Here is a 41,085-nt window from a genome sequence, read left to right as displayed (position 1 = left end):
CAATGAGAATATCAATGGGTTAATCAGACAATACTTTCCAAAGGAAACCGATTTTAATGAAATCTCTGATCAGGAAATAAATTTTGTGGTAAACCGATTAAATAATCGCCCCCGAAAAACACGGGGTGGGAAAACACCGAATGAATTATTTAAGGGAATACGAACATGTTTACTTCCAGATTAACGATGTTGCACTTATTATGTGAATCTACCTCTTATTTTGAATTTTATTGTTAAATGAAAAATCAATACATTGTTTTTATGAATTTCCTATTAAAAAAATCATATTGAAATTATTTATAGGGAATAATGGTTTTAATTATCTTTCTTTAATCAATTAAGTGAATCAGCGATAAAAACTTTCTACCAAAATTCACATATCTATATTTTTCAAGAATATTAAATAAAATCAATCTCTCTTTATCATGTCATGTAATCATGTAATCATGTAATCATGTAATATAGTTACCCATCAATTTAGTAACCTTATAAAACTATCAACGATGATAATAAATATATCAATGTGTTTATTCTCACCCGTGAGATCCTTTAGCATATAAACTTAATTTTTTCAATGTTAAATTTGTAAAAATATTAAATTTTCATGATGGCTCACTAATTTATAAATTTTTAGATAATTACTCTTTAAATTATCTCCATCAATCTATACTTACCTAGCTGGTTAATATTTTTAGAACACTTTTTTAACTTTATATTAACTTAATAAGGATATGCATCATGGGTGTTTTTCAGTACAAAGACTTTGATGACACTACTTCCAAAGAGTTATTTTCCGACGCAAAAACTATCGCCGGGTATGCTTATCATAATCTGGGCAGCGGATTTGCCGAGGGGTATTACAACTATGGTTTTGGTTTAGGGATGCCATTAACGTTGTTGACTGCAATTCTCGGTAGCACGACATCGCAGGGCATCACACCTAAATTGCCTTGGAATCCGGACGCAGAAAAACAGGCACAAGATAAACTCAATGACTCAGGATGGTTTACTATCAGTGCTGATGAGTTAGGTTATCAGGGAAAAACTGATGCCCGCGGTACTTTTTTCGGCGAAAAATCAAGTCATTCCACTGCTCAGGCAGAGGTAATGGGAAAATATGATGCTGATGGTAATTTGATTTCTATCGGCATTGCGTTTCGCGGTACGAGTGGTCCTCGAGAGTCAATTATTACCGATACATTTGGCGACATTATGAATAATGTGCTAGTAGCGTTAGGTAAGAAAGACTATTCGAATGACTACGCGCCAAACGCTTTCGGCCGGCTGCTGGATCATGTAGCCAATTATGCCAAAGCTCACGGTTTGACGGGCAATGACGTTGTGGTCAGCGGCCATAGTTTGGGTGGGTTAGCTGTGAATAGTATGGCGGAGTCTAGCGATACGAAATGGGGGGGATTTTACTCCCAGTCGAACTATATCACTTTCGCTTCGCCATCACAGTATGAGAAAGGTAACAAAGTGCTGAACGTGGGATACGAGAATGATCCCGTATTCCGCGTATTAAACGGCACTAGCATTGATTCATCATCCGCGGGAGTTCACGATACACCAAGGGACTCTGCGACAAATAATATTGTTAATTTTAACGATCACTATGCATCAAACTGGTGGAATGTGTTGCCCTTCTCCATTGCTAATGCGTCAACCTGGGTTTCGCATGTGACGCCATTTTACCAGAGCGGCATGCAACGTATTATGGAGTCAACGTTCTACGATCTGACTCATAGAGACTCTACTATTGTTGTCAGTAATCTTTCCAACGTCACCCGTGAAAATACTTGGGTGCAGGATTTGAACCGGAATGCTGAGAAACACACTGGTAGTACTTTTATTATCGGTACCGACGGCAACGACCTAATTAAAGGTGGTAAAGGAAACGATTATCTGGAAGGGCGCGACGGCAATGATATCTTCCGTGATGATGGCGGATTTAACATTATTGCCGGCGGGAAAGGCCATAATACCTTTGACTTACAGAAGTCACTAAAAAATGCAGAAATAGCCTATGACCAGGCAGGTACATTGTATATGCGTGATGCACAAGGCGGCATTACCATTGCTACGGATATCTCGGCTATAAGAAGTAAGGAAAGTACCTGGCTGTTTCTGACTAAACAGGTGGATTCTCAAGTCAGAGCCGAGGGTTTGTATTCTAGCAATGGATTGACGAAATACGCCAATTCAGTCACAGGCAACGATGGGAATGATACTCTGACTTCTAAAACCTCCGGTAGCTGGTTGTTCGGTCTGGATGGCGATGATACGTTGATCGGTTTCGGCAACAATAATGTCTTCGTCGGTGGTGAAGGTAATGATGTTCTGAAAAGTCAGGGTAATAACAATACCTTCCTGTTCAGCGGTGATTTTGGACAAGACATCATCTATGGTTACAACAAGACGGATAAACTGGTGTTCTTGGGTACCGAAGGCAGCAGTGATAAAAGTAATTATCTGGATCATGCTTCTATGGTGGACAATGATCTGGTGTTTACCTTCGGGCAAAACTCAGTCACTCTGGTTGGCGTCAGCATGGATAGCTTATCGGTAGATAACATAATACTGGCATAACATATAAATCATGCGATACCCCTATTCATGAAGTGGCCATGTCAAAATGGCCATCTTTTTTTAGAATCAACTGAATAGTCAACATGGCAAAACAGAGATTTTCATTTATTTTCCGACCACGATATTTTCTGTTAATAAAGCGTGACCAACGGCATATTTCGCCTGCCATGCTTTAGGATTGATCAAATAATGTTGCCGGAAGCGTTTAGAAAAATGGCTTGGACTGGCGTAACCTACTGCGGTAGAAACATCAATGACACTCATACCTTTTTTCAATAAATCTTCTGCGGTCGTCATGCGGACATTTTCCAGATATTGATGGAAAGTGCGAAAAACAACAGCACGAAATCCCTCTTTTAATTTCCGTTCATTTAAACCAACCGCTCTTGATAATGATTTTATTGTCCAAGGGTAATGATAATCACTGTTAATTATTTTTATTGCATTATAAACGGCTCGGCGTTGTAACCCACTGACCATATTATATTGACAATCATAAACTTGAGACGCCACACAAGCGAGTATTTCTAACGCTTTTGCCTTTAAATAAACCTTTCTTACATTGCCACTTAATTGGCACTCTTCTATTTGGTTCACTATTTGCATAAATGGTGGGTAGATAGGACATGCCATCATCAATACATCACTGTGACTGGCGTTCTTTTCAAAACCTGCCGCTAATTGAGTAAAAGGTGGCAATTCCTGAGCTGCAATTTCGTTCAATGAAAAACGAATGTCGAGTATATGCCATGATCCGCAGCCAAAGAAGTTCATGCCTCGCGTCATTTTCGGTGAATAGAAAAATATCATCATTCCCGGATGAATATCTAATTCATCACCATTTTCAATCGCCATTTTTCCTCTCCCGTTTAAAATAAACGCGATTGACACCGTTGGCGGTCCTTCACAATATTCTGTGACATCTTTGTTGAGTTCAAAGCATAGCCGATTTATGTGAATGCCGTCAGATAATTCCTCAATCAATAAGGGAGTATTTGTATTCTTTTTATCTGCATGTGAATGCACGCAATTGCAATGGTCAGCCGTGAAAACTTCTAATTTTTTGCTATAGATTGTCTTCATGAGATCCCCTATAAAATTAGCATCAGACACCAGTTAAAAATTATTTCCGTACTTAAAATAATAGTTTTTACATATTATAGACATTATATTTTTACTGTATATATATACTGTGTGTATATATTGTATTGTAAATATCACGCAATTTATCATTAATGATAATCATTATCAATAGTACGTAATGCGCTACTTTTGTCCCTATTCCGTTAGCCCTGATGGAATACTATCGATAGTCTCCCGTTATGTTTTTTGTTTTACCACACCTAATTTTTGTAAAACATGATTTAAACAGTGCATAACGAGTTATTTATATGAGAAAAAAATACGCTAAGGCGTCTGTTTTATGTTGTTTAATTTCGCCTATGGTATGGGCAGAACATTCGTCTGGCGCGACAGAAGATGCTTTGATTGTGACGGCAAATAAACGGGAAGAAGCGTTAAATAAAGTGGATGGTAGCGTTCTGGTTAAAACAGGCGAAGAACTTGTACAGGCCGGTATAACTCAAGTACAAGATCTTGAACGCGCTTTTCCTGGTTTACAAATCCGCTCACGAGGTAATAGAACCTATTCAGCAACCACCATTCGCGGTATTAGTTCACCGGATTTCTATTCGCCTTCTGTTCGAATTTATGTCGATGGCGTTCCTCAAGATCACCAATTCCTAACACAAGAATTAATCAACGTGGAACGTGTAGAACTATTACGCGGTCCGCAAGGGACTTTATATGGCGGAAATGCACAAGCGGGTGTTATTAATATCATCACTCGTTCGCCGCAAGAAGGCCCTTGGCTTAATCTTTCTGGTAATTACTCCAAGCTGAAACAAGGTGGTTCTTTCAGCGGATCAATACCGCTTATTGAAGATCTCCTTTATGGTAGTACCAGCCTGCGTTGGGTAAAAGAGCCTGGGCAAATTGATGTACCAAATCGTGGCGATAAAAATATTGATTCCAGCAAAACCTGGCTTGGACGAGGGCAACTGACATTTGCACCAGAAGATTCTTCGTTCAGTGCTGAACTTAGCTTTGCTCATGAAGATCTCGATTCCCATGAAGAAGTCTATCTAAACGACGAACAATTTCGTCGGAAAGAATATGATGGCCCTATCCCTGATTTAACCCGTCGGGTTAACAGTTATGCATTCAAGGCTGAATATGATTTTGGCGACAGTGTATTAACCAGTGTGACTTCTTATCAGGATCGCGATATTTACCGTGATTTCATTGGTGGTAAATGGAAAGAGAAACACCATGCCACCACGCAAGAGCTGCGTTTGAACTCCAATTTCTCAAATGGGATTACCAGCGTTCTCGGTGGTTGGTTTTCAGATGAAAAGAATAAACATCATACCAGTGGTTACCCCGGTTACTATGGCAATGCGGCTAACACAATAAAAGGAAAATCGCTGGCACTGTTTGGTGAAGTGAAATTGCCCTTTGCTTCTCAGTGGGATCTGACCTTGGGTGGCCGTTTGTCCCATGAAAAATCGCAGATAGACTATGCTGGCCGTTCTGGCATGGCAGCAATCGAAGCTTTTGATAACCAAGTTTCCAGCAATGAATTTACGCCTAAAGCCGCATTGGGTTGGCAATTGACGCCAGATACCCGTTTCTATCTCTCTGCTACGAAAGGATATAAACCCGGTGGATTCAATAACATTGTCTACTCCGCCAATGATAGAAAACCCTACGATACCGAAACCTCAGATAATTATGAGTTTGGCTGGCATACCTCGTTCTTTGGTAACGCAGTGACGTTAGACAGTGCTGTTTACTACATTCGTTCGAAAGATAAACAAATTTATGTTGGTCCGATCGGTGCACAGTTTATACGCAATGTGGGTAAAGCAGAGAGCAAAGGCATTGAATTGAGTAGCCAAATTAAACCAATGAAAGGGCTGAAATTTTCTCTCGGGGGAAGTGTAGGCAAATCAAACTTCATTGATGCAACCGATACAGAGAATGGCATAAGTTATAACGATAAACGTCTGCCTTATGCGCCAGATGTCATGCTCAATGCAAGTTTTGACTACTTGATTGATCAAACGTTGTTACCCGGTAACCTCTATTTAAATGCCGGTGCCCGCTACTATTCAAAAAGCTACTTTAATGAAGCGAATACCCTTGAACAGGGAGGATACACCCTCTATGACGCTTCATTAAGTTTAGAAATGGCACATGGGATTAATGTAAAACTCTATGGCGAAAATCTGGGTGATAAAAAGTATCGTGTCTCCAGTTTCACCGTGGGGCCAAATACGCTCAGTATGATCAATAAGGGCTTGAATGTTGGGTTGGATGTGAGTGTCTCGCTATGACGCACAATATCTCCCATCCCCGTCATATATCGTTACTATTGTTGACGTTGGCGGGGGTTTACACCCTCCAAAGTACTATCGGCATGTTAACGTTACAAAGTATGCCAGCGTTTTTGCGTAGCCACGGCGTAACCCCGGATAAAATCGGCTTGCTCTACTTGCTGATGCTGCCTTGGGCATTCAAATTCCTTTGGGCGCCTGTTATAGAGCGCTATCGTAAATCTGGTTCGGGGGATACAAACCCCCGTCGTATCATGATTTGCGGAAATCTGTTAATTACCTTGCTTTTTTGTTCAATGTCACTGGCAAAACCTGCCGAACATATGCCGCTGATTATCGTCGGTCTGTTTCTGATCACCATTTGTTTGACCGTGGTGGATACCACCACCGATGGCCACGCTATTGACCGGTTATCGCCAAAACATCGCCCTTGGTGCAATGTTATGCAAGTTGGCGGCGGTTATTTGGGTTCTATCATCGGCAGCGGTCTGTTTCTATACCTTGTTTCACTGTATGGTTGGCACATTGGCGCCGGGGTGTTAGCCATAGTGATTCTATTGATGTCACTGCCTGCCCTGTTTTTACGGGAAACACAGGTAGAAAAAGCACCAACGGTTTTAAAAGCCCCGGTTGCCCCTTCTCTCAAAAATGCACTCCGTCGGGCGCCGGTTAGACAAGCACTGGTTTTGATATTGCTATGTATGATCGGTACGCGTCTTTCACTTGGTATGCTTTCGCCGTTTTTGATCGATCGCGGTGTGGATTTAACTCAACTTGGTATCATTGCCGCCAGTGGTGGTGCATTAGCTGGATTATCTGGTGTTCTGCTTGGTGGTATCATTGTACGTAAATTCGGTGCTATCCAGACTTTACTGTCTGTCATGCTGCTTGAATCTATCGTATTAGCCTGTATCTTCTGGCTTGCCCGGCAACCAGAAGCGCCGTTATCCCTGCTTTCAGCCGCATATGTTTTCATCACCTTAATCACCGCCGCCAAATTTGTTGCGCTGTATACCCAGATGATGTCGCTCGCTGCGGGTGCTCAGTCCGGTGTGGATTTTGCGTTGATGCAATCCGCAGATATGGGTATTGCAATTATCTGTTCAGTGTTGGGTGGATTGATTGTTACTAAAGCAGGCTATTCTGCCCTTTTCGTTCTTGCACTTCTCTTCACCTTCATTGCCTTGTTCTGGACATTGCGTAAATTCCATAATTTCCACAAGGAGAGCGTGAATGCGTAATCATGATACTTCTGTTCAGAGTTCGCCGGAGCAGCGTGCGGCTGATGCCGGCGTTATTAAAGAATTATGGTATATGATGCGCCCATACCGCACGTTGAGTTACGTTGCTATTGCACTTGCCATTCTTTCCGCCGGCCTGCAAATGTTGCCGGCGGCGGTTGCCGGGCTCATCACCCAATCTATCTATGACGGGCAATATGACACGCTATTGAATTATGGCGCTATGTTATTGGGATTTACATTTGCCGCTATGTTGACCTTTAGTGGTTCAACGTTTTTTGCTCATTTGATCGCTGCCGATGTGCAAGCTGATGTTCGCCGCAATATCAGCAGTAAGTTGAAGTCTGTCCCTTTGGGTTTTTTCATGCTGACCGACAGCACTGAAATAAAAAAGATGATGCTAGATGACGTCGAACAGCTTGAAGATGGTATTGCCCATATCATTCCAGAGATGTCTGCTACCTTATTCGGTCCATTGATTGCATTGAGTGTCATGTTAGCCATTGATTGGCGGTTAGCCTTAGCAGCCTTCGCGCCAACTTTGGGTGCCTGCCTGTTATTCGTCTATATTCAGATAAAAGTTCAAGCGACAACTCAGCGTTTTTATGCAGCCCAAAACCGTATTGCTTCAACAATGGGTGAAGTTATTAATGCGATTCCTGTGGTCAAAACCTATTCAGGCGGCAAGGTTGCGTTGCAACGCGCTGAGAAAGCGTTTACTGCCCTGACTCGGATTATTGATGTTTGGGTTGAGAAAGTACAGGTCAAATCCAGCCGGTTTTTCGTGTTATCCAGTGCTAACCTGTTGTTTGTCCTCCCTTTGGCGGTCTGGTTATTGAACCGACAAGAGATCACTTTATTCGAATTCACTTTCTTTATTTTGGCGGCAATGGCATTCGGCAATATTGCCTCATCTATGTTTGCTGTGATGACACGTTTGCAACAGCAAGAGGCATTGATCACACGCTATCGTTGGTTAATGAATCAACCTGAACTGGCACCTTGTACCCAAAGCCAAACACCAGCCGATCACAGCGTCGCTCTGCACAATGTCAGTTTCTCCTACCAAGATAAGCAGGAGAATGCATTAAATAACATTTCATTTTCTATACCGGCGGGCAGTTCATTAGCTTTAGTCGGTGCCAGTGGTTCGGGTAAATCTACTGTAGCGAGTCTTATCGCACGTCTTTGGGACCCTCAGCATGGTCAGGTTACTATTGGCGGTGTTGATATCCGTAATATGGATGAACCGACACTACGCAATAACGTCTCTTTTGTTTTCCAGCGTGTATTTCTGTTCAACGATACGGTGGCTAATAACATACGATTAGCCCGTCCTAATGCCTCACAGGCCGAAGTTGAAACGGCTGCTATCGCAGCGCAAGCACATCAATTTATTCAGCAATTACCGCAAGGCTACGACACCGTACTGAACGGTGGCGTGAGTTTATCGGTAGGTGAAAAACAGCGTATTGCCGTTGCCGCCGCTATTCTAAAAAACGTCCCGATTCTTGTATTGGACGAAGCTACAGCCTATACCGATCCAGAATGTGAAAAAGAGATGCAACAAGCGCTCAATGCTCTATGCCGCAATAAGACAGTGATTGTCATTGCCCATCGTCTACCGACTATCCGTCATCTTGATCAAATAATGGTTTTAGATAAAGGACAGATTATCGAACAAGGAACCCATGAAGAACTGGTCGCACAGCAAGGCGCATACGCCAGACAGTGGGCTGCTTGGCGGGGAGAAAAAACCGGGGCCGGAGCAAATTATCATGGGGCTATTTAATCGTCTCCAGCAACATCTATCACCAAAACTGCAAAGAGTTTGGTTTAAAGGATTGTTATATAAACAGTTTGATACCGTTGCGATTATGGCTCAACTTGCTATTGCTGCTTGGGCTATTACCCATCTAGGGGAAAGTGACAATCCTATGTTGCCGCTTATCACTTTGGGATTACTGGTTATTTTACTGTTGCTGCGGTTTACTTTTATGGCTCGCGCATTATGTAAACTCACCATTGCCGCCTATGGTTTAGGCATAGAAATTCGTCGCTCTCTGCTACAACACCTTGTCAGTATGTCTGTCGCCACTATTCGGGGATTGAGTGCTGGAAAAATAGCGTTGACGTTATCTGAAGATGTGCAATGGCAGGAAAATCAGTCAGCCTATACCACACCGCAAATCGCTTGTCAGGTGATGATGCTGACTCTCATCTACCTGGCTTTATTCTGGTTCGATTGGGTGGTTGCCGGTAGTGCATTATTAGTGCTGATGGTTGGGATGTTCATCTTGGGGGCTATCCGTAAAAAACTGGATGAAATATTGCGCTTGCGTGCCACTATGATGGCTGATGTATCCGAAGCTATCGTTGAGTACGCCCAAGGTATGTCCTTTATTCGTGCTGCGGCAGCGACCACGACGGTAGAACAGCGTTTTGACCGCGAAATCGACCAATTACGTGTCGCATTCCGCCGCGGGGTATTCAGAAGTATTCCGCTACTGAGCCTGTTTTACATCATCATTGATACTAGCGTGGTCGTTGGCATTCTGGCTGGCGCTCTGCGCTTTAATTCACCAGAAGCATTAACACTCTCAGAAATACTTATCACGATTCTGTTGTTGTTTGCCACGATGACCCCTCTACGTGGGATCATCCCCTTACTCAATATTACGGCCTTAACGCAAGTAGGTGAAACCCATATTGCAGAGATAGAAGCCGTTGCAACGCAAGCTTCCGGGCCACTAGCCGCGCCAGACAAATATGATGTTGAAGTGAATAACATCTCATTTAGCTATCCAGGTACGAATCAACCCGCTATCCAAAATGTGTCATTTTATGCGCCGCAAGGCAGTATGACCGCTATTGTCGGGCCCAGTGGCAGTGGGAAATCCACACTGGCTTATCTGCTGCTCTCTTTCTATCAACTGGATAAGGGAGAAATCCGTCTGGGTGGGAATGATATTCATCATTACCAAACCCAGGCACTGTATGACACCGTTACTATGGTATTTCAGGAAACCGCACTATTTCAGGATACCGTCGCTAACAATCTCCGGTTGGGTGATCCCAGTGCAACCCAGTTAGAACTGGAGCAGGCTGCTCGCCTTGCCAATATTCACGATACGATTGTGGCATTACCGCAAGGGTACGATACACCGTTAGGGGTGGATGGCGGTACTCTGTCTGGTGGCGAGCGTCAGCGCCTTGCTATTGCCCGGGCTATCTTAAAGCAATCTCCAGTTTTATTCCTTGACGAAGCAACAGCTTCTCTCGATCCCGAAAATGAACAGTTGATACAACAGGCGTTTGATTCTCTTACCCAGAATAAAACGGTCTTTGTTATCGCTCATCGGTTGAGCACGATAACTCGCGCTGACCAAATATTGGTGATGGATCATGGAACCCTTTGTGATAGTGGCACTCACGACGAATTGTTAGGACGTTGTTCACTTTATCAATCCCTTTGGGAAAACCATCTTGGCTCAGAGGAGCACTGGCATCTATACCCAAATAAGCCAAATAAGGTGTAACCCCCCGTTTTATAACCGTCATTATTTATAGGATATCTTCATGCACAAGGATCTTGTCTTTCCAGATTCACTGCGTCAGATCATATCTGGCCTGTTTACTCAAAAAAATACACTGGTGAATGATAACGACGATTTAATTCGCAAGGGGCTGGACTCAATGCAAATGATGGCATTGTTAAACCAGTTGAGGCGTCAAGGATATCGCGTCACCCTTCGTGAACTTTATCAAAAACCCACACTGTATGCCTGGAGCCAGCTTCTGCAACGTCATGCGCCTGTTACTCACACAGCACTTAAGCCTGATGCGGCGCAGCCACTGATTACAGATGCTCGTCCGTTCCCGCTGACCGCAGTACAACATGCTTATTTTGTTGGGCGTTCGCCAGAGCAGACGTTGGGAGGAGTAGGTTGCCATTTATATCAAGAATTTGACGGTATCGGGTTGGAACCTGAACAACTGGAAGCGGCAATTCATAGGTTGATTCAGCGACATCCGATGTTACGAGTGCGGTTTTTGCCCGATGGTCGCCAGAAAGGGATGGCTGATGCTTATTGGAAAAAATTAACGGTTCATGACCTGCGCAGCTTGACAGCAGAAGAACAGCAACAAGCGCTGAATAATATACGTGAACAACTAAGCCATCGGGTATTACAGGTTGAACAAGGGGAGACGTTCGATATTCAGCTAAGTCTGTTTGGTGAGAATCAGCACCGGTTGCACGCTAATATTGATTTGCTGATCATGGATGCTGCCAGTTTTAGCCTGTTCTTTACTGAACTGGCGGCATTAATTGTTAAACGTAACCTGCCTGTTATCCCTTCCGACTATGATTTTTGCAGCTATTTAGCGCAATATCAGGCTCAATTTGCGCAGGCTCGACAAGAAGCAGAGATATTCTGGCGTAACCGGTTAGATATCCTTCCCCCTGCCCCGCAACTCCCTTTGGCTAAGGAACCTTCCCTAATAAAAAACGTCTGCATTCAGCGCAGATGTTTCCGCTTGGCTCCTGAACATTGGCAACGTTTTAAACAACTTGCTCAACAAAATGGTGTTACGCCAACGATGGCATTGGCGACCGCATTTGCTGGTCTATTATGTCGCTGGAATCATGCCCCCCGCCTGTTGTTTAACCTGACATTGTTTGATAGAGCGCCGTTGCACACCGCAGTTGATAGCCTGCTGGCCGACTTTACTAATATTCTGCTATTAGATATTCCCGCTGATAATTTGCCGTTCTGCCAACTCGCTAAAGATGCGCAGGCAACATTTGCCGAAGCTTACGAACACCGCCATTGGTCTGGTGTAGAAGTTTTACGTGAACTTAAAAAACGCGGTAGTCATCCATATGGTGCGCCAATTGTGTTTACCAGCAATTTAGGCCGACCTTTATATGGTGAAAATACCCGTGATGTTCTGGGAAAACCAAGTTGGGGAATATCACAAACACCTCAGGTATGGCTGGATTTCGTTGCATTTGAACATGAAAACACGCTGAATATTCAGTGGGATAGTAACGATGAACTCTTCCCTGATGGGTTAATGGATACCTTATTTACCGCTTATCAGGGGTTCATTGAACATCTAACGGAAAACGCCACACAGTGGAGTAAAGAATTACCGGATCTGATGCCTAAATCACAATACCAGCTTCGGTATCAGATCAATGACACAACTGAACCTTTTCCGGATGCCCTTCTGCATGAAGGTGTGTTTTTGCAGGCAGAACGTACACCAAATATTGTTGCTTTGGTGACTAATAATAAGGAAATCAGTTATGGTGAATTAAGTTTGGCCGCTCGCTGGTTAGCAACCGTGTTGCAAAAAATGTCGGTTATACCGGGAGATCGGGTTGCCATTAGCATGGAAAAAGGCGTCGGACAAATTGTTGCGGTATTGGCGATACTTTATATCGGCGGCGTTTATGTACCGGTTCCTGTTGATCAGCCAGTAAACCGACGTCGTGCTATCTGCGAAAGTGCTGGAATTCGTATCGTTATCATTGATCCTGAACAACACATTGATCTTGAAAAACACAGTGATGACTGGTCACAAGATGTACACTGTGTTTCCTGGCATCAGGATGAGCAATGGCCACCTTTGGCAAACATGGTTAAGCGTGCGGTTACTGATCCGGCTTATATCATCTATACCTCTGGTTCAACCGGTATGCCAAAAGGAGTCGTTATCAGCCACCAGAGCGCACTCAATACCTGTTTGGATATCAATCGCCGTCATCAGGTCCAAAGTAGCGATCGGTTATTGGCACTCTCTGCTCTACATTTCGACCTCTCCGTTTATGACATTTTCGGTATTCTCACCGCGGGAGGTGCGCTGGTATTAATTAATGAAGCACAGCGTCGTGACCCATCAACCTGGGAAATGTTGATCGCGCGTCATCATGTGACGTTGTGGAATAGTGTGCCCGCACTGTTCGATATGTTACTGACCTATTGCGAAGGCATGGAGGTCGATGCGCCGAAAGCACTTCGTACTGTGATGTTGTCCGGGGACTGGATTGGTTTGTCACTGCCTGAACGTTACCGCGCCTTCAATCCTGATGGTGTTTTGGGTGCAATGGGTGGTGCAACAGAAGCGGCTATTTGGTCAAACGAATATATCGTCAAAGAAGTTGAAGCACAGTGGCGCTCCATTCCGTATGGCTATCCTTTAGCTAACCAGCGTTACCGTGTCGTAGGTGAAGATGGCCGTGATTGTCCTGACTGGGTTGTCGGTGAGCTTTGGATTGGTGGTGCCGGTGTCGCATTAGGCTACTTTAATGATGAAGAACGCACTTCCGCTCAATTTGTTGTCGATCAAGGGGAACGCTGGTACCGCACTGGTGATCTAGGTTGTTACCATCCTGAGGGCTGGCTTGAATTTCTGGGACGTCGTGATAGTCAGGTAAAAATTGGTGGTTACCGAATTGAGTTGGGAGAAATTGATGCTGCCCTTAATCAGGTAATCGGAATCAGTAAAGGGGTGGCACTCGCCAGTGGCGAAAAAGAGAAGTCGCTAGTGGCGTTCCTTGAATTGGAAGGTGATTCTTTATGCCAACGGGTAAATCGTGCGCCTCAGTTACCCGCGGGCTATCGTGAGCTGTTCCCTGCAATGCACGCAATAACCGCAGATAGCAGTGGACCTCAAGTTGCAATGTTCCTGCTGGAACATCTATCTCGTCACGGTATTACCTTTACTTCACCGCAGTCACTGACGGATTGCTTGAAGCGCTATCAGCCCCAACCGGAATACCATGACTTGTTTGCCCGTATGTTGGCATATCTTTGTCAATGTAAGGTACTGGTTGAATCTACACAGCATATATATCAGGCCGGATGGTTACCTGCTACATCCAATAATGAGGCGATAGGTATCCCGGAACGTTGGCATGCTGTGCTACATGATGTTCTTACCGGGCAACAGACGGCGATCGCATTACTTGACGATCCGCAATTCGCACCGGAACAACAACTGTTTGTATTGCCAGAAACCCAGCAGTGGTTAGCAGGGTTGCAACAGGTCATCACTGCCCTTTCTCAGCGATTACAACGCCCCGTGACTTTGATGGAGTTTGATGCTCGCAGCGGTCGCTGTGCGCAGTGGTTGGCTGAGCATATTACTGATCAGCACCTCTGTTATCTCGGCTTTGAACGTTCTCAAGCATTGGTCAATCAGGCGCAAACACGGCTGAGCGGTTATGCTCATGCATCAGTACAATGTTGGTCTGAACGAAGTTGGCCTGAACAAGTTCCTGAATCGCTGCAACATCAGGCTGATATTATTCTGCTGAATAACGTATTACATCGGGAAGAAGATCCCGCATGTTGTGTCAAGGAATTGGTACCCCTTGCTCAACCTGGCGCGTTGATATTGGTAATGGAGTTGCAACAGGCATCGTCTCTTTCCCTGATTACGACTGAATTGCTTTCACCTCAAGGTATTCAATTACGTTCTGCGTCACAGTGGTTATCGCTATTACCACAACAATTGCCATTACAGGCTGAAACGCCAATTACCATCGGTAACCTTAATGTGTTATTGATGCGATCAAGTGACAGTGTCACCATTCCTGATCGGGAAAAAATTAAGTCTGTGCTGGCACAACATCTGCCGGGATATATGATTCCACAGCGCTTGCATATCATTCCTCGCCTGCCACTGACACCTAACGGCAAAATTGATCGTAAGGTGTTGTCGCAAGAACTACAGTCTGCGACAAAAACAGAGACATCATCACGCCGGAATGAAGTGGTTTTGTTAAATGCAGTTGAACAAACCGTTGCTGGAATTTGGCAACGTTTGCTCAATACAGAGCAACTGGGCCGTGACAGTGACTTTTTCCAACTTGGTGGAGACAGTCTTCTGGCTACACGCTTGGTTGGTGAACTGACACAACAAGGCTTCAAAGGTGAACTGGGCCATCTTTTCCGTAACCCACAATTAGCTGCATTTGCGGCTACGCTGGTTCCTCTGGCTGAAACCTCATCAGCAGCGTGTGCTCTGCCGAAAGAGCAAAATGAATACCACCCTTTCCCACTCACGGAAGTTCAGCAGGCTTATTTGGTCGGGCGCCATCCGGGTTTCGCTTTAAGTGGTGTTGGCGCGCATTTCTTTATTGAATACCGGATAGAGCAATTAGATGTTCAACGTTTAAATCGGGTGCTAAATCGTCTGATTCAGCGTCATCCAATGCTCAGAACCGTGGTTGTTAATGGGCAGCAACAGGTATTAGAAAATGTCCCTCAGTTCTCCGTCAAACAACATCAATTCATCAATATTACGCGGGCCGACACATTACGTGAACAGCTTTCACATCAGGTATTAGATGCCGGCAACTGGCCGGTATTCGATTTCCAGCTTGCGCAAGATGATGGAATTATCTCCCGGCTATTTGTCAGTCTGGATAATCTGCTATTAGACGGGTTGAGCATGCAGATATTGCTGGCCGAATTAGAACAGCTCTATCTCGACGAGCAACATGAATTGCCACCATTGAAAGTGACATTCCGGGATTGTGTGTTATGCCAGCAGCAAATGCCGACGCACCAGCATTCGCTGCAATATTGGCAGGAGCAAGTGAAAACATTACCACTGGCACCACAATTGCCACTGCGTATTGCCCCGGAAGAGGTTCAATCCCCACGTTTTGTGCGCTATAGCGATCGGTTATCTGCATATGAATGGAGCCAGTTAAAACAACATGCAGCGCCTTATCAGATAACGCCTTCCGCGCTATTAATTGCGGCTTATGCAGCGGTTCTTTCTGCATTCAGTACTAAACCGGAGCTAACGCTCAACCTTACCCTTTTCGATCGTCCGCACTGGCATGAAGATATTAATCACATTCTGGGTGATTTCACTTCTCTGTCATTACTGGCCTGGCGCCCGAAGAAAAATTGGTTATCAAGTGCCCGTAGATTGCAACAACAGCTCTGGCAGGATCTGGATCACCGTCACATTTCAGCAATTAGAGTGATGCGTGAATTGGCACAGAGCCGTAGCCCCGATGCGGCCATTATGCCGGTCGTTTTCACCAGTGCATTGGGAACACACCAAGGGCAATTTCTTTCGCATTCATCATGGATGAAACCCGTTTGGGGTATTTCCCAAACGCCACAAATCTGGTTGGATCACCAGGTTTATGAATCTGATAATGAACTTTGTCTAAATTGGGATGCTGTCGAAGAATTGTTTGAACCGCGTCAGTTGCAAAACATGTTCAATAGCTACATGACGCTGTTGCGTACCCTTGCGGCACAGCCAGAAAGTTGGCATGCAGCACTGGAACAACTGATGCCACGCCAGCAATCCGTGATGGTTGAAAATACTGCTGTTGCCATTGCGCCATCACTGCGTTCAGCGGGATATGACCCACAAATATGCAGCGAAATTCAACGCCTGTTCTTGTCTATAACAAATCATCCTATTAACGCACAACAAAACTTTTTTGAGGCAGGAGCCAGCTCGCTACAGCTAATTCAATTGCATAGCAAATTACAACATGCGGGTTTTTATCATCTTGCCGTGACTGATTTATTTGCTTATCCAACAGCAGAGACGCTCAGTTTGCGCTGCCGGAAGGATCCCCGCGACGGAAATCGCCAGTCGATTACCCCTCGTCAGCGTCAACAACAAAAGCGTTTGCAACAACGGGAAAGACGTCATAAAGGAGCTGCATAATGACTGATTTAACACCTCACTACGATAATTGCGATCCTATCGCAGTGATTGGCCTTGCCTGCCGCTTTCCGCAGGCGCCAGATAGCGATACTTTCTGGCATAACCTGCAACACGGAGTTGAGTGTACTGTTCCACTCTCCCGTCAAACATTATTAGATGCAGGTATTCCTCCTGAAGTTATTGAGAGTGAAAATTTTGTCAATCGGGCAGCGATATTAGAGAAGGCGGAACAATTTGACGCCTCGCTGTTTGGTTATTCACGTCAGGAAGCGGAGATGCTCGATCCTCAACAGCGTCTTTTTCTCCAGACTGCCTGGCATGCCCTTGAGCATGCCGGTTATGCACCACGCCATGTCCCGTTGAAAACCGGTGTTTTTGGTAGTAGCCGAGTCAGTACTTGGCCTTCATGGTCACAATTTTCCATGACTGATGTTGGCAAAGTTAAAGGGCTTCAAGCGTTAATCAGTAACGATAAAGATTATCTTGCGACACGTACCGCGTATAAATTAAACCTAAAAGGCCCGGCACTGACGGTACAAACAGCGTGTTCAAGTTCACTGGTTGCCGTACATATAGCTTGTGAAAACCTGCGTGCCGGTGAGTGTGACATGGCGTTGGCTGGTGGTGTGGCAGTTTCTTTCCCGCAAGAAAGTGGTTACTTGTATCAGCCGGGAATGATCTTCTCCCCTGATGGGCATTGCCGCCCTTTTGATAGCCAAGCAAATGGCACCTATGGTGGCAATGGCGTTGGTGTTGTCACGCTAAAACGCTTAAGTGATGCTCTGCGCGATGGCGATCCCATCATGGCTGTGCTACGTGGCAGTGCAATTAATAATGACGGCAATGAGAAAGTTGGCTTTACTGCCCCTTCGGTTAACGGTCAGCGCAACGTTATTATCGAAGCACTTCAACTGGCGGATGTCAGTGTTGATGATGTTGGGATGATCGAGGCACATGGCACAGGAACGCCTCTTGGCGATCCGATAGAAGTTGACGCGTTACACAGCATATTTTCTGACCGTAGTGTGGCGGTACCGCCTTGTTATCTTGGCTCAGTGAAAAGCAATATGGGCCATCTTGATACGGCTGCCGGCATTGCTAGCTTGATTAAAGCGGTTCTGTCTGTTTGGCATGGACATATTCCACCGACGATCAATGTTCAGCAACCCAACCCAGCTTTACGGTTGGAACAAAGTCCATTCAAGCTGGCAACACAAGGGCAACGCTGGACACAAGCATTACGTACCGCGGGCGTCTCTTCGTTTGGTATTGGTGGTACTAACTGTCATGTCGTCGTGCAATCATTGCCAGAGAAATTACGTCGTCACCGTGTCCATCATGCGCAGACTTCGCCTTTATTGCTCTCTGCTGCTTCTGAATTTTCATTACGTCAATTGGCCCAACGTTATGCGGCTGCACTCAATGGTGCACTAGGGCATCATGCAGATTTGGCATGGACCGCATTACAGGGGCGTGATTTTTCATTACCCTGGCGTTTAGCGTTGACGCTAACGCCACAGAGTGCTGCAAATTTATCCGCTTTTGCCAACAAGAAACCAACACAAAATGTTTTCAGTGGGCAAATCAACAGCGAAAGTAAGCAACTTTGGCAATTTAGCGGCCAAGGTTGCCAATGGTCTGGCATGGGAAAAGCAATGTATGCCAGCTCTCCTGTTTTTTCCGCTATGTTGGATCGTTGCTGTGCAGCCTGTGCATCAGGGTTGGCATTGCCATTAAAAGCCGTGATGTTCGGAGAGCATGATGCCGCATTAGCCACCACCGAATACGCACAACCGGCAATTGTGGCGCATCAGATTGCACTGGCGGCACATTGGCGGGCGCTTGGATTGAAGCCTGATTATGTATTGGGGCACTCGGTTGGAGAATTTGCCGCTGCCGTTGTTGCCGGGATTCTCACACCTGAACAGGTGATGCCGCTCGTTGCGGTACGAGGCAAACTGATGCAAAGCTGCTCCCAAGGGGGCGCAATGCTGGCGGTTTTTGCCAATGAAGAAGAAGTACTTCCGTTCGTTTGTTCGCTGGCATTAGATTTGGCGGTTTGCAATGGCCCACAACACTGGGTTTGGGCCGGTACAGCGACGGAAATTGCTACTTTGGCGCAACGTCTGGAACAACAGCAGATTCGTTGCCAACGTCTAAACGTTGCCTGTGCAGCACATTCAGCCATGCTTGATGGCGTACTGGAGGCATTTTCTCTGCGTTGTAGCCAGTTGCAACCTACATTGGGGGAAATCCCGCTGATTTCTACCCTGACAGCCAATATTGCAACGGCTGAACAATTGGGTTCACCAGACTACTGGCGTAACCATATGCGTCAGACCGTACGCTATTACCCGGCGGTTGAATTTGCTCGCCAGCAAGGGGTGACATTATTCATGGAGATGGGGGCTGATGCACAATTAACTGGCATCGGGCGGCGTGTCAGTCTGCCACAGGAAATCTGGATTGCTGGCGTACGGCGTCAAAGTTCTCCAGAGACAGCTCAGCAAACGGCTCTCATGCAACTTTACTGTGCTGGCGTGCATCTTGACTGGCTGCATCTTTTCTCGCTTACTGGGGAAAAATGTCATGCTCCGCTCTATCCATTTGATGAGCAGCATTATCGCTTCCCTGCAACCAAATCTGTGCAGCCCACAACCAATATCAATACTGGACTTGATGTCAATGCTCTGCTCGATCCTGCCATTGAGCAAAACCCCGATGCTGCAACACTACGTGAGTTGTATACCGATGCATTGGTATATCAATGTCATGGGCGTGATACTGAACAAGGTTTCAGTGCTATCGACACTATTCGGGCTGGCCGTCTGCAACCTCGTTGGCGCCCTTTGTTGGAACAATTGCTAACCTATTGCGTCCAGCAAGGTTATTACCGGGAAGTTTTTGGGCCAACAACAAGTAAAATGTATCGTCCTGATCGTCCCCTGCCATATGCCAAACGCAGATTATTAGAGGCACGTTTACTCACTGCTTTCCCTGCTTTGATTTATGCGGGTGAGCGTCTATTTGCCCTGTTAAGCGATCGTTGCGATCTGCCGCGTCAGTTTGTATCAACACAAGCTGCAACCAACTCATGGCTTCCCGCACCACAACCGTGCCCCGATACCCACTATGCCCTACACTGGCGTACAATAAACATCACAGATAACCCAAGATCTTCAACGGCATATACTCTCCGTTCTTCAACTGAGAATGACGAGAGAGTTAATCATTGGTGTCAGGCGGGTATTCATTTACAGCCAGAAAGCGGAAATATCTTATTGCTGCTTACTGGCAGTGATGTACTTGAATTATGCAATCAAGTTATTACCGAACTAAAACGTGATGAAGAAATACCATTAACCGTTGTCACCTGTGGCGCTCAACCGGAAACCACCTTATCACCAGAGAATATCAATCCAGCTCAATATGCTGTCTGGGCATTGTTACGTGTCGCAGTTGAAGAATATCCCCATCGTCGTATTCAAGCGATTGATATTACTGATATCAACGATGCTGACGCTTTGTCATTAGCGCTTGGATATTTAAGTGAACATAACCGTTGGCTGAGAATACGTGGCAACCAAGTCTCGGTACCCGTTTTACAACGTCAATCCTTACTGCTTTCTCAACAGCCGATGTCGATTCCTCATCAGGGTTGGCATATCGTAACTGGGGGAATGGGCGGAATTGGTCAGATTTCCATCCGTTGGTTGTTGGCTCAAGGTGCACGTAGAATCGCGGTACTTGCCCGTCGTCAACATGCGGATTGGGATGCTTTTGTTCAAGAGTTATCACTGAATATTGAATGTGAGATCCGCTGGATTAACGTTGATGTTACTGATACGCCAGCTTTGTTAAATGCAGTGCAGACGCTGGCACAAGAGGATGGTATCGCCGGGGCAATTCATGCGGCGGGTATCGCTGATCACACCCAGTTGGCAGAACTTGAACCTCAACGTCTGTCACAAATGTTATCGATAAAAGCCCTAAGTGCATCGGCATTGCAAATTGCTCTTAAGCAACATAATGCACACTATCTGTTGCTTCATTCTTCTGCCGCATCAATGTTAGGTGCTCAAGGGCAAGGTGCTTATGCCGTTGCCAATGCTTACCTGGAATCTTTGGCGCTGACAGCACCGAGTCCGTTGATGGTAAAAACACTGGTTTGGGGTGTTTGGGGTGGCGTTGGTATGGCCCGCGAGCGGCGATTAGTGGAAAAATTGGCACAAGATGGCATGTTACCGTTCAGCGTCAATGAAGGTATCTGGCATTTTTATCAATCTCTGCGTACCGCATCTCCTTGCTATCTGGCAATACGGTTAGATGAGCATCATCCTGATATTTCGCGACGTTTACAGGCTGACACTGCTCATATCCATCCAGTGGCAACCCCAGCTCCTTCATACTCTGTCGATAACACGCTGTATCAGGACAGTGAAGAACGGCTTAATTGGTTGCGTCAACGTATTGCTGCATTGCTACGATTAGAACAGCCTGAATGTTTGGCACCGCAACAGGACTTACTGCAATTTGGTTTGGATTCCCTGCTGTTCCTGGAGCTAAATGCGGTGATCCACCAGCAATTTGGTTTCAGATTAACTGCCGAGTTGGCTTATCAGAATATGACTTTAGAGGGGCTTAATCGACTTATTGGCGACGCATTACCTGAACAACCAGTAACCTGTTCTCAGCCTGAGATCATTATTGACAGCGCCCAACGTCATGCTCCATTCCCGTTAACACCCATTCAGCACGCTTACTGGATTGGTCGTACTCAGGCCATTGATTTCGGCGGTGTCGCGTGTCACGTCCTATTTGAATGGGATTTGACACTGGATAGTTTTGATATTCCGCGTTTTGAACAGGCATGGAATGCTTTAATTCAGCGTCATGGCATGTTGCGCATGGTCGTGGATGAAGACGGACAACAAAGAATTTTGCCTGAAACGCCTTGGTATGCGTTATCACAAGATGATTTGCGGATGTTGGATGAAATCGCTTGCCAACAGGCGCTGGTTCAGCGTCGTCATACGCTTTCTTACCAAGTCCCGCCAGCAGAACAGTGGCCGTTGTTTGAAGTTTCTGTTTCTCTGCTACCGAATGCACGCTGTCGCTTACATATGAATCTGGATCTGTTGCAGTTTGACGTACAGAGTTTCCGGATCATGATGGACGATTTGCAACGCGCTTACCACCAGCAACCCCTGATCCCGCAGGTGTTTACTTTCCGTGACTATGTGATGGCGGAACAAGCTCAACGGGCAAGTAAAGAGTGGCAGGCATCATGGGCATATTGGCAGGAACAATTACCTTCGTTGCCTCCGGCGCCAAGATTACCGCTGAATCCGCAACTGCCCCAGCATAGTCAGCCACAATTCACAACTTATGAAGGTCGATTAGCACAATCTGATTGGCAAATGCTTAAACAACGCTGGCAACAATGGGGCGTGACTCCTTCTGCCGGTCTGCTGACGCTGTTTGCTCATACTCTGGAATGGTATAGCCGTCATCCGCTGTTTACTCTCAACCTGACATTCTTTAACCGGCAACCTTTCCATCCAGAGGTTCAAGATCTGATTGGTGATTTTACCTCAGTCATGTTGATGGATTTTGATTTACGCAAAATAATCTCCTTGCGTGCCAGCATGGAGAAAACACAAGCTTTGCTGTGGCAACGGCTGAGCCATAACTATGTCAATGGTGTTGAGGTGTTGCGAGAACTTGGCCGTCAACAAAATGGTGAAGCTCAAAGCAGGCAACCGCTGACGCCGGTAGTTTTCACCAGCATGTTGGGAATGGCACAAGAAGGCGTCGCCATTAAACAATCCATCACTCAGTTACTGGGTGATCCAGTCTTTGTTCTGAGTCAAACCCCGCAAGTCTGGCTGGATCATCAGGTCATGGAAGTGGATGGTGATTTACTGTTTAACTGGTACTGCATGGATGATGTATTGGCACCGGGGGTTATTGAAGCACTATTTGCCGTTTATAATGCTCTGTTAGTGCAAATTTGCCATCAGCCTGACTGCATAGAACATTATGATCTTCATATCCCCCCTTCCGGTCATACCCGTTATAACTTCTGGCCGCAACAACCTGAATTGCATCAAGCTGAACAATATTTGCGTACTAAACCTGAAGTACGGTTGGCAGAAATTCAGCCACGTCAGGACGACACGCAAGGTTATAACTTATGGCTGGTGGCAGAAGATAATTTGCCATTATCGCTACCAGAACCATTGTCAATAAACACCGATGTGTTACCGCTGCCTGAGTTGGCAGAACAACAGTCATTTGAGCGTTCCTGGCAACACATTGAACAGCAAGCGTTATTTGGTCTGAGCCAGACATTACTGCGTCATAATCTGTTCACTTATCCTCAGCAATGTCACTCTCGTGCAGAGATTGAACAACGTTTACAACTGGCACCACAGTATCAGCGTCTTCTTACCCAATGGCTGACGTTATTAAACAACCAAGGATTGATTGAAAAAACCGCTGATGGATACCGTTGTCTGCAACCGCTTACTCATGTTCTTGCTCCTACAGCAAAACTGGACGATGCCGTATGGTGTCAAACGATTAGCCGTTATGTTGCAACATGTATCGAGCAACATGATGCCCTGCTTGCCGGGCGAGGTAATGCGTTGGAACTGCTGTTTGCCGATAAACAGACCACTGCCAGCCTCTATAGTGAGAATCCAGCGTTACGATGCCTGAACCAAACTGCCGCTGAAATTGTCCGGCAATTGAGTCAAGTATCTGATCATTTCACTGTACTGGAAGTCGGTGCAGGAACTGGAGCAACCTCATCGAAGGTGCTTAAGCACAATGCACAATCGATTGAACGCTATCACTTTACCGATGTTTCGCCGCTATTCCTGGATGATGCACGCCAGTTGCTCAATCATTATGGCGAAACTGTAAAATTTGCGCTGTTCGATATTAATCAGCGTATTGATTTTAGCCAGCATCCTGAATCCGGTTATGACCTGATTATGGCGGTTAACGTGTTACATGATGCAACCCATCTGCGAAACACCTTGCAACGCCTGTCACGGTTACTAAAAACCGGTGGATGGTTGCTGATTATTGAATCGACGAAACGCGAAAGTGCGATGCAACTCGCCAGTGTTGGTTTTATTGAAGGCATTAATGCCTGGAGTGATGATCGCGGCGATAGTGCATTGATGGCGCTTGCGGACTGGCGTAAGTGCTTGGAGAAATCCGGCTATCGGGTTTCATTGGAATGGCCGGGGCAAGATGGACCAGAACTGCATCAACAACTGATTCTGGCGCAGGCTGAACGGCAAACACGGCTCAATATCAGTGAAGTAGCGGCACAATTTTCCACTTTGCCTTATTCATTGCATGTTCAACAGCAAGAACAATTACCATTGATCATGACCGCTAAAGAGAGCGTAGCACAGCGATCAACTCTGGAAGCAGTACAACCGGAAACAGCGGATAACCAGCTCCATGATATAGAGCAGCAGGTAATCGCGCTCTGGTGTTCACTGCTTCCTCAGCCAATACAGCGCCACAGTGACTTTTTCCAAAGTGGCGGTGACAGCTTAATTGCTACCCGAATGGTGGTGCAATTGCGTCGTCAAGGTTACGAACAGGCAAATCTGCAACAGCTTTTTGAACATCCTAAATTGAGTGAGTTTTGTCGCACCTTGCGAATAGTTGAAACAACACCCGCTACACAGGCTGTTCCACTTGAGGCTAAGCCAGCATCGGAGCAGACGCTTCCACTGACTGCGTTGCAATATGCCTATTGGTTAGGCGAAAGCCAGCTATTCCAATTTGGTAACGGCATTGCGCATTTCTACGCTGAACTGGCTATTAACGATCTTGATCTGCCACGTTTTACCGCAGCTTGGAACCGTGTGGTGAGCCATCATGCGCAATTACGTGGCTATGTGAAGGATGGGCAATATCATATTCTGCCGGAAGTGCCCTGCTATACCCCGACGGTAATTGACTGTCGTAACATGATGCCTGATCAACGCGAGACAAAACTCGCTGATGCCCGCGATATCTTGCGCACTAAAGGTGTTCCTAGCGATAACTGGCCGCTGTTTGATTTGACGCTATATCGTACTGATGACCGGGTATGTTTATTGCATTTGACTATCGACCTACTGGTTGCTGATGGCAAAAGTCTGACGTTAATCCTACGCGATTTGCAACGCGGATATCAGGAACTTAACTGGCAGCCAGAACCACCGGCAGCGACTATTAGTGACTATATTCAAGCACTGGAGGATGAGAAAACGGGGGAAGCCTGGCAACAAAGCCAGCAATATTGGCTTAATCGCTTACCTTATCTGCCTGATGCTCCTGTGTTACCGTTAAAAGATCATCAGTCACAAGAACTTAATCAACAATGTCTGACGGGATATATCAGTCCGCAACAATGGCAGCGTTTGCAACAACGTGCAGCAGAATACCGAGCTTTACCATCACAGGTTATGCTGACGTTATTCACCCATATTCTAGCGGTATGGAGCAACAGCGAGCATTTCACCATCAATGTTCTGCATGGCAACCGACTGTTAATGCCGCAACATTGCGATACGCTGGTCGGAAATCTGTCTACTACATCATTATTGGAAGTGGATTTACGCAATAGCACAGGATTCAGTGACGCGCTAAGTCGGATACAGAAACAGTGGTTAGCTGATCTGCAACATGCTCTATTTGACGGACAACTGGTACTCCGAGAGAAAAATCAGCACCGTCACAATCTAAACGCCGGTATGCCGATTGTGTTCAACGATACAACCGGTACTGCGGGCCAGGGGCCATCAGGGCTGGGAACGCTGAATCTCTTTGGTGCGCAAACACCTCATATTTATCTCGACTGTATGCTGATTTCCGGTTCAGATGGTGGCGTTATCATTCAATGGGCAATTTTGCCGCAACTGTTCCAGCCACAAGTTGCAGAAAACATGTTTGCGCATTATCAGGCTAGTGTCGTCGCCCTGCTTGAACCCGATTACCAATGGAGCACCTTACTTCCAGAGTGGCTCCCGGTAAGTGATCGGATTTTGTGCCAAGATAGTAATGCGACAAAGAATGTGTTTCCGCCCCACACACTCTGTTCGTTAATTGAGCAGTCGGTAAATCGCTACCCACAACGTACCGCTGTAGTCGATGCTTATCGTCAAATCGATTACCGCACTTTGTGGTCACAAAGCCTGACGCTGGCTGCCCATCTACAAGCACAAGAAAATCAGCATTCGCCTCTGATTGGCGTGGTGATGGAAAAAGGTTGGGAACAGATTATCGCGGTTATAGCGATTTTATTGGCGGGACGGGCTTATCTACCTATTGATGCCAGCTACCCGCAACAACGCATCCATCAGCTATTGGCATCAGGAGAAGTTGATATTGTATTGACTCAACCTAAGTTTGCTCAACAGCTGAGTTGGCCTGATGGTGTACAGGTTATCTCTCTGGATGAAATATTACTTAACCGCTTGCCGAAAAATACCGGTGAACAGCGTTTGTCTGCCCATCCTGAGGATTTGGCTTATGTGATTTTCACATCAGGTTCTACTGGCAAACCGAAAGGCGTGATGATAGATCATCAAGGTGCGGTTAATACCATTCTTGATATTAACCAACGTATTGCTCTCAATGAACACGATAGCGTACTGGCAATATCAGAATTGACATTCGATCTTTCAGTTTATGATCTGTTCGGTACTTTAAGTTGTGGGGCAAAACTAGTTATTCCTTCTCCTGGTGACAGCCGACAACCTGACAAGTTATTGACGCGGTTACAACAAGAATCAGTCACAGTTTGGAATTCTGTTCCGGCATTTGTACAACTGCTTGAGGAGTACGCCAGAGATTATCCGCACTCCTTAGAGAGTCTGCGCTGGATATTGATGAGTGGTGATTGGATACCAACCAGTTTGCCAGAAAGATTATCTGCCCTTCACCCTGCCCTGAATATTCTTAGTTTGGGCGGTGCAACTGAAGCGTCAATCTGGTCTATTGCCTATCCTATCGTTCAGGTTGATCCAAACTGGCGCAGCATTCCATATGGAAAACCACTGGCTAATCAGACTTTCTATGTGCTTAATGCAACGCTTTCACCCTGCCCGGTTTGGGTAACGGGGGAACTCTATATTGGTGGACAAGGGTTAGCGCTAGGCTACTGGGCTGATTTAGAAAAAACTGCACAAGCCTTTATTACCCATCCTCAAACCGGTGAACGGTTATACCGCACTGGTGATTTAGGGCGCTGGCGGCCAGACGGTAATATTGAGTTTCTGGGACGCAATGATCATCAGATTAAGATTCGTGGCTATCGGATTGAGTTAGGCGAGATCGAACACCGCTTATGCGAGCATCCGGATATACAACAAGCGTTAGCGTTTGCACATACTACGTCAACCGGTGCATTGCAACTCGTTGCGGGTGTACGTTTATCTGATGAAGCCCCGCTATCTACAGAGCTTTTACCGGTTCTGCCTCATTGGTTGCAACAGACCTTGCCCGTCTGGATGTGTCCACAGCGATTTATCATTCTTGATACGATCCCTATATCCGACAACGGCAAAATTGACAGACGCGCATTGGCAGTTTTGGTTGAGGAGGCAGCACAGGAAATCAATCTTGCATCGTCGGTTGCTCTCAGTGTGACAGCACAAGCTGTGTTGAACCTTTGGCAATCAGTATTGGAACAACAAGCTATCAGTGTGCATGAGAGTTTCTTTACGTTAGGTGGAGACTCTCTGGCGGCGGTACGGTTAATGGTGAAAATCAATCAGACTTTTGACCGTCAATATCCACTCAGCCTGTTACAAACTTACGATACCGTACACTCTTTGGCTGAATTCATTGAACATCAGCCAGAAAACCCTTGCCAAGGGGTGATATTGAACGAGGGAAGCGTTGAACAACCTGTCCTGTTTATCGTCCATCCTATTGGTGGGCATCTGTTGGGGTATCGTCATTTAGCAGCCAATTTCGGTGACCAACGCATGATTGGGTTGGCATTTTCGCCAGATAATTTAAATACAGATACTCCTTCTGTGGCAGCGTTGGCGGCTGACTATATCAGTCAAATCCGAGCTTTCCAGCCACAAGGACCTTATGCCTTGGCAGGATGGTCGTTCGGTGGATTGGTGGCTTATGAAATGGCTCATCAATTACGTGCGGTGGGTGAAAGTGTTTCTCAATGTATCCTGATTGACTGCTTTGCGCCAAATGTGCGCACCGATTTGACGCTGAATGAAACATTTTGTCATCGTCATTTCTTGCTCGATTTGCAGGGGCAATTCCCTGGTCTGACGTTGAATAATCATGTTATCGCAGCTGATACTAAGACTTTCCTTAATGCGTTGCACGATGCCTTGCCGCAATCTGCCAAGATTGATAGCTCGCTGACCGCACTTTATGACGTGTGGCGTCATAACCTGAATGCGTTGCTTGACTACTGTCCGCCGCAGACTTCACAGCCTTTCTGGCTTATACGGGCAGCACAGGCACTACCTGATTTTATGGATTATCTCGATCCAACCACTATCGCCTCAATCGATCTTGGCTGGCAGGCTTTTGGGCCAGTCAATGTGACACAACTTGCGGGCGATCATTACACCTTGTTCCAACATGAACATGTTGGCTCATTGGTTACTTGTCTGAAAGATATCTTGAATTCAGTACCAACCACTAATTTTGTTAAGGAGAACATATGATAAAGCCACGGCGGGTTCTGATTGCCGGTTCGAAATTTGGCGAATTATATCTTAATGCGTTCTTACAACCTCAGTCTGGTTTGGAATTAGCCGGTATTTTGGCACAGGGCAGTGCTCGCTCGCAGCAACTTGCCTGTGATTTTAATGTGCCCCTATTCCGCTCACTGGATGAACTACCAGATGATATTGATATTGCCTGCGTGGTAATACGGGCGGAGGTTATTGGCGGCAAAGGCGATCAGCTCACTCAGGCACTTTTGGCGCATGGAATTTCTGTCATTCAGGAACACCCCCTTGATGCCGAAGCCATTAAAAGACATCAATTAACCGCAAACAAACATGATGCAATGTTTTGGGTAAATAGCTTTTATAGCCAATGTCATGCTGGAAGAAGTTGGTTACATGCGGCGCGGCAAATCACTCACTTATCACAGCAACGTCCGGTAAGTGGTTATCTGACAACCAGTCGCCAATTGCTATTTTCCGCGCTCGATCTGTTGTTACAGGCATGTCACTGTCCGGAACAGATGGAGATAGTCTATGTCGGTCAGCGAAGCAGTGCATTTCATTGCTTTGAACTTAGCTTCGCAGGGACAACAGTAACATTAAACGTGCAATCCTATCTGGACCCGAGAGATCCCGATATGCACAATCTGGTAATGCATAAAATGACGCTGATCTGGCCTGTCGGTTATCTTACGCAGGAAGCCAGTTACGGGCCGGTCATCTGGACACCCGTTCTTCATGCACCTGATCATCTGAACAACGAACAAAGCCTCTACCTGAATGCCAGCCAGCCGGATGATAACTATCTGTACCAAGCAACATCACAAATTCTTTGTCCGGCAACCAAAAACTGGATGACAGCATTTGAATGTGATGGTGCTAAAGGTGTGGCATTTCTGCTCAATACCTTAGGTTCTGTATTGAACGGTGCCCTCTGCCCACCGGCTTTTGCTTACGATTACCAACTGCGGTTAGCAGGTTTATGGCAACAAATTTTGCGTATTATGGGAGAGCCTGTTACTCAGGATTTATCGTCCCCTGTTTGGATTGAGCCAGCAAAATTGATGTTAACTAAGGAAGAATGTTGATGACGTGGTCACTCCCTACACACCCGATGATTCGTCCTTGCCTGACGACTCACGGCAAACCCAAATACACGCTGTTAATCTGCCCCTTTGCCGGGGGCAGTACCAATGCATTCCGCCACTGGTCCACACTAGAAAATTCAGATATAGCGGTTTCACTAGTGATTTACCCCGGACGAGACAGTCGTATGACGGAAAAGGCAGCCACCAGTATTGCGACATTGGCGCAATCACTTTCTGACCTGATGGTGTCATTCACCTCCGCACAAAGAGAGAACCTGATACTTGTCGGTCACAGTATGGGGGCCCAAGTTGCTTTTGAAACTTGCCAACGCCTTGAGCAACAAAATTGTTCACCCAAGGCGCTGGTGCTTTCGGGGTGCCATGCACCTCATCTTCAATCCCGCCGCCAACTTAGCGGATTACCTGATCATGAGTTTATTGAACAATTGATTGATATCGGCGGTTGTAGCCCGATTTTGCGAGAAGATCCCGGCTTGCTTGCGCTGTTCTTGCCGATGCTACGGGCTGATTTTCTTGCTACGGAACATTATCACCGGTTCGTTCAGACTGACGCGATAAAACTGCAAACACCAACATTGCTGCTTTATGGCAGTGAAGATAAAGAGGCTTCTGCGATAGAAGTTCAGCAGTGGCAACAATGGCTTGCAGACGGAGAGCAACACCTTTCATATCGCTACAAGGAGATTGTAGGCGACCATTTTTATATTACTCAAGAACCTGAGAATTTTATTCGCCACGTTACACAATTTATACAATATGTTTGTTTACAGGAGTTCGCATAATGGCACCTTTTTCTATTCTAGGGAAAACACTTACTATGGCGCCAGACTACCTTTGGAATGGCAAAACGCTGGACCAACAACTTGCCGGGTGGTCTGGTATTTGGGGTGATAAAACAGCGCTGATCTATCAAGAACAACAACTAACTTACCGTGAATTGCACCAATTCGTAGAGAGATTGGCCAGCGGACTATTTCGTCGTGGGATCCGTCGTGGGGATAACGTTATGGTACAACTGCCTAACCGTATCTCCTTTGTCGTTACCTGTTTTGCCCTGTTCAGGCTCGGTGCTCATCCGGTGTTATTAATGCCGACACAGCGGACTCATGATGTTCATGCTCTTTGCCAGATTGCACTCCCGGTTGCTTACATTATCCCTGATTGCTTCCATGATTTTGACTACCGAAAAATGGCACGAGAAATTGTGGCATCTTGCCCCGATCTAAAACACATTATTGTTGATGGAGAAGCGGAAGAATTTACCGCATTGGCATCCATTGATGATGAACCGGTAAATATTCCCGGCCCAAGTTATGGTGATATTGCTGTATTGCTGCTTTCTGGCGGAACAACCGGTACACCGAAACTCATTCCCCGTACTCACGATGCTTATACCTATGATTTTGTGCTGTCAGCCCGTCTGTGTACGGTAAATACAGAAAGTGTTTATCTAGCCGTATTGCCTGTGGCACATAACTTCACACTAGGCAGTCCCGGTATTTTGGGCACCCTTTCCCAGGGCGGAAGTGTCCTTCTGAGTGATACCGCCAGTTTTGATGAGGCCATGCCGCTAATCGAGCAACACAAAGTGACCCATCTGGCATTAGTACCAGCTCTGGCTCGGCTCTGGGAACAGGCTCGCGACTGGGAACAAAGCGATCTTTCATCCTTACGCTGTTTGCAAGTGGGTGGTGGCAGGTTGACACCAGAACTAGCGGAGCAAGTAATAGCACGCCTTGGGCCTTTGCAGCAGGTGTTTGGTACAGCGGAAGGATTACTCTGTTATACCCGATTGGATGATCCCCACGAGGTCATCATTAATACCCAAGGGCGTCCGTTATCAGAAGAAGATGAGATCAAAATTGTTGATACCAATTTACAACCTGTAGTACCCGGCGAGGTAGGAGAACTGATTACACGTGGTCCCTACACTATTACGGGATATTACCGTGCAGAGCTGCATAATACCGTGGCTTTCACCGCCGATGGGTTCTATCGCACCGGCGATCTGGTTCGTATGACCTCAGATGGCAACCTGATCGTTGAGGGCAGAATTAAAGAGCAGATTAACCGCAGTGGTGAGAAAATTTCGACCCAAGAAGTTGAGACCTTGCTGCTGCAACACCCTAACATTGATGATGCCGTTGTCATTTCTGTGCCTGATGAACTGTTGGGTGAACGAACCTGCGCCTGTTTACCTAACAACGGCAATCAACCGGAACCGGGGCAGATAGCGGCATTTCTACAACAGAAAGGGGTTCAGCGTCATAAAATTCCTGACCAATGGTTGTTTGCCCCATATTGGCCACTCACCACCGTGGGAAAAATTGATAAACGCCGCTTGGTACAGATGGCACAAGCAGAACATGGTCGCCCAATGCAGCAATATCATGAACAAACTGTTGTTATTACCAGCACTCCGTTAGATTTGATCACACATTTGCTTTCAGACGACGATGCACAACCTTATATGCTCTATGAAACAAAAGGTGAATGGTCACTTGGGATAGGCTGTGCAGCAACCATTAGTGCAGATGCATCGGGACAATTAATTGATCCACAAGGTAATCGTCATCCATACGATATCAACACGTTAAGCCAAAAACTTGAACAGGCGCTCAATGCTCTTCCTATTCAGAATTGGCGGGCTTATGGAAGAACTTTATTTGAATTCTCCCATATGACCTATGGGTTGCTATTAGCACAACAAAACGAAGCGTTAATAAAAATCACTATTCCACAGCATGAATTACGCATAACTCAAGGACAGGTTCTGATACGAACTCTCGAAGAGAGTCAACTCGCCATATTGAGGGAGAAAATCAGACGGGCTGATCAATTAGGCACACCTGCTTTCTCATGTACAGAAGATATGGAAATTATCAATACGTCAGATGCGGCGAAACGTTATCAAGATAACGTCGCCAATGCGGTTAAGGATATTGCCGCAGGCCACTACCAGAAAGTGATCCTGTCACGTCAGGTTGAGCTTGGCTCGGATATTGATATGCCGCACAGTTACTGGTTAGGCCGCCAAGCTAACACACCTGCCCGCTCCTTCTTCTTACGTGATGAAGATTTCTCTGTTTATGGTTTCAGCCCGGAAACTGTGGTTGAAGCGGATGGTTCAGGTTGGGTCAGCACGCAACCATTGGCCGGAACCAGAGCATTGACACATGACAAGGATCAAGATCGACGGTTGAGAGCAGATTTGCTTTCTGACCCGAAGGAGATCTCTGAACATGCTGTTTCGGCTAAATTAGCATTAGAGGAACTGGCACCGATTTGTCAGGCTGACACACTTTGTGTATCAGAGTTTATGGCGATTCGTGAACGGGGTTCCGTACAACATTTAGCATCACGGGTAAAAGGATTGCTACAAACAGACAAAAATCGTTGGGATGCGTTCATCGCTCTGTTCCCGGCAGTCACCGCTTCGGGGATACCGAAAAAACCTTCTTTACAAGCAATTTCACGTTATGAAGGCGAACCACGTCGGCTTTATAGCGGTTGTGTCATGTTATTAGATAGCTCAGGTAAACTAGATGCGGCGCTGGTATTACGTTCTCTCTATCAGCATCAAGGGCGCTGTTGGCTCCAGGCTGGCGCAGGGTTGGTCAGAGATTCAAAACCAGAAAGAGAATGGCAGGAAACTTGTGAAAAACTTGACTGCATTATGAAATACGTTCGCCGCTACCCCGGAAAAAAGAGTAAATGAAGTAATAACACCTCTGGGAAAACCAGAATTGTTTCTGGTTTTCCCTAGACGACTCATTTTCTACTATGCTTAATCAGTCACCTCTAATTTTTCCTTCTGTGACAACCAGTAACTTAAAAAAACCAAACAAATAGATATCAGCTTGCAACTATTCTTGCTGGTGCCCATTTTACTTGGAGGCAATAAATATGTTTTCTCGTCGTGATATCTTGAGGGCATCCGCAATTGGCGCGGCGGCTGCTAGTATGGGTAGTATGATTAAATCCGCTGTTGCTGATGAACAGCACAATACTATTGCCGCTGGTAATAGTAAACCATCCACAAATGCTAAAAGTTTGTATAAATATAAATTCACAGATAGTAAAAAACGGGTATTGGAAAATGGATGGGCGCGGGAAGCTACGATAGAACAATTCCCGATATCTGAAGGGATTGCGGGCGTTGATATGTTACTTGAACCGGGTGGTGTGCGTGAACTTCATTGGCATGCTATTGCCGCTGAATGGGCATATATGCTTGAAGGCCATGCACGTATTACCATTATCGATCCGGAGGGCAAAAGTGAAGTAGCTGATTTTGGTCCCGGCGATGTATGGTATTTTCCCAAAGGTCATGGTCATTCCATTCAGGCGCTTGAAGATGGCGCACATTTTATTCTGACTTTTGATGACGGGCACTTCTCGGAATTTGGCACTTTCAGCATCACTGATTGGATAACACATATGCCGAAAGAAGTGCTTGAGAAAAGTGTCAACATGCCGGCATCCGTTTTTTCTAAAATTAAACAGGGTGAAGCTTACATCGTCGGTGGAGCTATCCCGCCAAAACTTCCCCTACCTGCTGACGATGGCGGATTGAACGATGCTCCACTCACCCACCGTTATGAACTCTTGAAAAATAAACCTTTCTTCGAGAACGACTCAGGGAGTATTTATCGGGCATCATCGAAGGAATTTCCCATTTCTACAACTATCACTGGTCTCATTGAGATCATCAAACCCGGCGCAGTACGTGAGCTACATTGGCATCCTAATGCCAACGAGTGGCAATACTACATTTCAGGTAAAGGACGTATGACCGTGTTTAGTTCTCATGGACACGCACAAACTGCAAAATATGGGCCGACCGACGTCGGTTACGTTCCTCAGGGATTTGGTCACTATATCGAAAATATTGGCAATGATGATCTTAAGGTACTGATTGTATTAGATAACGGTATCTACCAAGATATTTCACTTTCTGATTGGTTAGCTAAAACGCCGTCTTATCTGCTTGCGGATAACTTCAACAATAATCCCTCCGATTGGGTGGACCGTCCTAAGGATAAGCTAGTCATATCGCGCCGTAGGACTTGAGATATTACACTTTGTGGTGTATTGAAAACCTATATGACTTTGTATATCAGAAATAGCCTCGTTTACACGAGGCTTTATTTAGCAGTAGTAAAAATGATTAAAGAAATAGATGTTGATCTTAATATGTTAGTTTAATTAAAAGAATATAGAATCTTGTAAATGATAATCGTTTTACAGGTTAATCATTTTTTCACATGATTAACTTTCTCTTGTTACTTTTGTTTCCCTTTTTCGGTAATCGAAAACTACCTTTTTATCGGTAATTAGGTCAGACAAGGGTTAAAAGAATAAGCGCTTTATTCCCTGTCATGTTTAATGATTATTTTACACTTATACAACCTGCCGTGACCATCTAAAAACGTTTTGTTAACATCAAGTTATCCTATTCTCCAAGTTCGTTTGGCTTTAGTGCTTTCTCTTTTTTATTTCACTTATTAAATTATTTATTTAACTAATCTTAACGTAATGATTTAAATAGAAAAATATCAACATAAGATGTGAAAATAAAATCTTGCTAATAATTATCATGTAAAGTAATTTTATATTGAAATTAACGATTAAAGAGCCAGAGAAAACCCTATATTTAAAGCTGCAATTTATATTAATAGCGACAAATTTAGGAGCTATCTGCCAGAAGATTCATAGTTCAATAAACACTAACATGATGGAGAAATATAATGGATATAAAATCTGTAACAACTTCTAGTCTAATACAATTAACACCTGATGATAGAAGTGGATATCCACCCGTTGAAAAGCAAATAGCAGGAGATATAATACGTGTACTAAACTTTAGGCAAACAGATGAGGGTTATACTGCATCACATGGAATTGAATATCGAGCTAAGAAAATAATATTAGCGTACGCTTTAGCTGTAAGTGGTATTCATGATGTATCTCATCTTCCTGGTGACTATTATAAGAATAAAGAGACTGCTGAGATAATTTATCAAGAATATATGTCTAATCTTTCATCTGCACTATTAGGTGAAAATGGTGATCAAATTTCTAAAGATATGGCAGATGGTTTTTACAAGAATGAACTGGATTTTGAAGGTGAATATCCTCAAAATATTTGGAATATTCCTGATCTTGAAAATAAACCATTGAGTGCTTATTCAGATGACGATAAATTATTGGCACTATATTTTTTTTCTGCGCAGGAAATTCCACTGGAGGAAAATCAACAATCAAATGCCGCAAGATTTTTTAAATTAATTGATTTCTTATTTATCTTATCTGCTGTGACATCCTTAGGAAGGAGGATTTTTTCAAAAAACTTTTACAATGGATTAGAGTCTAAATCATTAGAGAATTATATTGAGAGAAAAAAGCTTTCTAAACCTTTCTTTCGACCACCGCAGAAATTACCTGATGGCAGAATAGGTTATTTGGCCGGCCCAACAGAACCGCCTAAATGGAGAGTTAGTTTACAAGAACTTAAAAATAACAAATCCAAGAATGGATTTACTAATATGGAAGGTGCTGCAAAACAAAAGTATAGCTCATTTATAAAAGAGGTGCAAAAGGGTAACGATCCACTTACAGCAGCAAAAAGTATTGGTACAGCAAGCGGCAGTAACTTGGAAAAACTGCCGAATAATTTATATAGTGTGAGGCTAAGCCAAAAAGACAGGGTAACCTTCAATCTAAATAACACTGACAGTACAATGACGATTCATAGTGTTGGAACTCATTATAAAAATATATGATGTGTGATCTCTGGCTTCGATTGACAGAACATTTTTAAGCTCTCATTTTTTCAACGGGAGTTTCATAAGGCGTTTTACCTTTCAAACCACTGTTGTGGTCTGTGATAATTGTAAAACGCCTTCCATTTAGCTAATACACTTTACTACCAAGAAAATATGGCTAGAAGAAACCGGCTCTCCATGCCAATAACGTTATAGGGTTATAATTTTTGAGGTTATTTTTGATTTCCGTAACAAAGCGCATAATATATATGACAGGATAAAAGCCAGCAAGGAATAGGCTATTATGTAAACATATATATTTATGTAATTAAATTTTTTTAATAAGAAATTATGGATAAATTCGTTATGTATTTCAATAACAAAAATATTGTGAACAAGATATATTCCTAGTATATTCTTGCTAATGTCATCTATTAAGAATGGTATTTCTCTGACATTCAAATTAACCAAGAATAAAAACAGGCACACCGAAGAAACTTGAAGGAATACATTATAAAACTTCCCATAAAAGAAAGTCATCCCCGTCTTGGATGAAATGATTGATAAAGATATCAATGATATAATAAAAAATACCAGAAATATTATATGCTTACATGAAAAAGCCTTTATTTTAGGTTTCGTTAGCCCTATATATCCACCTATCAAGAAACTAATCAAACCCTCAGATTGGAACGGAAACAAAATATTGAATGGGATTAGGGAAAAAGAGAATTTGTAATCTGTTAGTGCATTCAGCAATGTAAGATTAGAAATTATAAGCATTATAACGAGTATTTTCTTAATCCCCTTTGCATTTGTTTCATTAAATGTGTTACGCATTAGTGGTGTTAATATATATAGAGAGACAATTGCAAATATAAACCATAAATGGGTAGCATCTGATGTGGTTATACTAACATTAACATAATTTAAAAAATTAATAGTAGGCACTGTTGTAAATTTACTGATAAAATATGTGTCATACAGATAATAAAATATAAGCCAAAACAACAATACAGTTAATATCCCTTTGGATTTATTAATGATGTAATCCACCTGCTTTTCATGCTTGTTGTTTAGTAAGAAATAGCCACTGCACATAAAAAACAACGAGACCCCCAACTGACCGGCCTGCCTAAGAAAATACAAAACCACGTCATTATCATCGCGCAACAAGAAAAATAAAGTAACGTGAGAAATTACAACGAAAAATATAGAAACTATCTTTAATAAATCTATGGCTAATATTCTCATTTTTTGTCTCTTAAATAGATAAAATGAAGTTTGAAATTTTTGGGGCAAGCCTGGTCATACCTAGTTTTGATGGATGCAAACCATCGGACACTGTGCCCAAGCTATTGCTGGTCATAATATCGATATTGCCTTCATTGAATCCAGATTGTTTTAACAAATCCAGATATGGGATGGAGTGTTTTTCGCAGATTTCCCGACAAACGCTGCAATAGTCAGACAAGTAATACCCTTTGGCGTTTTTACTGTTCATGCCTCTTTGTACTGATATTGGCGTTGTTATAATAAACCCTATTCTCGTTGATGGGTATTTTTTGGTAATTCCAGTCATTAATAATTTCATGCCGCCAATAAATGTTAAAGAGGTTTTGTCTTTATAATCACCTATTTCCACTCCTCCATTGGAGCCAAAGTCAAATCCAAAATCATTTACCCCTCCCCATATTGTAATAATATCTGGATTGCTTTCCATTTTTTCATATCTTAAACACATGGCTGAATTGTCATTTTTATCTTTTTGGGCTATGCATGTTCCCCCTATTCCGTAGTTTTTCCATTCTTTTAGATCTAAATTTTTAGTCACTATTGGTTGATACCACCCTCTTTCAGTTATACTGTCACCGAGGGTAAACCAACACCCTCCCTTCAAATGCGATTGAATATAAGACATTTACTTTTATCCTTCTAAAAATAAAATGCAGACCGACTGGTTTTTTATCAGTATCGAATGTCCGCTGGAACGGACGCAGGCATTTCGATAGCGTGGTATTCAGACATTTGGCGATAGGCCGTTGTGATAATTGCTGCCTAAATTTCTCAGACCATAGAGAATATCCAAACAATTCTGCGATTAGTTTACGTTGAGTGTAATACTCATGGTTGGCAACTGGGGCGGCATGACGGAAGTCGCGATTAATCACAAATGTATAATCGCTTTCCACATCAGACAAAGCGAAACGGAAAAAAGCGTGTTTAACTTTGAAATAACCGCTTTGCAGGACACAGTAAATTTGGGAATACAGAGCCGACCGGTTTGTAGTAGGCTCCAGTTCGCTTGCTGACAGCGACAGAAATTCCAACTGTAGGCCTTCATCAAAATCAGGAAGCGCATACAGGGCGAATTGCTTCGCATCCGTTAAGGCAGAGAGTCTTTTACTTTTATTGGCAGTTTGGTCTATATGATGAGTCATCATCCTGATTCCATGCAAATCATGTCCGTATGAGGATCGCTGACCGAACAGTAAAAATGAATTTCGTCACTGCGGTTGGATCTCGAATGAAGTTGTCTCATATAAATAGTACGATATCAACCCCTTTTATGCCCCTTTAATCGTACACATTCATGACAGAAATATGGATTGGTGATCATAAACAAATTATTGATCAGGTACTAAAAAATGCTGATAGTGATAATTAGTTTGCTAAAGAAGTGCCTGATAAATTAGCTGAAGAGAAAAATGAATCTGAAACATAATATTGAGTTACTGACCACCTGAGTTTAATAACAAAAATGCCGATCTTGAATATCGGCATTTTGCCATGAAAGAGAAGATTAATTTAATGCTTTAATGCTCCAATTTTATCCCGGCTCAGTCCGGTACTGGTGGCAATAATGTCCAAACTCACGCCATGCCGTAATAAGGCACGAGCCGTTTCCAGTTTACCTTCCTCTCGGCCTTGCTCGCGCCCTTTTTCGTTTCATGCTCCGGAGATTGTTCAATCAGTTGATGGACAAAGTGTGAGAGATCCAGAGTATGTCCATTTAGTAAAATATAGCGTAACACCACATTGCGCTGCTCGACTGTATTATACCTTCCATTCAAGAGTTCCACCAATTGGGGGACCCATTCCAACATATCCCAGAAAAAAATACTTCAATAATTAAAATATTAATATAAAACAATTAATTAAATAAAAAATAACCAATAAAAAATACCAGAATGTACACACATATGTACAAACCGAAAAAGCACTCATATGAAGCATAGTGATTGATTTTATACTATTAGCGGGAGATGCGGGGATCAGTTCTGAGATGAGGAGGAGATCGTAAAGCCGGATTATCTCCGGCTCCGTTCTGCCTGTACGGCAGTGAACATCAAACATGTAACATGTCTTTTACTTCGGCACTTCCGGCCACTGCACATCAGGCGCTTGATTCACATCTACACGCGTAAGCAATACTCTGTATTTCTTCCATTCGAGTAGAGCGGCTTTCTCTGAGTCAGTAGCAACTTCTAAGTCAACAGAGTCTTGTAGCAATGAGAGTGTTTCATTTGCTTGTTGTAACAGTGCTGCTTGTTGTTGCTTCGCTTCATTAATCTGATGAGATTTGAGAAGGTCTTTATCAACTACCCATTCTTTACCATCCCACTTATCGAAATCTGTGGGAGGTTTCTTGAAGGTTAGCGTATCCGGCAGTTCACCGATTTCAGTAATTTCAGTCGGAGCGCGAGTTAACGTGTCGTAAGCTGTTTTGCCACGGTAATCCGGGAGGATTTGCCAGCACTTACCGTCTTCACTGCGACAAACAGCTTTATCGTGAGAATCTGGAAGTTGTGGCGCATCGGGATAAGCACCGGCTGATAGATTGACACCGAGCATGACATACTCAATGTCTGAAATTGTGAATTCTCTCGTTATCTGATTCGAGTGATAAACCTTTATCCAGCCTGTTTGAATAGCCAATCCGTCTTTACCCAATACGGCTGTTTCGTGTTCTAAAGAGTACTTTTGTTCTGTCATTATGCTGCTCTCACTATGTAGTTAAATGCAACGTTGCGGGGGCGGGTTTCGTTGCCTCCCGCCCCATATGTCGATACTTTCGTCGATGACACATCGTTTTCAACAACGACCCATGTACTGGCGGAACTATTAACACCAACAGCCATCCTGCCCGTTGGCAAAAATGGCTATGGGATTTATTCTCGTCAGCTTGCCACGACCCACACACCCGACCAGGATCAACACCACGGCTATCATCCCAACCTCGGATAAACTCGCCCCCTTAAATCGGGTACTCTGCCGGCAGGATAAGCTTCTGCTAGCTTTGGGTATAAAGACTTATCGAATGATTGACCATTGCACGTAAGATAGCCAACTGGTGTGTAGCGGTGGGGGTATGGAATAGGGACGCCGACAGGGACGTTAATATCATCAGTTGCCGTTAGTAAATTCACCGTTTTTATCTGCGGTATTTGTAATATCACCAATTTTTTGCATAGCAAAACCTCACAATAAATGTGATTTGAAAATAATAAATAAAGGGTTATTAGTTGCTGTAACCG

General features: G+C 44.4%; 18 protein-coding genes and 2 pseudogenes. 13 read left to right on the top strand and 7 right to left on the bottom strand.

All coding sequences use genetic code 11. The features are described from left to right. Together AACQ83_RS18785 and AACQ83_RS18780 are read left to right on the top strand one after the other, a co-directional pair. The coding region (locus AACQ83_RS18785) for a transposase (protein ID WP_370446037.1) at nt 1–184 on the top strand (184 nt) is incomplete at its 5' end. A gap of 554 nt (nt 185–738) precedes the next feature. Beyond that, on the top strand, nt 739–2,589 hold the full coding sequence (locus AACQ83_RS18780) for a polyurethane esterase (RefSeq protein WP_112879132.1): 1,851 nt from the start codon (nt 739–741) through the stop codon (nt 2,587–2,589). Nucleotides 2,590–2,694: 105 nt separating this feature from the next. Here AACQ83_RS18780 and AACQ83_RS18775 read toward each other — a convergent pair whose 3' ends face one another. After that, a complete protein-coding gene (locus tag AACQ83_RS18775; RefSeq protein WP_112879131.1) occupies nt 2,695–3,672 on the bottom strand; it encodes a helix-turn-helix transcriptional regulator in 978 nt (325 codons plus the stop codon). A gap of 308 nt (nt 3,673–3,980) precedes the next feature. Here AACQ83_RS18775 and AACQ83_RS18770 point away from each other — a divergent pair, with 308 nt between their 5' ends. The 11 genes from AACQ83_RS18770 (at nt 3,981) to AACQ83_RS18720 (ending at nt 36,565) form a co-directional block, all read left to right on the top strand. Beyond that, nucleotides 3,981–5,987: a TonB-dependent receptor gene (locus tag AACQ83_RS18770; protein ID WP_112879130.1), complete on the top strand. Its 2,007-nt coding sequence runs from the start codon at nt 3,981–3,983 to the stop codon at nt 5,985–5,987. Next, the gene (locus tag AACQ83_RS18765; protein ID WP_112879129.1) at nt 5,984–7,228 is read left to right on the top strand and encodes an MFS transporter; all 1,245 of its coding nucleotides are present in this window, start codon (nt 5,984–5,986) and stop codon (nt 7,226–7,228) included. The genes AACQ83_RS18770 and AACQ83_RS18765 overlap by 4 nt, the downstream gene beginning before the upstream one ends. Beyond that, a complete protein-coding gene (locus tag AACQ83_RS18760; RefSeq protein WP_240000854.1) occupies nt 7,221–9,020 on the top strand; it encodes an ABC transporter ATP-binding protein in 1,800 nt (599 codons plus the stop codon). The genes AACQ83_RS18765 and AACQ83_RS18760 overlap by 8 nt, the downstream gene beginning before the upstream one ends. Next, nucleotides 8,920–10,767 carry an ABC transporter ATP-binding protein gene (locus tag AACQ83_RS18755; protein ID WP_240000853.1) on the top strand — a complete coding sequence of 616 codons (1,848 nt, stop codon included), beginning with the start codon at nt 8,920–8,922 and terminating at the stop codon, nt 10,765–10,767. Before AACQ83_RS18760 ends, AACQ83_RS18755 begins: the two co-directional genes overlap by 101 nt. 40 nt (nt 10,768–10,807) lie before the next feature. Further along, complete coding sequence (locus tag AACQ83_RS18750) at nt 10,808–16,945, top strand: non-ribosomal peptide synthetase (RefSeq protein WP_112879127.1); 6,138 nt, start codon at nt 10,808–10,810, stop codon at nt 16,943–16,945. Further along, a complete protein-coding gene (locus AACQ83_RS18745; protein WP_112879126.1) occupies nt 16,945–28,665 on the top strand; it encodes a non-ribosomal peptide synthetase/type I polyketide synthase in 11,721 nt (3,906 codons plus the stop codon). Before AACQ83_RS18750 ends, AACQ83_RS18745 begins: the two co-directional genes overlap by 1 nt. Beyond that, complete coding sequence (locus AACQ83_RS18740) at nt 28,662–29,759, top strand: Gfo/Idh/MocA family oxidoreductase (RefSeq protein ID WP_112879125.1); 1,098 nt, start codon at nt 28,662–28,664, stop codon at nt 29,757–29,759. The genes AACQ83_RS18745 and AACQ83_RS18740 overlap by 4 nt, the downstream gene beginning before the upstream one ends. After that, entirely contained in the window at nt 29,759–30,562 is an 804-nt protein-coding gene (locus tag AACQ83_RS18735; protein ID WP_240000852.1) for a thioesterase II family protein, read from the top strand. The genes AACQ83_RS18740 and AACQ83_RS18735 overlap by 1 nt, the downstream gene beginning before the upstream one ends. Before the next feature lie 35 nt (nt 30,563–30,597). After that, a complete protein-coding gene (locus tag AACQ83_RS18730) occupies nt 30,598–33,498 on the top strand; it encodes a salicylate synthase (RefSeq protein ID WP_240000855.1) in 2,901 nt (966 codons plus the stop codon). Nucleotides 33,499–33,686: 188 nt separating this feature from the next. After that, nucleotides 33,687–34,853: a cupin domain-containing protein gene (locus AACQ83_RS18725; protein ID WP_112879123.1), complete on the top strand. Its 1,167-nt coding sequence runs from the start codon at nt 33,687–33,689 to the stop codon at nt 34,851–34,853. Nucleotides 34,854–35,530: 677 nt separating this feature from the next. Further along, nucleotides 35,531–36,565 carry a Txp40, insecticidal toxin (previously name A24tox) gene (locus AACQ83_RS18720; RefSeq protein ID WP_112879122.1) on the top strand — a complete coding sequence of 345 codons (1,035 nt, stop codon included), beginning with the start codon at nt 35,531–35,533 and terminating at the stop codon, nt 36,563–36,565. 192 nt (nt 36,566–36,757) lie between these two features. Here AACQ83_RS18720 and AACQ83_RS18715 read toward each other — a convergent pair whose 3' ends face one another. From AACQ83_RS18715 to AACQ83_RS24710, 6 genes and pseudogenes are all read right to left on the bottom strand, one after another. Continuing rightward, nucleotides 36,758–37,801 carry an acyltransferase gene (locus tag AACQ83_RS18715; RefSeq protein ID WP_112879121.1) on the bottom strand — a complete coding sequence of 348 codons (1,044 nt, stop codon included), beginning with the start codon at nt 37,799–37,801 and terminating at the stop codon, nt 36,758–36,760. A gap of 10 nt (nt 37,802–37,811) precedes the next feature. Beyond that, nucleotides 37,812–38,468 carry an SGNH/GDSL hydrolase family protein gene (locus AACQ83_RS18710; RefSeq protein ID WP_112879120.1) on the bottom strand — a complete coding sequence of 219 codons (657 nt, stop codon included), beginning with the start codon at nt 38,466–38,468 and terminating at the stop codon, nt 37,812–37,814. Beyond that, nucleotides 38,416–38,991 carry a DUF4158 domain-containing protein gene (locus AACQ83_RS18705; protein ID WP_112879119.1) on the bottom strand — a complete coding sequence of 192 codons (576 nt, stop codon included), beginning with the start codon at nt 38,989–38,991 and terminating at the stop codon, nt 38,416–38,418. The genes AACQ83_RS18710 and AACQ83_RS18705 overlap by 53 nt, the downstream gene beginning before the upstream one ends. A gap of 364 nt (nt 38,992–39,355) precedes the next feature. After that, nucleotides 39,356–39,657, bottom strand: a pseudogene (locus tag AACQ83_RS18700) (ISNCY family transposase); the annotation flags it as partial. Between the two features lie 259 nt (nt 39,658–39,916). Continuing rightward, the gene (locus AACQ83_RS18695) at nt 39,917–40,543 is read right to left on the bottom strand and encodes a tail fiber assembly protein (RefSeq protein ID WP_112879118.1); all 627 of its coding nucleotides are present in this window, start codon (nt 40,541–40,543) and stop codon (nt 39,917–39,919) included. Continuing rightward, nucleotides 40,543–40,950 (bottom strand): annotated as a pseudogene (locus AACQ83_RS24710) (phage tail protein). Before AACQ83_RS24710 ends, AACQ83_RS18695 begins: the two are co-directional and overlap by 1 nt. Between the last annotated feature and the right edge of the window lie 135 nt (nt 40,951–41,085).

Source organism: Photorhabdus sp. S10-54, from assembly GCF_963878145.1.
Lineage (GTDB): Bacteria > Pseudomonadota > Gammaproteobacteria > Enterobacterales > Enterobacteriaceae > Photorhabdus > Photorhabdus kayaii.
This window is presented reverse-complemented; position numbering and strand designations above follow the sequence as displayed.

What these genes read in the sequence shown, in the direction of transcription:
- AACQ83_RS18725 (WP_112879123.1), top strand. Translation starts at nt 33,687, where the DNA reads ATGTTTTCTCGTCGTGATATCTTGAGGGCATCCGCAATTGGCGCGGCG.
- AACQ83_RS18695 (WP_112879118.1), bottom strand. Translation starts at nt 40,543, where the DNA reads ATGACAGAACAAAAGTACTCTTTAGAACACGAAACAGCCGTATTGGGT.
- AACQ83_RS18770 (WP_112879130.1), top strand. Translation starts at nt 3,981, where the DNA reads ATGAGAAAAAAATACGCTAAGGCGTCTGTTTTATGTTGTTTAATTTCG.
- AACQ83_RS18760 (WP_240000854.1), top strand. Translation starts at nt 7,221, where the DNA reads ATGCGTAATCATGATACTTCTGTTCAGAGTTCGCCGGAGCAGCGTGCG.
- AACQ83_RS18720 (WP_112879122.1), top strand. Translation starts at nt 35,531, where the DNA reads ATGGATATAAAATCTGTAACAACTTCTAGTCTAATACAATTAACACCT.
- AACQ83_RS18730 (WP_240000855.1), top strand. Translation starts at nt 30,598, where the DNA reads ATGGCGCCAGACTACCTTTGGAATGGCAAAACGCTGGACCAACAACTT.
- AACQ83_RS18755 (WP_240000853.1), top strand. Translation starts at nt 8,920, where the DNA reads ATGAAGAACTGGTCGCACAGCAAGGCGCATACGCCAGACAGTGGGCTG.
- AACQ83_RS18735 (WP_240000852.1), top strand. Translation starts at nt 29,759, where the DNA reads ATGACGTGGTCACTCCCTACACACCCGATGATTCGTCCTTGCCTGACG.
- AACQ83_RS18780 (WP_112879132.1), top strand. Translation starts at nt 739, where the DNA reads ATGGGTGTTTTTCAGTACAAAGACTTTGATGACACTACTTCCAAAGAG.
- AACQ83_RS18710 (WP_112879120.1), bottom strand. Translation starts at nt 38,468, where the DNA reads ATGTCTTATATTCAATCGCATTTGAAGGGAGGGTGTTGGTTTACCCTC.
- AACQ83_RS18715 (WP_112879121.1), bottom strand. Translation starts at nt 37,801, where the DNA reads ATGAGAATATTAGCCATAGATTTATTAAAGATAGTTTCTATATTTTTC.
- AACQ83_RS18740 (WP_112879125.1), top strand. Translation starts at nt 28,662, where the DNA reads ATGATAAAGCCACGGCGGGTTCTGATTGCCGGTTCGAAATTTGGCGAA.
- AACQ83_RS18775 (WP_112879131.1), bottom strand. Translation starts at nt 3,672, where the DNA reads ATGAAGACAATCTATAGCAAAAAATTAGAAGTTTTCACGGCTGACCAT.
- AACQ83_RS18750 (WP_112879127.1), top strand. Translation starts at nt 10,808, where the DNA reads ATGCACAAGGATCTTGTCTTTCCAGATTCACTGCGTCAGATCATATCT.
- AACQ83_RS18765 (WP_112879129.1), top strand. Translation starts at nt 5,984, where the DNA reads ATGACGCACAATATCTCCCATCCCCGTCATATATCGTTACTATTGTTG.
- AACQ83_RS18745 (WP_112879126.1), top strand. Translation starts at nt 16,945, where the DNA reads ATGACTGATTTAACACCTCACTACGATAATTGCGATCCTATCGCAGTG.
- AACQ83_RS18705 (WP_112879119.1), bottom strand. Translation starts at nt 38,991, where the DNA reads ATGATGACTCATCATATAGACCAAACTGCCAATAAAAGTAAAAGACTC.